This is a genomic window from Stenotrophomonas sp. YJH_SMC_94-11, from assembly GCF_059370435.1.
Map to the genome: position 1 here is coordinate 115052 of NZ_JCAFTR010000008.1, position 57514 is coordinate 172565.

General features: G+C 65.6%; 48 protein-coding genes and 1 pseudogene (2 of these 49 cut by a window edge). 20 read left to right on the forward strand and 29 right to left on the reverse strand.

Annotation, left to right across the window (positions count from 1 at the left end):
• From AC5P74_RS14765 to AC5P74_RS14780, 4 genes are all read left to right on the forward strand, one after another.
• A protein-coding gene (locus AC5P74_RS14765; protein ID WP_069139051.1) for an HvfA family oxazolone/thioamide-modified RiPP metallophore crosses the window boundary here: on the forward strand, positions 1–355 show its 3' portion. 122 nt of this gene lie to the left of the window's left edge; the window shows 355 of its 477 coding nt (coding positions 123–477); the start codon falls outside the window, past its left edge; its stop codon occupies positions 353–355.
• A gap of 56 nt (positions 356–411) precedes the next feature.
• Positions 412–1257, forward strand: coding sequence for an HvfB family MNIO-type RiPP peptide maturase (locus AC5P74_RS14770; protein WP_346607745.1), 846 nt, complete (start codon positions 412–414; stop codon positions 1255–1257).
• The gene (locus AC5P74_RS14775; RefSeq protein ID WP_171958104.1) at positions 1250–1984 is read left to right on the forward strand and encodes an HvfC family RiPP maturation protein; all 735 of its coding nucleotides are present in this window, start codon (positions 1250–1252) and stop codon (positions 1982–1984) included. The genes AC5P74_RS14770 and AC5P74_RS14775 overlap by 8 nt, the downstream gene beginning before the upstream one ends.
• Before the next feature lie 82 nt (positions 1985–2066).
• Positions 2067–2705, forward strand: coding sequence for a ferric reductase-like transmembrane domain-containing protein (locus AC5P74_RS14780; protein WP_053497626.1), 639 nt, complete (start codon positions 2067–2069; stop codon positions 2703–2705).
• 136 nt (positions 2706–2841) lie between these two features.
• Here AC5P74_RS14780 and AC5P74_RS14785 read toward each other — a convergent pair whose 3' ends face one another.
• The 6 genes from AC5P74_RS14785 to AC5P74_RS14810 form a co-directional block, all read right to left on the reverse strand.
• On the reverse strand, positions 2842–3978 hold the full coding sequence (locus AC5P74_RS14785) for a metallophosphoesterase (protein WP_053497624.1): 1137 nt from the start codon (positions 3976–3978) through the stop codon (positions 2842–2844).
• A 102-nt stretch (positions 3979–4080) separates the two neighbouring features.
• Complete coding sequence (locus AC5P74_RS14790; protein ID WP_138952972.1) at positions 4081–5622, reverse strand: TerC family protein; 1542 nt, start codon at positions 5620–5622, stop codon at positions 4081–4083.
• A gap of 43 nt (positions 5623–5665) precedes the next feature.
• On the reverse strand, positions 5666–5890 hold the full coding sequence (locus tag AC5P74_RS14795; protein ID WP_171957758.1) for a helix-turn-helix domain-containing protein: 225 nt from the start codon (positions 5888–5890) through the stop codon (positions 5666–5668).
• Positions 5890–6357: a DUF2975 domain-containing protein gene (locus AC5P74_RS14800; protein WP_053497667.1), complete on the reverse strand. Its 468-nt coding sequence runs from the start codon at positions 6355–6357 to the stop codon at positions 5890–5892. Before AC5P74_RS14800 ends, AC5P74_RS14795 begins: the two co-directional genes overlap by 1 nt.
• Positions 6358–6561: 204 nt before the next feature.
• Complete coding sequence (locus tag AC5P74_RS14805; RefSeq protein ID WP_053497618.1) at positions 6562–7143, reverse strand: NMCC_0638 family (lipo)protein; 582 nt, start codon at positions 7141–7143, stop codon at positions 6562–6564.
• Positions 7144–7237: 94 nt separating this feature from the next.
• The gene (locus AC5P74_RS14810) at positions 7238–7669 is read right to left on the reverse strand and encodes a pyridoxamine 5'-phosphate oxidase family protein (RefSeq protein WP_053497616.1); all 432 of its coding nucleotides are present in this window, start codon (positions 7667–7669) and stop codon (positions 7238–7240) included.
• Positions 7670–7954: 285 nt separating this feature from the next.
• On the opposite strand from AC5P74_RS14810, the gene AC5P74_RS14815 reads away from it, so the two are divergent.
• Positions 7955–8392: a hypothetical protein gene (locus AC5P74_RS14815; protein WP_138952973.1), complete on the forward strand. Its 438-nt coding sequence runs from the start codon at positions 7955–7957 to the stop codon at positions 8390–8392.
• 37 nt (positions 8393–8429) lie between these two features.
• The gene (locus AC5P74_RS14820; RefSeq protein ID WP_053497613.1) at positions 8430–8936 is read left to right on the forward strand and encodes a PaaI family thioesterase; all 507 of its coding nucleotides are present in this window, start codon (positions 8430–8432) and stop codon (positions 8934–8936) included.
• A gap of 9 nt (positions 8937–8945) precedes the next feature.
• On the opposite strand, the gene AC5P74_RS14825 is transcribed toward AC5P74_RS14820, so the two are convergent.
• From AC5P74_RS14825 to AC5P74_RS14840, 4 genes are all read right to left on the reverse strand, one after another.
• Positions 8946–10688 (reverse strand): GGDEF domain-containing protein, encoded by a 1743-nt coding sequence (locus AC5P74_RS14825; protein ID WP_495204992.1) that lies wholly within the window; start codon positions 10686–10688, stop codon positions 8946–8948.
• A 162-nt stretch (positions 10689–10850) separates the two neighbouring features.
• Complete coding sequence (locus tag AC5P74_RS14830; RefSeq protein WP_053497611.1) at positions 10851–11876, reverse strand: AI-2E family transporter; 1026 nt, start codon at positions 11874–11876, stop codon at positions 10851–10853.
• Between the two features lie 116 nt (positions 11877–11992).
• Positions 11993–13045, reverse strand: coding sequence for a sensor domain-containing diguanylate cyclase (locus AC5P74_RS14835; RefSeq protein WP_005415646.1), 1053 nt, complete (start codon positions 13043–13045; stop codon positions 11993–11995).
• A gap of 149 nt (positions 13046–13194) precedes the next feature.
• A complete protein-coding gene (locus tag AC5P74_RS14840; RefSeq protein ID WP_495204993.1) occupies positions 13195–14199 on the reverse strand; it encodes a LacI family DNA-binding transcriptional regulator in 1005 nt (334 codons plus the stop codon).
• A gap of 95 nt (positions 14200–14294) precedes the next feature.
• Between AC5P74_RS14840 and AC5P74_RS14845 the strand changes: the two genes are divergently transcribed.
• From AC5P74_RS14845 to AC5P74_RS14865, 5 genes are read left to right on the forward strand one after another with little or no spacing between them, the layout of a single operon-like run.
• On the forward strand, positions 14295–15347 hold the full coding sequence (locus AC5P74_RS14845; RefSeq protein WP_188248270.1) for a sugar phosphate isomerase/epimerase family protein: 1053 nt from the start codon (positions 14295–14297) through the stop codon (positions 15345–15347).
• Between the two features lie 27 nt (positions 15348–15374).
• Complete coding sequence (locus AC5P74_RS14850) at positions 15375–16592, forward strand: nucleoside permease (RefSeq protein WP_005415643.1); 1218 nt, start codon at positions 15375–15377, stop codon at positions 16590–16592.
• Between the two features lie 12 nt (positions 16593–16604).
• Positions 16605–17729 carry a Gfo/Idh/MocA family protein gene (locus AC5P74_RS14855; RefSeq protein ID WP_206620968.1) on the forward strand — a complete coding sequence of 375 codons (1125 nt, stop codon included), beginning with the start codon at positions 16605–16607 and terminating at the stop codon, positions 17727–17729.
• Between the two features lie 19 nt (positions 17730–17748).
• Positions 17749–18615: a sugar phosphate isomerase/epimerase family protein gene (locus tag AC5P74_RS14860; protein ID WP_206620969.1), complete on the forward strand. Its 867-nt coding sequence runs from the start codon at positions 17749–17751 to the stop codon at positions 18613–18615.
• Between the two features lie 18 nt (positions 18616–18633).
• On the forward strand, positions 18634–18930 hold the full coding sequence (locus AC5P74_RS14865; protein ID WP_495204994.1) for a c-type cytochrome: 297 nt from the start codon (positions 18634–18636) through the stop codon (positions 18928–18930).
• A gap of 10 nt (positions 18931–18940) precedes the next feature.
• On the opposite strand, the gene AC5P74_RS14870 is transcribed toward AC5P74_RS14865, so the two are convergent.
• The 6 genes from AC5P74_RS14870 to AC5P74_RS14895 all read right to left on the reverse strand — a co-directional run bounded on the left by AC5P74_RS14870 (position 18941) and on the right by AC5P74_RS14895 (position 23893).
• Complete coding sequence (locus AC5P74_RS14870) at positions 18941–19699, reverse strand: 3-keto-disaccharide hydrolase (protein WP_053497599.1); 759 nt, start codon at positions 19697–19699, stop codon at positions 18941–18943.
• Positions 19699–20274 carry a gluconate 2-dehydrogenase subunit 3 family protein gene (locus AC5P74_RS14875; RefSeq protein WP_005415638.1) on the reverse strand — a complete coding sequence of 192 codons (576 nt, stop codon included), beginning with the start codon at positions 20272–20274 and terminating at the stop codon, positions 19699–19701. The genes AC5P74_RS14870 and AC5P74_RS14875 overlap by 1 nt, the downstream gene beginning before the upstream one ends.
• Positions 20274–21959, reverse strand: coding sequence for a GMC oxidoreductase (locus AC5P74_RS14880; RefSeq protein WP_206627239.1), 1686 nt, complete (start codon positions 21957–21959; stop codon positions 20274–20276). Before AC5P74_RS14880 ends, AC5P74_RS14875 begins: the two co-directional genes overlap by 1 nt.
• A 27-nt stretch (positions 21960–21986) precedes the next feature.
• Positions 21987–22883 (reverse strand): hydroxypyruvate isomerase family protein, encoded by an 897-nt coding sequence (locus AC5P74_RS14885; protein WP_346607588.1) that lies wholly within the window; start codon positions 22881–22883, stop codon positions 21987–21989.
• Between the two features lie 318 nt (positions 22884–23201).
• Entirely contained in the window at positions 23202–23426 is a 225-nt protein-coding gene (locus tag AC5P74_RS14890; protein ID WP_171957768.1) for a hypothetical protein, read from the reverse strand.
• 74 nt (positions 23427–23500) lie between these two features.
• Positions 23501–23893 carry a tetratricopeptide repeat protein gene (locus AC5P74_RS14895; protein WP_329841463.1) on the reverse strand — a complete coding sequence of 131 codons (393 nt, stop codon included), beginning with the start codon at positions 23891–23893 and terminating at the stop codon, positions 23501–23503.
• A gap of 469 nt (positions 23894–24362) precedes the next feature.
• Between AC5P74_RS14895 and AC5P74_RS14900 the strand changes: the two are divergent.
• A pseudogene (locus AC5P74_RS14900) lies at positions 24363–24881 on the forward strand (tyrosine-type recombinase/integrase); the annotation flags it as partial.
• Positions 24882–24962: 81 nt separating this feature from the next.
• Positions 24963–25334, forward strand: coding sequence for an H-NS histone family protein (locus tag AC5P74_RS14905; protein ID WP_171957771.1), 372 nt, complete (start codon positions 24963–24965; stop codon positions 25332–25334).
• A gap of 92 nt (positions 25335–25426) precedes the next feature.
• Here the strand turns inward: AC5P74_RS14905 and AC5P74_RS14910 are convergent, their stop codons facing one another.
• From AC5P74_RS14910 to AC5P74_RS14920, 3 genes are all read right to left on the reverse strand, one after another.
• Entirely contained in the window at positions 25427–25804 is a 378-nt protein-coding gene (locus AC5P74_RS14910; protein WP_171957772.1) for a tetratricopeptide repeat protein, read from the reverse strand.
• A gap of 10 nt (positions 25805–25814) precedes the next feature.
• Positions 25815–30443 carry an RHS repeat-associated core domain-containing protein gene (locus AC5P74_RS14915; protein WP_495204995.1) on the reverse strand — a complete coding sequence of 1543 codons (4629 nt, stop codon included), beginning with the start codon at positions 30441–30443 and terminating at the stop codon, positions 25815–25817.
• Between the two features lie 429 nt (positions 30444–30872).
• On the reverse strand, positions 30873–31445 hold the full coding sequence (locus AC5P74_RS14920) for a single-stranded DNA-binding protein (RefSeq protein ID WP_043034165.1): 573 nt from the start codon (positions 31443–31445) through the stop codon (positions 30873–30875).
• A gap of 291 nt (positions 31446–31736) precedes the next feature.
• Here AC5P74_RS14920 and AC5P74_RS14925 point away from each other — a divergent pair, with 291 nt between their 5' ends.
• The 3 genes from AC5P74_RS14925 to AC5P74_RS14935 all read left to right on the forward strand — a co-directional run bounded on the left by AC5P74_RS14925 (position 31737) and on the right by AC5P74_RS14935 (position 37624).
• Positions 31737–32768 carry a LacI family DNA-binding transcriptional regulator gene (locus AC5P74_RS14925; RefSeq protein WP_053496894.1) on the forward strand — a complete coding sequence of 344 codons (1032 nt, stop codon included), beginning with the start codon at positions 31737–31739 and terminating at the stop codon, positions 32766–32768.
• A 356-nt stretch (positions 32769–33124) separates the two neighbouring features.
• A complete protein-coding gene (locus tag AC5P74_RS14930) occupies positions 33125–34027 on the forward strand; it encodes an ABC transporter ATP-binding protein (protein WP_005412555.1) in 903 nt (300 codons plus the stop codon).
• 12 nt (positions 34028–34039) lie between these two features.
• Complete coding sequence (locus AC5P74_RS14935) at positions 34040–37624, forward strand: ABC transporter permease/M1 family aminopeptidase (protein ID WP_329841461.1); 3585 nt, start codon at positions 34040–34042, stop codon at positions 37622–37624.
• Positions 37625–37756: 132 nt separating this feature from the next.
• Here AC5P74_RS14935 and AC5P74_RS14940 read toward each other — a convergent pair whose 3' ends face one another.
• The 5 genes from AC5P74_RS14940 to AC5P74_RS14960 all read right to left on the reverse strand — a co-directional run bounded on the left by AC5P74_RS14940 (position 37757) and on the right by AC5P74_RS14960 (position 44129).
• Complete coding sequence (locus AC5P74_RS14940; protein ID WP_329841459.1) at positions 37757–38074, reverse strand: hypothetical protein; 318 nt, start codon at positions 38072–38074, stop codon at positions 37757–37759.
• Between the two features lie 141 nt (positions 38075–38215).
• Positions 38216–38602, reverse strand: coding sequence for an SseB family protein (locus AC5P74_RS14945; RefSeq protein ID WP_005415624.1), 387 nt, complete (start codon positions 38600–38602; stop codon positions 38216–38218).
• Between the two features lie 126 nt (positions 38603–38728).
• Positions 38729–40444 carry an alpha-amylase family glycosyl hydrolase gene (locus AC5P74_RS14950; RefSeq protein WP_346607580.1) on the reverse strand — a complete coding sequence of 572 codons (1716 nt, stop codon included), beginning with the start codon at positions 40442–40444 and terminating at the stop codon, positions 38729–38731.
• Positions 40444–41931: an MFS transporter gene (locus AC5P74_RS14955; RefSeq protein ID WP_346607579.1), complete on the reverse strand. Its 1488-nt coding sequence runs from the start codon at positions 41929–41931 to the stop codon at positions 40444–40446. Before AC5P74_RS14955 ends, AC5P74_RS14950 begins: the two co-directional genes overlap by 1 nt.
• Positions 41928–44129 carry a glucosidase family protein gene (locus AC5P74_RS14960; RefSeq protein ID WP_346607578.1) on the reverse strand — a complete coding sequence of 734 codons (2202 nt, stop codon included), beginning with the start codon at positions 44127–44129 and terminating at the stop codon, positions 41928–41930. The genes AC5P74_RS14955 and AC5P74_RS14960 overlap by 4 nt, the downstream gene beginning before the upstream one ends.
• Before the next feature lie 237 nt (positions 44130–44366).
• Here AC5P74_RS14960 and AC5P74_RS14965 point away from each other — a divergent pair, with 237 nt between their 5' ends.
• Both AC5P74_RS14965 and AC5P74_RS14970 read left to right on the forward strand, forming a co-directional pair.
• Complete coding sequence (locus AC5P74_RS14965; protein WP_253136516.1) at positions 44367–46418, forward strand: glycoside hydrolase family 97 protein; 2052 nt, start codon at positions 44367–44369, stop codon at positions 46416–46418.
• 250 nt (positions 46419–46668) lie between these two features.
• Positions 46669–49425, forward strand: coding sequence for a TonB-dependent receptor (locus AC5P74_RS14970; protein WP_495204996.1), 2757 nt, complete (start codon positions 46669–46671; stop codon positions 49423–49425).
• A 326-nt stretch (positions 49426–49751) separates the two neighbouring features.
• Here the strand turns inward: AC5P74_RS14970 and AC5P74_RS14975 are convergent, their stop codons facing one another.
• A complete protein-coding gene (locus AC5P74_RS14975; RefSeq protein WP_053496882.1) occupies positions 49752–51365 on the reverse strand; it encodes an alpha-glucosidase family protein in 1614 nt (537 codons plus the stop codon).
• Positions 51366–51579: 214 nt separating this feature from the next.
• Between AC5P74_RS14975 and AC5P74_RS14980 the strand changes: the two genes are divergently transcribed.
• A complete protein-coding gene (locus tag AC5P74_RS14980) occupies positions 51580–52578 on the forward strand; it encodes a polyprenyl synthetase family protein (RefSeq protein WP_053496880.1) in 999 nt (332 codons plus the stop codon).
• A gap of 84 nt (positions 52579–52662) precedes the next feature.
• Here the strand turns inward: AC5P74_RS14980 and AC5P74_RS14985 are convergent, their stop codons facing one another.
• Positions 52663–53448 carry a dienelactone hydrolase family protein gene (locus AC5P74_RS14985; protein WP_372485658.1) on the reverse strand — a complete coding sequence of 262 codons (786 nt, stop codon included), beginning with the start codon at positions 53446–53448 and terminating at the stop codon, positions 52663–52665.
• 133 nt (positions 53449–53581) lie between these two features.
• Between AC5P74_RS14985 and AC5P74_RS14990 the strand changes: the two genes are divergently transcribed.
• The gene (locus AC5P74_RS14990; RefSeq protein WP_053496876.1) at positions 53582–54178 is read left to right on the forward strand and encodes an SMI1/KNR4 family protein; all 597 of its coding nucleotides are present in this window, start codon (positions 53582–53584) and stop codon (positions 54176–54178) included.
• Positions 54179–54238: 60 nt separating this feature from the next.
• Here the strand turns inward: AC5P74_RS14990 and AC5P74_RS14995 are convergent, their stop codons facing one another.
• From AC5P74_RS14995 to murL, 3 genes are all read right to left on the reverse strand, one after another.
• Positions 54239–54772 carry a hypothetical protein gene (locus AC5P74_RS14995; protein WP_053496874.1) on the reverse strand — a complete coding sequence of 178 codons (534 nt, stop codon included), beginning with the start codon at positions 54770–54772 and terminating at the stop codon, positions 54239–54241.
• 99 nt (positions 54773–54871) lie between these two features.
• A complete protein-coding gene (gene murD, locus AC5P74_RS15000) occupies positions 54872–56281 on the reverse strand; it encodes a UDP-N-acetylmuramoyl-L-alanine--D-glutamate ligase (protein WP_053496872.1) in 1410 nt (469 codons plus the stop codon).
• On the reverse strand, positions 56262–57514 hold the 3' portion of the coding sequence (gene murL, locus AC5P74_RS15005) for a UDP-N-acetyl-alpha-D-muramoyl-L-alanyl-L-glutamate epimerase (RefSeq protein ID WP_329841454.1). Its footprint extends 100 nt past the window's final position; 1253 of the gene's 1353 nt are visible here — the last part of the coding sequence; the start codon falls outside the window, past its right edge — the gene reads right to left on this strand; its stop codon occupies positions 56262–56264. The genes murD and murL overlap by 20 nt, the downstream gene beginning before the upstream one ends.

Genomic DNA, 57514 nt, shown 5'->3' on the forward strand with positions numbered 1-57514 from the left:
CAGCGCCGTCGCCATGAGCGCCGCCGCCGAAGGCAAGTGCGGCGAAGGCAAGTGCGGGGCCAACAAGGCCACCACCGGCAAGCCCGCCGGCAAGGCCAAGGTGGCCGAGGGCCAGTGTGGCGAAGGCAAGTGCGGCGACGCCTCGTTTGCCCGCACCGACCGTGACCACGACGGCAAGGTCTCGCGCGCCGAGTTCAACGCGGTGGCCGCCAAGCGTGCCGCCGAGTTCGACCGCATCGACACCGACCACGACGGTTACATCAGCGAGCAGGAAGCGCACGACTACCTGCGCAGCGTCTACACCGCCAACGGCAAGCCGATGCCGAAGGGTCTGTTCTCCCGCGTTGCCGATTGATCGACGTCCAACCGGCGCCGCCTTCAAGGCGGCGCCCTCTCTCTGGAGCATCCGCCATGTCCCTGCCCCTGCCCTCCAATGCCGCCGGTCTTGGCCTGCGCCGTGGCCTGATCGACGAACTGCTGGCAATGCCGGCCGGTGCCATCGACTTCCTCGAAGTGTCCCCTGACAACTGGATCGGCGTCGGCGGTGCACACGGCGCCGCGCTGCGCCAGCTCAGCGAGCGCCACCCCCTGACCTGCCACGGCCTGTCGCTGTCGCTGGGAGGTCCTGATCCGCTGGACCGCACCCTGCTGGCACAGACCCGTGCCTTCCTCGACCTGCACCAGGTGCAGTTGTACAGCGAACACCTGAGCTACTGCGCCGCCGGCGGACATGTCTACGACCTGCTGCCGCTGCCGTTCACCGCCGAAGCCGTACAGCATGTCGCCGGTCGCATCGCCCAGGTGCAGGACATGCTGGGCCGGCGCATCGCCGTGGAGAACATCTCCTACTACGCCGTTGCCGGCGCGGACATGAGCGAGATCGACTTCATCAACGCCGTGCTCGCCGAAGCCGACTGCGACCTGCTGCTGGACGTCAACAACGTCTTCGTCAACGCCTGCAACAACGATTACGACGCTTTCGAATTCCTGGCCCGCGTGCCGTCCCACCGTGTTGCCTCGCTGCATGTGGCCGGCCATTTCGATGAAGGTGATGGCTTCAAGATCGATACCCACGGTGCCCCGGTGAAAGGCGTGGTCTGGGCGCTGTTGCGCGAGGCCTATGCGCGGGTCGGCGTGCGCCCCACGCTGCTCGAACGCGACTTCAACTTTCCGACGCTGGCGGAGTTGCTGACCGAGGTTGCGCGGATCCGCCAGGCGCAGGTCGAGGCACGTTCACCCGGGGTGGCCCATGGCTGAGTCGCTGGCTACCCTGCAACGGCGCTGGGCCGATCATGTGCGCGACCCAGCAATGGCCGCACCCGACGGCGTCGAGGCGGGCAGGCTGGCGGTATACCGCCGCCTGTGCATCGACAGCCTGGACGCCCTGCTGGCCGGCAGCCTGCCGCGCCTGCAACAGCAGTTGGGCACGCCACACTGGCGCGACACAGTGGAGCACTACTACGCCCACCACGCCTGCCAGACCCCGTTGTTCCCACAGATCGCCGGCGAATTCACGGCCTGGCTGGCAGTGCAGGACACGCTGGCACTCCCGGCTTGGGCAGCGGAACTGGCGCACTACGAGAGCACGCTGCAGTCGCTGCACATTGAAGCGCGTGACGCCGGGCAGTCGCTGCACAGCGTTCCCGAGGGCAGCGATGTGCTGGCGGTTTCGCCGCTGGTGCGGGTGCTGGGCTACAAGTCGCCGGTGCACGAGGACGAGGGGCTGGAACCGGTGCCGAGCGCTGCGCCCACGCTGCTGCTGATCCGGCGCCTCGCCGATTTCAGCCTGCAGGTCGAGCAACTGTCGCCGCTGGCCTACGCGCTGCTATCGATCTTTGGTGACGACGGCGCAGCTGTGGAAGCAGCACTCCGGGCGCTGTCCGAGGCACATGGCGTGGCAACGGACGCATTGCGCGCGGCCTGCGCGCCGGTACTGGGCGAGCTGTGTGCGGCGAGCGTGCTGGTTGTGCCGAACGACTGTTGAGGGTGCCGGCCAGCGGCCGGCGCTACCCACTCATCGCCCGGCCAGCGGCCGGTGCTCCCCATTCCTGCTTCGAGGTCTCACCATGCCTGCTTACAACACTTCCTTCCTGCACGGCTGGCGCCTGTTTGTGGCCATGGCCGTGGTCCTGATCGCATTCGCGCTGGCGGCCTTCGCCCTGTATCCCGATGCAGCCGAAGGCAGCCGTGCGGCGATACGGGTCACTGCACGTACATCGTTCCTGCTGTTCCTGGCGGCGTTCACCGCATCGTCGTTCGCCAGTCTTCTGCCCGGCCCATTCACCCGGTTCCTGCTGCGCGAACGGCGCACCGTCGGTTTGTCCTTCGCGTTTTCGCACCTGCTGCATGCCATCGCCATCACCAGTTTCGGCATCCTCAACCCGGCGTTCTGGCCAGCACGATCCGCGCTGGCCAACCTCCCGGGCACGGTGGGCTACATCGCCATCCTGGCGCTGGCCATCACCTCGCATCGGGGGATCGCCCGCCGCATGGGCCCCACCGCTTGGCGTCGCCTGCACCTGACCGGCATGTGGATCATCGCGGCGGTGTTCACCTACTCGTACTTCAAGCGCGTGCCAGGCAACTTCTGGTATGCGGTGCCATCGGCACTGCTGTTCACCGCCTTCGTGGTGCGCTGGATAGCCAAGCGGGCGCAGTCACTGCGGCGCAATGCGCATGCGCGGCCGCCGCTGCGGAGTTCTTGAGGTGGCGGTTACTTGTAGAGCCGAGCCCATGCTCGGCTGCCTCTCTGGTTCAGCCGAGCATGGGCTCGGCTCTACAGAGGGATCCCAGCGCGATAGGCAGCGAACTCACTGCGCAAAGGGACCTCCCCACTTCAGGTCACGGCGCGCGGCGCAATGTCACCAGGGTGATCTCCGACGGCACGCCGATGCGCGCCGGGAAACCGGCCCAGAGGCCCGCACCGTTGCCCACGTACAGCGTCATCCCATCCACGTCATAGCGGCCGGAGACAAAACCGCCATTGGCTCGCTTCACCAGCTGGTCCATGCCGATGATCTGCCCACCGTGAGTGTGCCCGGACAATTGCAGCTTCACGCCGCGCGCCGCCGCCTCGCGTGCATTGCGCGGGCGATGATCGAGCAGGATCACCGGCGCGGACGGATCGGCACCCTCCAGTGCAGCCTGGAGATCCGGCAGCGGCAGGCCGTAGCGTGCCGCCACCGGGTCGGTGACACCGGCGATGGTGAGCGCCGCATCGCCGCGTCGTACCTGCAGATGACTGTTCTCCAGCACCTGCATGTGCAGCGCGCGGAACGCCTGCATCCACTCCTGGTACTGCGCGTAGTACTCGTGGTTGCCGGTAATGGCAACGACACCGTCCGGCGCCCGCAGATCGGCCAGGGGTCGCGCGTCGTCGCGACGGGCCTCGACGCTGCCGTCGATCAGATCACCGGTGATCACGATCAGGTCCGGCTTCAGCGCGTTGCCCTGGTCCACCACCCTGCGCACCCAGTCACCTGTCAGCAGGCGGCTGGCATGGATGTCGGTCAGCTGCAGCACGCGATAGCCGTCGAACGCCGCTGGCAGCCCGGCAATGCTCACCTCGATCTGCCGCGGCTGGGGCACTGCCATGCCCTGGCTGACACCATAACCACTGACCAGCAGGGCCAGCACGCCGGCCGCCGGCCGCAGCTGCGGTGCACGCAGGGCCGATACCATGCGCGGCCAACGCAGCAGGCGCGAAACCAGCAGGCCGGCGTCCAGTACCAGCATCACCAATGCCAGCAGCAGCACCGCCGTGGAGCCGGTGGCCAGCGTGGCGATGGCCAGTTTCGGAATTTCCGGCGACGCCATCGTGCCCCAAAAGGTCGCCACGATGCGCAGCTGCACGGCCACAGCCACCATCAGCAGCGACAGCACGACCTTCAACCCGATGGGCATGCGCAGCGGCCAGAACAGGCGCCAGGCCACATACAGGCCCATCAACAAACCGATCGTACTCAGCACTGCAACCATCCATGACAAAAAGCGGGCCCGCCATGGTGACGGCTGCGGGCCATGTTGTGTAGAGCCGAGCCATGCTCGGCTGCATCCCCGAAGCCCAGCATGGGCTCGGCTCTACAACGGCTGGTCGAGGTGTTCCACCCGCAGGCGGGCAATGCGGCGCTTCTCCATCGCCAGCACGGTGATGCGCACACCCGCCACCTCCACCGCATCGCCGGTGTCCGGCAGCCGGCCCAGCTGCTCCAGCACCAGCCCGGAGATGGTCATGTAGTCGGCACTGCGTGGCAGCGATACGCCGGTCAGCCGCTGCAGGTCGTCCAGGGTCAGCGCACCGTCGGCCTCCCACTGGTCCTCGCCCTGTGCGACCACGCCATAGCGCTCGTCCTGGGTATCGACCAGATCGCCGGCAATCGCCGCCAGCAGATCGTTGGCGGTCACCAGGCCCTCCACGCTGCCGTACTCATCCACCGCCACCGCCAGCGGTACCGGATGCTGGCGGATCAGTTCCAGCGCCTGCAGCGCACTGGCGCTGGACAGCACGTACTGCGGCTCGCGCAGGTTGCCTTCCAGCTGCAGCGGCCTGCCCTGCAGCAGGTCAGCCAGCAGGTCGCGGCTCTGCACCACGCCACGCAGGCTGTCCAGGTCACCATCGCCCACCAGCAGCCGGGTGTGTGGCGAGGCCACCAGGCGGGCCACCACATCCTCCTGGCCCCGCGCCAGGTCGATCCACTGCACATCCGCGCGCACGGTCATTACGCTCGACACCGGACGGTCAGCCAGGCCCAGCACGCTACGGATCATCTCGTGCTCGGCCGGCTGCAGGCGCTCTTCGGCATCTACCGGCTCGTCCACGCCGTCATCGGCATGGCCGTTGGCCGGGCGCGCCCCGAGCATGCGCAGCACCGCATCAGCGGTGCGCTGGCGGAACGGCTGGCGGCGCTCGTTGCGCTCACGATTGAAACGCACCCACTGATTGAACGCCTCGACCAGGATCGAGAAGGCGATCGCCGCGTACAGGTAGCCCTTCGGGATCTTGTAGCCCAGGCCCTCGGCCACCAGGCTGAAACCGATCATCAGCAGGAAGCCCAGGCACAGCACCACCACGGTGGGATGCTTGTTGACGAAGCGGGTCAACGGCTTGCTCGCCAGCAGCATCAGCGCCATCGCGATGGTGACGGCGGCATACATCACGCCCAGGTTGTCGACCATGCCGACCGCGGTGATCACCGAGTCCAGCGAGAACACCGCATCGAGCACCACGATCTGCGCCACCACCATTGCGAAGCTGGCGTAGACCTTCTTGCCGTCTTCGTGGTGCGCGCGGCCTTCCAGCCGTTCGTGCAGCTCCATGGTGCCCTTGAACAGCAGGAACAGGCCACCGCCCAGCAGGATCAGGTCACGCCCGGAGAAGCTGTGCTCGAACAGCGTAAGCAGCGGCGCGGTCAGTTTCATGATCCAGGCCAGCGCCGCCAGCAGCACCAGCCGCATCAGCAGGGCCAGTGCCAGGCCGATCACCCGCGCGCGGTCGCGCTGGTGTGGCGGAAGCTTGTCGGCAAGGATCGCGATGAACACCAGGTTGTCGATGCCGAGCACGATCTCAAGCACGACCAGGGTTGCAAGGCCCATCCATATCGAGGGGTCAGCCAACCATTCCATTTCAGGTCCGTTTCGTCAGTAGGTAAGGGAGAAGAACAAACACTCAGTCTGCGTCCTGCGCCCGCGACGGGTCGTACCCGAGCAGGTCGCCAGGCGTGCATTGCAGCTCCCGGCAGATCGCATCCAGCGTGGAAAAGCGGATGGCGCGCGCCTTGCCGGTCTTCAGGATCGACAGGTTCGCCAGGGTGATGTCGATGCGACCGGCCAGCTCGGACAGGGTCATGCCCCGTTCCTGCAGCACGCGGTCCAGGGTGATGACGATTGCCATCAGATGACACCGTCGAGGTCATCGCGCATCGCCGCGCCCACGGCGAAGACGCGTGCCAGCACGAACAGCATCAGCACCGCCACCAGCCCGGTGATCGACATGCCGCCGCCCACCTCCATCCAGCTGAAGTCCGGGCCCATCCAGGCCGCGTAGGCGCCGATCAGGATCGACAGCAGCTCCATCGCCAGCATCAGCCACGCCATGCGTCGCAGGCGCTGCGCATTGGCGTGGGTGAAGGGCCTTTCGCGCGCCGCCGATTTCAGCAGCCGCAGCAGATGGCGCAGGAACAGCAGGCACAGCACCAGCAGCGCGACGATCACAGCCAGCCCCAGGCAGAAGTGCAGGAACAGGGCGTTGCCGTGCGCAGCAGCGGCAGCGGCATCGTGGACGCTGTCGAGCAGCCAGCGACGGTCGTGCGCGACCAACGGCACGGCCAGCAGTGCGGCCAGGATGCCCAGCCAGCACATCGCCCGGACGGCCTGGACGGCGGCCTGGGCCAGGGTGAACAAGCCTCGCGCGGGTCTGGCGCGGGCGGGACGAGCGGTCAAGCGGCCTCCGGCATTGGGGCGGCCCCGCCGCCCCGGGATGTATTTATCGATAAACGATATATCACAACCTGCATGAAAGGCTGAATCGCGGGCATGGGCGGCCTGCGCGGCGCGGGGCCAGCGTTATTGGCTGGGTGCAGCCTGCTCCAGCATCGCTTCGCCCGGCGTCACCGAGGCCATCGCCTGCACGCCGGCCTCGGCCGCCTGCCGCGTGACCAGCCGGAAACGCACCTGCAGCTTGGCCTGCCCGGGCGTGGCCCAGCCGTACTGGATCGCCACCTGGTCCGCCGACAACGGCCCACGGCCTGGCAGCGAGCGCGCCTGCAACGGCGTCGGCGCCGCCTGCACCAACCGGGCGAAGCCCTTCTGCACGACCGCCGCGTCGGCCTTTTCGGCGTAGACCGTGCACGTGCCATCGTCAGCCCAGCTGACTGCATAGCGGCCGCTGGCCAGCGGCACCATCCAGGCCACGCCCGACTGCCCCTGCAGCAACGTTGCCGCCTCGGCAGGCTGCAGCGGTGACAGCCCGTTGGATTCCATCAACGACTGCAACCGCGCTGGCGCGCCGATGTGCTGCATGCAGGCGGTATCGAACAACTCACTGAAAGGGTCCTGCGCTTGTGCGCTGGCCCTGGGTGCACGCGCAGGCTGCGCCGCCGCCAGGGCAGGCAGCAGGGCCAGGATCAGCCAGGAGGCAGGGCGCATTGGAACTCCACGGTACGGAACGCAGCGGGGAGGATGGCAAAGCCCGGGCGTGGCGTGCAACGGCCGCGTTGCCGCCGGCCTCCCCGCACCGGGATCAGGCTGTGATTTCGCCCTCGTCCTCGCCATCCCAGTAGTGGATGCGGCTGGCGCGCACATGGATCAGCACCAGTCCTGGTGTATCCACTCCCTGTTCGAACCACCGCTCCAGGTCCTTCACCCAGTGCTCGCGCATCGTGGCCCGATCGCGCACCAGCGCTGCCCTTCCCTGCACGTGCACGAACAGCGGCGGCTTGCCCAGCAGCGACTTGCTGCCGGAGAAACCCAGTGCGACGGCAGGGTCAGCCTCGATCTCGCGCACCATGTCGGTGTCTTCCATGGTGAAGAACCAGCTGTCACCGTCATAGTCCACGTCACCGTTGTTGCTCATGGGGCGACCGGCAATTTCTCCACCGGCGTGGGTCTGCAGCATCGTGAAATCGATGCCGGCCATTTTCTTGGCAAGTTCTGGGAGGGTGAGCTGGGTCACGGCGCGGTCCTTGATCGGAGGGACGCCCAGCGTCTGCGCAGAGCGGTGACCGGAAAGTGGATGAGCACTTGCGGCCTCTTCACGGGAAACGAGATACGGCGCATGGTCCGTGCGTGACGCACTCCACACCACCATACCCACGTTAAAAGCAGATGGAGGAACGCCCCTGCGAAGCACCACAACCGGCTAACAGGGGGCTGCCGGAGAATCGCGCAACCCCGTGGCACGACCGGCATGGCAGCCGGCATGCGCGCGGCGACTCCTTCGCAACCGCATGGCCTCCACATGGATCTGTTCGCCTGGCTCGCGTTCGGCTGCTACCTGTTGGCGTTCTTCATTGTCTCGCTGTTTGCTGCGGCCTATCTGAAACGTTCCGACTTCATGCCCTACCACGGGCAGGCGGTGGGTGTGCCGTGGGCGGAGATCGAACCGCGCATGCAGGTGCTGCTGATGGCACTCATCCGCGTGGTCGGCGCCGGGTGGATCGCACTGGCCGGTGCTGGCGTGATGCTGGCCTGCCTGATCTTCTTCGGGGGTCACTTCGCACTGCCGCAGCTGCTGGCGTTCCAACTGTTCTGCCTGGTCGCCACGCTGCCGCCGGTCCTGGTCGCTTCGGGTGTGCGGAGACGCACCGGTGCACGTACACCGGTGCCCGCTGGCGCCGCAGTGGTGCTGCTGTCCGTCATTGGATTCGTACTGGCCCTGTTGTCGCTACCGCGGTGAGTTCCCTTTCTCTCCCCTCCCCCCACGAGGCTCCACGATGAATCCCGAATCGATCTTCTACAGCGTGGTCAACGGTGATCTTCCACGTTCCCAGGCCGGCACCCTGCTCGGCTGGCGCTTCGTCGGCTATGACGATGCACTGCGCCGCATCCAGGTCGAGTTCGACGCCGGGACGCTGCTCACCAACCCGATGGGCAACGTGCAGGGCGGATTCCTGTCAGCGATGCTGGACGACTGCATGGGGCCGGCGATCTACGCCACCCTGCCAGCCAACCGCATCGCGGTCACGGTGGAATCCAAGACCAGTTTCGTCAACCCGGCGCGGCCGGGGCGGATCATCGGCTGGGGCGAAGTCGAGCACAGCAAGGACAGCATCGCCTTCACCCGTGGCTGGCTGACCGACCCGGACGGCAAGGTACTGGCCACCGCCAGCGCCACCTTCCGGGTGGGTGCGCTGCGCTGGCGCGGGTTCTCGGTGCCGCGTCCCATCGCGCGACGGATGATCGCGCGCACGCTGCGCCGCGTGCATGCGCGGATCGGCTGATGCGTGTCCTCAACGTGCGTTGCGGCCGCCGCCGGACACCCGCACGCGGTCGCGGCCCTGCGCCTTGGCCTGGTACATGGCCGCGTCGGCGGCACGCAGCAGGGTGCGCCAGCCCAGCGCATCGGTGCCCCCCTCGGCTACGCCGAAGCTTGCAGTGACCCGCAGCACCTTGCCACCGACCAGGGCGATGTCCAGCCGCTGCAGCGCAACGCGCAGCGACTCAGCCAACTGGCGGCCACCGGCCAGGTCGCCGTCGGCCAGCAGCACCAGGAATTCCTCGCCACCGTAGCGGGCAATGCGGTCGCTGCGGCGCAGGTGGCGCCGCAGCAGCTGTGCCACCTGCACCAGCACCTCGTCACCGGCATCATGCCCGTGGCCGTCGTTGATCGCCTTGAAGCGGTCCACGTCCAGCAGGATCACCACCGCACTGTTGCCGCCGTCGGCATGACGCTGCTGCACCAACTCGTCCAGCGCGCGCCGGTTCAACAGCCCCGTCAGCTCATCGGTGCCGGCCAGCTGGCGCAGCTCGCTGGTCAATGCCGAGCGCTCGCGCGACTTCTCGCGCAGCACTTCGATGGCATCGAACAGGCGCTGCATCTCGGCCAGCGGGTGGGTCACATGCTGCTCCGGGCCGGGGGCTTCCGAGGCGATCTGGATGACCTGCTTCTGCGCCTGCAGCAGCGGCCGCAGGATCTGCAGATGGGCGATGCGCAGCGCCACGCCCAGCACCACCAGCGTGCCCAGCACCGTCGCCACCAGCACCACCAGGCGCGTCGCTTCGCGGTTGCGGGTGCGCTCGAAACGGGCGATGGACACGCTCAGGTAACCATCACGCAGCGCTTCCAGCGACCGCAGAGTCGGCACGTAGCGCGTGGTGAACTCGGCGGCGGTCCACGGCGGCGGCACGCCCCGCCGGCCATCTTCGATCAGCTGTTCGATCATCGGCAGCGATTCGCCGAAGAACTGGCGGCGTGCCATGTCCCAATGCCAGGACAGCGTCGGATCGCTGCGGAACACGGCTTCATGGCTGCCTGCCAGCCGCCACAGCTCCAGCAGGCGGCCTTCGGTCTGCAATGCCGCCCGCACCTGTTCGTCACGCCAGGCCCCCGGTACCGCCACCGGCGCCATCACGTTCGAGGCCAGGCGGCCGCCATGCTCGCGCAGGTCGATCAGCACCTGGCCCTGCATTGCCGGGATCGCCGCTTCGCGGTCGGCACTGACCAGCACGCCGATCTGCGTCGAGGTCAACACGTGCAGGCGATCGACCACGGCGAACATGCTGCTGATCGCGCGCTCCACGTCTTCCACCCGGCGCGCGTCGTGCGGCTGTGCCGCCACCTGGTCCACTGCGGCCCGCGCCGACTGCAGGCGACGTTGCACGTCGGCCAACAGCCCATGTTCGCCGACCACGCCGGGACCGGCCTTGAACACGGTGTCCAGTTGCAGCAGGGCGGTGTCGACCCGCTTGCGCGCAACCGCCAGCTGCGCGGCCAGCCGGGCCTGTTCGGCCGCATCGGCCGTATTGGCTCCCAGCAGGCTGTTGGCGGGGCCGCGCTCGGCCGACACCCGGTTGGCCAGGTCGAAGGTCTGCTGCAGCCGGCGCAGGCTGACCAGGTTGTCCTCGGCGGCGGTGAAGCGCAGCGTGCCCTGCACCAGTGCGATGGCCATCAGCGGCAGCGTACAGACTACGAACAACCCGGCCAGGATCCAGACCCAGGTCCGCAATCCGATGGGCGACGCCTTGCGGGCCATGCACATTTCCCCTGTCGTGCGGAACACTGTAGCGGCCGCCTGCACAGGCGCCAAGCCGCTGACGGGCCAACCGTGGCCGTGGGTACACCGTGCGCGCCGCGAACGCACCGACAAGGCCGCGCGGACGCTCGAATCGGGACAAATACGTCATGCCCCGCCGCGTCAGATCCAGCGCTGGTCGACCAGTTCGCGCTTCACGTAGGCATAGAACACCGGCGCGGCGACCAGGCCCGGCAGGCCGAAGGCCGCCTCCATCACCAGCATGGCCAGCAGCAGCTCCCAGGCCCGCGCCTGAATTTCGCCACCCACAATGCGCGCGTTGAGGAAGTACTCCAGCTTGTGGATCACGATCAGGTACAGCAGCGCCGCCACCGCCACATAGAACGAGACCGACAGTGCAACGATGGTGATGATCGTGTTGGAGATGATGTTGCCCACCACCGGCAGCAGGCCGGCCAGGAAAGTGATCAGCACCAGGGTCTTGGACAGCGGCAGGTGCACGCCGAACAACGGCAGCACGCCCAGCAGGAAGATCGCGGTGAACACGGTGTTGAGCAGCGAGATCTTCACCTGCGCGAACACCACCTGACGGAACGCGGTGGCCAGGCGGCTGGTGCGCCCGACCAGCTCCTGCGCCAGCGGACCCATCTTCGGCAGCGGCAGTTCGTCATACAGTGCGATCATCGCACCCAGCACCATGCCGATCAGTACGCGCACACCCACCTGGACCACCGAGGTACCGGCCACGCCCAGCTGGCGCTGATGCTCGGCGGCCCAGTCGTTCAGCGCCGCGCGCAGCGCTGGCATGTCTTCGGGAATGTAGGGTTGCAGCAGCGCCGGCACCTGGTGCCGCGAGGTGTTGAGGATCTCCATCAGGCGCGCCAGCAAAGCGTCCGGGCCACCGGTCTCGTTGCGGAAGAACGAGGCCACGCCGATCCCCGCCAGCACCAGCGCGCTGATGATGATCGCCGACAGCACGATCACTGCGATCGCCCGTGCGCGTCCCGGCGGCAGCCTGCCTTCCACGGTGGAGGCCAGCAGGTGGGTCAGCTGGAACACCAGCAGGCCGGACAGCAGGGTGACCACCAGGCCCAGTTTCAGCGCCAGCCACATGCCCAGCAGCATCATCAGCCATGCCGCGATCCTTGGGATGGGGGGCTTGGGCTGGGCAACGAGAGCGTCTTGCATGGGAGCGCGTCCGGGCGGGGTGGCCCATGGTAGAGGATTGGCGTGCTGATTCCGCGTGCAGGATGAATGGGCATTTCATCCGCGTTCGGCGGCAGCCGTGCCGTCCCCACGCGCGCTCACTCGCCGTAGCTGGCGGTGTTCTTGCCCTGGCGCTTGGCGTGGTACAGCGCGCGGTCGGCCAGTGCCAACCAGTCCTCGACACTGCCGCCACGCGGCGTGGCCGCAATGCCGATACTGACGCTGAATTCCACCCCCGGCGTGGCCTGCCGCGCAGCCTCGAGCAGGTGCAGGCGCACCCGCTCGGCCACGTGCATCGCATCGACGGGCGCGCAGTCGCGCAGCAGCACGACGAACTCATCGCCCCCCAGCCGCGCGGGCGTATCACCCGGGCGGGCAACGGTGCGCAATGTCGCCGCGATATGCCGCAGCACCTCGTCACCGGCGCGGTGGCCGTGCGAGTCATTGATGCGCTTGAAGTCGTCCACATCGAGCATCAGCAGGCAGGCAAAGCCGCCCTGGCCCTGTGCCCGGTCCAGCGCCTGCTGCGCACGCAGGATCAGGAAGCCGCGGTTGGCCAGCTCAACCAGCGGGTCCATCCGGCTGAGACGCTGCAGCTGGCGGTTCTGCGATTTGACCCGGCGCGCCAGCTGCCAGCTGAGAATGCTCAGGCCGATGCCATACACGAACAGGAACGGGACACTCAGCATGATCGTGCGCTGCGAGGTGACCGGCTGGTAAGGGAAGCCGAGCGCCCACCAGGTGAGCGCGAAGCCCACCAGCAGGGCCAGCGTGGCGCGCATCGCCAGGCGAACGCCACCGGCAGCGATCTTGTCGGCCACCAGCAGTGCGGCAAACAGTGCACTGGGCACCGCGCTCAATGCCATGAAGGCGATCCAGCCACCGCCGAACAAGGAGTCGGCCACCATGCAGCGGAACTGGACGAGCGCGGGCTGGCCGGAGCGCTGGGTCAGCATCAATGCCAGCGCAGGCCACGCCAGCGCGTTGAGCAGCAGCAGGGCCCATGCCAGCGGCCCATCGTGGCGCTCGAGGATGATCGAAGCGATGGGGATCGCCCCCAGCCCATTGCCGACGAAACGCATCCAGCCGATGCGACGTGCCGCGCCAATGCCTTCGACCGCGCCTTCCGCCGAATCGGTAAAGAATGGCATTGCCCCCCCCCTGCGCGATCGCACCCGCTGCTACGGCCCTTGCCGGGCTGCCTGCGATGAGTCTGACAGCTTTGCGTCAATTCGGGATCAAGGTCGCGGGACGACGCGCGGGCCGGCCGCCCCGCTCCGGCTGCCCTGCCTCGCCCCCGCTACCGCCGAGGCGCCGCTGTCGAACCGCGCAGCATGAAGCTGAACTCCAGCGTCTGCTGAAGCGGTACATCGACCTGTTCAATGATGGCGAGCAGCAGGTTGACCGCGCGCTCGCCGATTTCACGCATCGGCTGCTGGATGGTCGTCAGCGGCGGGGTGAGGTAACGCGACGAGGCCAGGTCGTCGAAGCCGACGATGGAGAGCGCTTTCGGAACGCGGATGTCCCGGTCGCGACAGGCCGCCAGTGCCCCCAGTGCCATCTGGTCGCTGAAGCAGAACACCGCGGTCGGCACGGGCGTGCCGTCCAGCAGCGCCATCACCGCCGCATGCCCGGACTCAACGGAAAAGTCCCCGGGCACGATGCTCAGCTGGCGCAGGCGACCCCGCGCCTTGCCGGCGGCCCGGACCCCTTCCAGCCGCTGCTGGTGCAGGGGGTTGTCAGGTGGCCCGCCGACCACGGCGATCCGTTCGTGCCCCAGGCCGTACAGGTGCTCCATCACCGCGCGTGCGGCGGCCGCGTTGTCGATATGGACGCTGGGGATGCCCAGTGCGGGGTCGAACTCGCATCCATTGACCACCGGCGCAGCTGCGCCGCGCTGCTCGACGATCTCGCGCGCGGTCGGTGGCAGGCGATGGCCCAGCACGATCATGCCGTCTGCCTCGTTGCGCCGGAGCATCTGCGCGTAGCGCTCCTCACGATCGGGTTGATGCTGGGTATCGCCCAGCAGAACCGCGTAACCGACCGCCTGCGCGGCCTCCTCCGCACCCTGCAGGATCTGTGCGAAGAACGGATTGGCGATGTCCGGGACGGTGACCAGGATCTTGCCGCTGCGCTGGGTCTTGAGCGTGCGGGCCACCGTGTTGGGCACATAGCCCAATGCGGCGGCGGCCTGCTCGATGCGCGCACGGGTGGCCGGCAGCACCTTGTCCGGCCGGGAAAGCGCCCGTGACACCGTGCCTGCGGAGACGCCGACGTGCCTGGCGATGTCGTAGATGGTGGCCATGGCGTTAGTTCTCCTGTCCGCTGTGCAGTGCACAACAGGTCCTGCGTGCGCCCCTGCTAGGATAATGCAATCGATTGCATCGAGGGCGAATCACGTTGAAGACGCTCAAGGGTCCAGCGCTGTTCCTGGCGCAGTTCATCGGCGACACAGCTCCTTTTGATCGGCTGGACACGCTGGCCGGATGGGCCGCGGGTCTGGGCTATTCTGGCGTACAAGTTCCCACCTCCGCGCCCCACCTGTTCGATCTGGCCGCGGCGGCACGCAGCCAGGCGTACTGCGACGATGTTGCCGGCATGCTGGCCGGGCACGGCCTGCAGATCACCGAACTGTCGACCCACCTGCAGGGGCAGCTGGTCGCGGTCCATCCCGCCTACGACAGCCTGTTCGACGGATTCGCACCCGCCGATGTGCGCGGCAACCCGCCCGCGCGCCAGGCCTGGGCCGTGGAGCAGCTGCGGCTCGCCGCGCAGGCCAGCCAGCGCCTGGGGCTGACCGCGCACGCCACCTTCTCCGGTGCACTGGCCTGGCCCTACTTCTATCCGTGGCCGCAGCGCCCGCCGGGCCTGGTGGAAGAAGCCTTCGCCGAACTGGGCCGTCGCTGGCGCCCGATCCTGGATGTGTTCGACGCCTGCGGCGTGGACCTGTGCTTCGAACTCCACCCCGGCGAGGACCTGCACGACGGCGCGACCTTCGAGCGCTTCCTCGATGAGGTCGACCATCATCCCCGCGCGAAGATCCTGTACGACCCCAGCCACCTGCTGCTACAGCAGATGGACTACCTCGGCTTCATCGACCGCTACCACGCCCGCATCGGCATCTTCCACGTCAAGGACGCGGAGTATCGCCCCAGCGCGCGCAGCGGCGTGTATGGCGGCTACCAGGACTGGATCGATCGTCCGGGCCGGTTCCGCTCACCCGGTGACGGCCAGATCGACTTCAAGGCGATCTTCTCGAAGTTCGCCCAGTACGACTTCCCCGGCTGGGCGGTGCTGGAATGGGAGTGCTGCCTGAAACACCCGGAGGACGGCGCGCGCGAGGGTGCCGCCTTCATCCGCGATCACATCATCCATGTGACCGAACGCGCCTTCGACGACTTTGCCGGGAGCGATACGGACGTTGGATCACTGCGCCGCATGCTGGGAATCTGAGCCACGACCGCCCCGGGAGGGCAAGCCATGACGCACGCCATGTCGCGCTTGGGCGCGATGATGTTTCTGCAGTTCTTCATCTGGGGGGCGTGGTTCGTCACCCTGGGTACCTACCTGGTACAGGGCCCGCTGCAGGCCAGCGCAAGCCAGGTGGCAACGGCGTTCCTCAGCCAGTCCATCGGCGCCATCGTGGCGCCATTCCTGGTCGGCCTGATCGCAGACCGCTACTTCGCGGCGCAGCGCATCCTGGCGATACTGCACCTGGCCGGCGCGGTGCTGATGTGGCTGGCGTCCACCGCCACCAGCTTCAGCATGTTCTCCGCCTGCGTGATGGGCTACATGCTGCTGTTCATGCCGACGCTGGCACTGGCCAACAGCGTCGCCATGCGGCACATGCAATCGCCGGAGAAGCAGTTCCCGCTGGTACGCGTGGCCGGCAGCATCGGCTGGATCATCGCCGGGGTGCTGATCGGCTGGCTGGGCTGGGAACAGGCGCACCGGCTTGAACTGACCTTCCGCATGGCCGCATTGGCATCGCTGGTGCTGGGCCTGTATGCGTTCACCCTGCCGCACACGCCGCCGCTGGCGCAGCAGCGCGATGCCGGGCTGGGACAGATCCTGGGGCTGGATTCATTGCGGTTGCTTAAGTCGCGCGCCTACCTGGTGTTCTTCCTGGCTTCCATCGCCATCTGCATCCCGCTGTCGTTCTACTACAACTTCACCAATCCGTATCTCAACGACCTCGGTGTGCACGGCGCCGCCGGACTGCAGTCGCTGGGCCAGGTCTCCGAAGTGCTGCTGATGCTGGCCATGCCGTTCCTGTTCGTGCGGCTGGGGGTGAAGACCATGCTGGCGGTCGGCATGGCGGCCTGGGTCGTGCGCTACGCGCTGTTCGCCTTCGGCGATGCGGGCAGTGGCTTCTCCCTGCTTGTGATCGGCATCGTACTGCATGGCATCTGCTACGACTTCTTCTTCGTCACCGGCCAGATCTACACCGATGCCCACGCCGGCCCCGCCGCGCGCAGCAGCGCGCAGGGCTTCATCACCCTGGCCACCTATGGCGTGGGCATGCTGATCGGCACCTTCCTGTCCGGCGCGGTAGTGGAGCACTTCACCACTGCAGCGGGCCCGGACTGGCAGCAGATCTGGTTGTTCCCGGCCGGCGTCGCACTGGTGGTGTTGATCGCCTTCCTGCTGCTGTTCCGCGACCGCCCGGTAGCTGCGGCCGCGTCGTCCACCCCCTGAGGAGACCGGCCGATGCCCCTGCTTGGAATCGCCATCATTGGTACCGGCATGATCGGTGCGGTGCATCGCCGCGCGGCACTGCTGGCTGGCGCCGAGGTGCGCGGCGTGGCCGCCTCGTCGCCGCAGCGCGCGCGCGAGGTGGCGCACGCGTGGAATGTCCCGCGCGCCTATCGCGATATCGAGGACGTCGTTGCTGATCCCCAGGTACAGGTCGTGCACATCTGCACGCCCAATCATCTGCACCGCACGATGGCGCAGGCCGCACTGGAAGCCGGCAAGCACGTGATCTGCGAGAAACCGTTGGCGACGACGCTGGTCGATGCGCAGGCGCTGGCGGCGCTGGCCGCCTCGACCGGATTGGTCGCCACCGTCCCCTTCGTCTACCGCTACCACCCGGTGGTCCGCGAGGCACGTGCACGCATCGCGCAGGGCGACCTGGGGCCACTGCACCTGATCCATGGCAGCTACCTGCAGGACTGGCTGCTGGATCCGGCCAGCAACAACTGGCGGGTTGACCCGGCACTGGGTGGTACATCGCGCGTGTTCGCTGACATTGGATCGCACTGGTGCGACCTGGTTGAATGGGTCAGCGGCGAGTGCTTCGCCGAAGTGAACGCGGCGTTTGCCACGGTGATCGCCGAACGCAGCGCAACCACCTCCCAGAGCTTCAGCACGCCGGCGACAGACAGCGCAAAGCAAGCGGTCGAGAGCGAGGACGTGGCCGCAGCGATGTTCAGGACCGGCGCGGGCACGCTGGCGTCATTGACGGTCAGCCAGGTCTCGGCCGGACGCCACAACCGGCTCTGGTTCGAGATCGACGGCGCCAACGCCAGCGTGGCGTTCAACCAGGAGGATGCCGAGCGGCTGTGGATCGGCCTCCCCGAACAGCGCGAGGAAATCTTCGTGCGCGGCCCGGGCGCCGGCAGCGCCGAACAACGCCGGTTGTCGCCGCTGCCAGCGGGGCACGCGCAGGGCTACGGGCAGTGCTTCGAAGCGTTCGTGGCCGACACGTATCGCGCCATTGAAGGCGAGCGGCCGCAGGGCCTGCCCACCTTCGAAGACGGCCTGCGCTCGGCGCGGATCGTTGATCGTGTCATTGCATCGGCCAGGTCACGCACCTGGACCGCCATCGGTTGAATCCCGGGAGGATCTGTTGATGAACGTCCCTGTCCGTAGAACTGCAACCCTCGTCCTGCTGCTGCTCGCAGTCCTGCCCGCCTTCGCAGGAAACACAGCCGGTGCGCAGAAGCCCATCGCCGTGCAGATGTACACGCTGCGCAACGCCGGGCCGCTCGACCAGCAGCTGAAGATCGTCCACGACGCGGGTGTGCGTGCGGTGGAGACCGTCGGTACGCAGAATGCAAGCGCTGTGGAACTGAAACAATTGCTGGACCGTTACTCGATCAAAGCGGTTTCGTCGCACGTTCAGCTGGCCGAGCTGCGCGACAACCTGGATGCCGTGGTGGCCTTCAACCGCTCGATTGGCAACAGCACGCTGGTGGTGCCCTACCTGGACCAGAAGGACCGCCCGCACGATGCCGCCGGCTGGACCGCATTGGGACGGGAGCTGGGCCGGATTGCCAGGCAGGTGCGCGGCAAGGGGATGCAGCTGGCCTACCACAACCACGACTTCGAGCTGGTCGACTTCAATGGCAGAACCGGACTGGAGCTGCTGTTCGACGCCGCCGGCCCCGAGCTGCAGACCGAACTGGACCTGGCCTGGGTCGCGCGCGCGGGCCTGGACCCGGTCGTGATGCTTGGCAAGTTCCGCGGCCACGTATTTGCGGTACACGCCAAGGACAATGCGCCCAAGGGCCAGGCCGAAGACGAAGGTGGATTCGCTGCGGTCGGCCAGGGCGTGCTGGACTGGAACGCGATCCTGCCAGCCGCCGCCAACGCTGGCGTGCAGTGGTACATCGTGGAACACGACCAGCCACGCGACCCTGCCAAGGTCATCCAGGCCGGCGCGGACTACCTGCGTGAACACCTGACTACCAACCCGCCCACCCGCGCCCACCGCTGACGCATCAAGGAGCCCCACATGAAAATGATCCTGGCAGTGGCCGTGGCCCTGGGCGGCATGAACGTTGCGACGGCAGCGTGGGCCAAGGACGACCCGGCCGCAGGTGCGAAACTCTACGCCCAGCACTGCACTGCCTGCCACGGTGCTGAACGCACCGGTGTACCACCGACGTTCCCGGCGCTCACCGATGTCGGCAAGCGGCTGCAGCCCGCCCAGGTCAAGGACAGGATCAGGAAGGGCGGCGACCTGATGCCACCCTTCCCGCAGCTGTCACAGCAGGAGATCGATGACATCGCCAGCTACCTGGCGAAGTAGCCGGTGAGCGCTACAGCTCGCGCACCCAGATGTTGCGGTAGCTGACCTTGGAGTCATGTTCCTGCAGATACAGCGGCGCGCACCCATGCGGTGCGTACGAAGGCGCACCGATGTATTCGGTCCTGCCCGCCAGCACGGTGTCGTCCTGTACCAGCACGCCGTTGTGCAGCACGGTGATCCGTGCGGGCGACGTCAGGCCGCCGCCCGGCGAGAAGCGCGGGGCCTTCCAGATGATGTCGTAGACCTGCCACTGGCCCGGTGCGCGCGAGGCGTTCACCCGTGGCATGGCCTGCTTGTAGATGGAACCCGCCTGGCCATTGGCATAGGTCGGGTTGTGGTAACTGTCGAGCACCTGCAGTTCATACAGTTCCTGCAGGAAGATCCCGCTGTTGCCCCGGTTCTGGCCGTCGAAGCCCTTCGTTTCGGTGGGCGTGCGCCACTCGACATGCAGCTGGACATCGCAGAAGCGTTGCCGGGTGCGGATGCCCTTGCTGCCCGGAACGACAGTCATGGCGCCATCGGCCACCTCCCAGGGCACGCTGCCACCCTGCTCCGCCTCCCACGCGGAGACATCCTTGCCATCGAACAGCACGATCGCATCGGACGGTGCCTTGCCAGGTGGCGTTGCCACGGTCGCGGGCACAGGACTCCACACTTCGGTCTTCTTCGGGTCACGCACAGCGTCGGCATTGTCCTGTGCGAACGCAGATGCAGCGGCCAGCAGGCCGGCGGTGATCAACGCAGGGCGGATCATCAGGTTGGTGTCCATCAGCTGGTCCCCCAGGCAGGTGTGCCGGGGACATAGGCGAGGTCACCGTCGTAGCGCCCCGGCACGGCGACATACTGCAGCACCCCGGTCGCACCGACCTTGGAGGTGAAGAAGCCGAAGATGGCCAGCTGCTTGATCATCGTGAAGTAATGCGGCATGGCTTCGCCCTCTTCGGGCGTTCCGGTCTCGGTCACGTCTGCATTGCGCGCCTTGGCTTCGGCATCCAGTGTACGCAGCAACCCGGTGCGCGCCTCCGGCGTGAGCGACACGAAGCGGCCACCGGCGCGCTTGTCGATGTCCGCCAGCCCGGCGCGGAACACCGCCTGCTGCCTGGCGGTGTAGCAGTCGCTGACGAACGTCGCCATGAACGCACCGGCGCCCGCGTCCTTCGCCCCGGGTGTCCGGGTCCGCGGCAGGATGGTTTCGGCAATCTCGTCCAGCGTGCCGATTTCGGCATCGGAGAACGCGGCCATCATCCCGGCCGCTGGTGCTTTGCCATGCACCAGCGCTGGCAGGCCAACCATCGCCGCACCGGTGGCGGCGACGATCATCTTCAGCAGTTCGCGGCGATCCATCACAGGTTCCCCGCTTTCAGTTCGCGTACCGCGTGGTCAGCCGCGCGCGCGGTCAGCGCCATGTAGGTCAGCGACGGATTCACGCAGGCGCTGGAGGTCATGCAGGCACCGTCGGTGACGTACACATTGGGCGCGTCCCACACCTGGTTGTGCGCGTTCAACACCGAGCTCTTCCGGTCACGTCCCATACGCGCAGTCCCCATCTCATGGATGCCCTTGCCCGGGGCATAGTCGTTGTCGTGCATCTTCACGTCCTTGACGCCGGCCGCCTCCAGCATCTCGGCGGCGTCAGCGGCCATGTCCTTGCGCATCGCCAGTTCGTTGGCGCGCATGGACACATCCATCGCCAGCACCGGCAGCCCCCACTTGTCCTTACGGTCGCGGTCCAGGTGGATCGTGTTGTCGTGGTGCGGCAGCATCTCACCGAACCCGGTCATGCCGATGCGCCAGTCACCCGGCACGGTCAGCGCCTCCTTCAGGTCGGCACCGATGTTCAGCTCGGCGATCTCGCGCGACCAGCCGGTGCGGCTGGCACCGCCCTGGTAGCCGAATCCGCGCAGGTAGCCACGCTTGTCGGCGGCGACATTGCGGAACCGCGGAATGTAGAAGCCGCACGGACGGCGGCCGAAGTAGTACTTGTCTTCGTAGCCCTCGACCCGGCCCGAGGCGCCCGCACCGAAATGATGGTCCATCACGTTGTGCCCCAGCTCGCCCGACGAAGAGCCCAGCCCGCCTTCCCACACATCGGTGGCCGAGTTCATCAGCAGCCAGGTCGAGTTGAAGGACGATGCGTTGAGGAAGATGACCTTGGCCGTGTACTGATAGGTCTGCCCGGTCTCGGCGTCGATCACCTCCACGCCACGCGCACGCTTGCGATCCTTGTCGTAGAGCACTTCCTTGACGATCGAGAACGGCCGCAGGGTCAGGTTGCCGGTCTTCATCGCCGCCGGCAGCGTCGCCGACTGGGTGGAGAAGTAGGCACCAAAGGGACAGCCCAGAATGCACTTGTTTCGATACTGGCAGTTCACGCGCCCCTGCTCGGGCATCGGCTGGGTGATGTTGGCAGTGCGCGAGTGGATCATGTGCCGCGTGCCACCAAAGGCCTTCTTGATCCGTGCGGCCACGTCCTTCTCGACGATGTTCAACGGAACCGGCGGCAGGAACTCACCATCCGGCAGCACGTCCAGTCCCTCGCGCGTGCCGGCGATGCCGGCGAACTTTTCCACATGGTCATACCACGGCGCGATGTCGGCGTAGCGTATCGGCCAGTCGGTGGCGATGCCGTCCTTGAGGTTGGCTTCGAAGTCCAGGTCGGAAAACCGATAGCTCTGCCGGCCCCACATCAGCGAGCGCCCACCGACGTGGTAGCCACGGAACCAGTCGAAACGCTTGGTTTCGATGTAGGGTGAGTCCTGCTCGTTGGCCCACATTCCTTCCAGGTTCTCGGCGAGGCCGTAGTCGCGCATCAGCACCGGAAAAGCGGCCTTCATCGCCTGCGTTGGCCGATTGCGGTGCGGGAAGTCCCACGCTTCCTTCATCGCATTGACGTAGTCCTTGACGTGCTCGATGTTGCGTCCTCGTTCCAGCATCAGGACCTTCAGGCCCTTCTCGGTCAGCTCTTTTGCCGCCCAACCGCCACTGATTCCCGAGCCAACAACGATGGCGTCGTAGTGATTATCTGCCATGGGTCTCTCACCTGGGTGGATATCGTTTCAGACGTCGCAGAGGCGGATCGCCTCGCGCAATGAGGCAACGGGATCGGGCGCGGCAGGCATGAACTCCTGCGCCAGATACCCCTTGAAACCGGTGTCGCGGATCGCGCGACAGATGGCCGGATAGTTCAGCTCCTGCCGGTCTCCGATCTCGTTCCGGCCGGGCACGCCTGCGGTGTGGTAGTGCTTGAAACAGGCATGGTGTTTTCCGATGGTGGCGATGATGTCGCCCTCCATGATCTGCATGTGGTAGATGTCGTAGAGCAGGCCGAAATTGTCCGAGCCGAGCCGCTGGCACAGCTCCACGCCCCATGCGGAGTGGTCGCACAGGTAGTCGCGATGGTCGACCCTGGAGTTCAGCAGTTCCATCACCAGCACGACGCCGCGCTTCTCGGCATGCCCGAGGACGCGCTTGAGGCCGGCCTCGGCATTGGCCATGCCGTCGTGGGGGTCCATGCCATTGCGGTTGCCGGAGAAGCAGATGAGATTGCGATAGCCGGCATCGGCGACCAGGTCGATGTGCCGCGTGTAGCGCTCCACCAGCGGGTCGTGGAACTCACGGCCGGCAAAGCCCTTGGTCAGGCCCAGCTCCGCACCGTTGCACATCGAGCTGTAGACGCCGTGGGCTTTCAGCGTGGGCCAGTCATCCGGGCCGGCCAGGTCGATGGCGGCGAAGCCGATGTCCTTCACCGTCGTGCAGAGCTGGGCGACCGACAGCTGCGGGAAGGTCCAGCGGGCGACGGAATGCTTCAGGTTGCCCTTGAGCGCTGCGGTGGCGGCGAATGCAGGCAACGCTCCCGCAGTACCCAGGGCTACGCCTCCAGCAACCGCCATGCGCAACGCATCACGCCGCGTGAGCCCCGTGGCCGGAGCCGGTCTGATCGAATGGACGGACATCCACCTGCCGGCCTCCCAACCGGTATCAAACGCAACGATTCACTGCAATGCAATCGATTGCACCATAGGGGAGGAAATTGTCTGTTTGCAAGTCGCGGTGCACGAAAACTGATGCTGCGAAGCACAACTCCGCAGGAATCGCGGACAAAGAAAAGCCCCGCATGAGCGGGGCTTTCTTTTCTGCAGCAGGCGAGCGTCCGATCAGAACAGTTGTGACTACCAAACGTGTAAACAAATCCTCGCTGGTCAAGCAAGGTAGGCGTTCTGTTCGATTGAGCCTGTTCTAACGTAAACATCTGCACTCGTCAGGTGCACCCGTCAGTCAAGAGCATCGACACGGCCCGGCAGGCGCGCGCCAGGGATGTCCCCGCCTTCAAGCCATTCCTTTACTTCATCCAGGCCCAAGAACTTCGCCATCCTCATCATCCAAACCAAGGCAACGCCTGCCTTGGGCGAATCAAAAACAAAGTTCTCGCGCAAAAGCTTGAGAAATTCATCGAAGATAACGCTGCCAGCCACGCACGGCTGGGAGAGCAACCTCATCAAGGCGCAGAGCTCGTGACGTCGAGCGAAAGTAATCGATCAAACCAAGGCTTCGCGATTAGCAAACGCGTCAGCTATTCGTCTTCGTCACCTGCAGCCTCAACGCTATCGTTGATGAACTGAAGGGCCCTGCGATGTTCTTCGAGGACTGTGTCATGGGCGGGCATACCAAGACAAGCAATCTTGGAGAAGGCATGAATGACCTCCTTAGCTTCCTCATATCGTTTCAGCCGAAGCAGGCTGTCCACGAGTCCAGACGCGACCAACACATCGCGAGGACGAAGCTTCTCAAGCGCACGAAGCGCCCAGAGGGACAACTCCGCGTCATCGCTCCGAAAACCAATCCCAACAAGAAACAACCACGCGACCTCACAAGCGGGATCGCGCTTTACAAGATCCAAAAGGTGGTGACGCGCGGCATTGTCGTCACCCGCCTCAAGCATACTGGTAATTTTATCAATATCCATCAAGGTCGCTCTGCTTCATTAACTTCTGGCACCGATAGGGAACGCACCCAAGCATACAGCGTGCCAAGTTCCCACCCCAGAGACCCGGCTGGTTGAAATCATCTTTAGCGCGAGTGCAGGTAGTCTTACAGCCCTGGATATAGCTTTGGCGGTCAGCAACGAAGTCGTCGTCATCTCCGTCGGCACACGCAGATTTGATCAATGCAACAGCCATCTGCGACGCTGGACTATTCGGATTCAGAATACCTTGGCCCAACTCCCAGCATCTCCCCTGCCTTAAGGGCATTCCGAAGGCTATCGCTGTTGATCATTGGGCCAAAGTCCCAGTTGCCGTTCGGATTGCGGAGGTCGCCTCCATTGTACGCCCCAACAGCACCCGGGGCGCCCGTGACCACGGGGGGCGGGGGCAGCAAAGGAATTGCCTGCATCCCATCGGGATCAACTGATGCGAGCGGGTTGCCCTTCACGTAAGAACCGAGGCAGAAGCCGACAACGCTTGAAAGGCAGATCCGCCATCCGGGACGTGCCCATCGCACAGCAACTCATTGACGCTGACTTCCTGGACTTCGTGGAAGACATTCGACAATGCGGCCATCCTCGGCTTTTCCCTCACCTCTCGGCGGGTGTCAACCGCAAAACGGGCGACTCAAACGCTCGCTACAGCCAAGCGGCACTCAACCAGTTCAGCACCTACATGAAGCGTCTGGGCTTCAGAAAGGGTGTTGGGTTTCATGCATTCCGCCACACCATCGCCACGGAACTTCATCACCAGGACATCCCGGAAGAGGTCATCGCACTGATCACCGGGCACTCGCCCAACAAGCGTGTCGCCGTCTTGCACGAGGCCTACTTCCACAAAAAACCAGCGTTGGCTCAAAATAAGAAGGTTCGCACCATCAAGCGTTACCAGCCTAGCGTTGAACTGCCTAAGTATGAGCGAGGTCAGTTCGCAGCACAGCTTTCCGACCCCAGCAAGTTCTACCCATAATGGCCACCCGGCCACCGCGCGTGTGGCAATCAAGCTCGTTCAACACTAGGCTAACGGCTGTCCATTTTGAGGAAATCTCTAATGCCTATCGATTTGACGGGATTGTCGGTCAAAGAGCTGCGCTCTTTGATCAGCACCGCAGAGAAGCAGCAGACCAAGATCCTGACACGCCCGAAGGCTGCTGCCATGCGTGCCAAGATCAACAAATACGTCAAGGATCATGGCTACACAATCGAGGAACTCTACGGAGTTCCTGATGCGGCGGCGCCCAGCAAGTCCAAGAAGACAAACGTCCGGAAAAGCCCTTCGGCCCGCAAACTGGGCAAGGTGGCTCCGAAGTATCGCAACCCGGCCAATCCTGAAGAGACTTGGACTGGGCGCGGTAGGCAGCCCAAGTGGATGGCCCTGCTGGTTGCTAAGGGAGCATTGCCTCAAGATTTCCTGATTAGTTAATCCTGCGACTAATCAAGGCGGCCGGCTTCTGCCTAGCATGCAGCCGGCCGACCGGCCGGCCGGCCGGCCGATGAATGATGCAGGACTGAATGTCAGGGTGAGCCCGAGCTCTTGCCTGCAGCCTCAAGTCTATCGTTGATGAACTGAAGTGCTCTGCGATGTTCTTGCAGCACGGTATCGTGAGCAGGAATTCCAGGAACGGCTGCATCCGAAAAGGCGCGAATGACCTCCTTCGCCTCGCCATAGCGCTCCAGCTGAATCAAACAGTCCACCAACCCAGAAACAACGAACGCGTCACGCGGTCGGGTTTTTTCAAGCTGGCGCAACGCTTGCAGCGATAGATTCGCGTCATTTGTTCGAAAACCGAGGCCGACCAACAATAGCCAAGCGCGCTCGGAAGAGGGATCACGCTCAACGATCTCCAACAGTTGTTTACGAGCACCATCCAGGTCGCCCGACTCCAGCAGCAACTTGGCACTCCTAATATCCATTGACATCGCTCTCCTTGATCAAGTCTTGACAGCGGTGCGGGACGCAGCCGGTCATGCAACGAACGAAGCTTCCCCCCCAAACACTAGGCTGTCTGAAGTCACCGCCTGCGCGCGTGCATGTCACTTTGCAGGCTTGAATGTGCTCTTGGCAGTCTGCCTCAAGATCATCCTCCCCATCCGCACATGCCGACCGAATCAACGCAACCGCCATCTTGGACGCGGAACTCTGCGGATTCAGGATGCCATTCGGCCCAAGGAGACCGTTTGTCCCAACCCCCAGCATCTCACCCGCCTTAAGGGCATTCCTAAGGCTATCGCTGTTGATCTTTGGACCAAAATCCCAATTGCCGTTCGGATTGCTGAGGTCGCCCCCATTGTACGCCCCAACGGCACCGGGGGCGCCCGTGACCACGGGGGGCGGGGGCAGCAAAGGAATTGCCAGCATCCCATCCGGGTCAACCGAGGTGAGAGGGTTGCCCTTCACGTAGCCATAGGTGCTGATTCCCCCCTGCAATCCGAGCGGGTCTGACGTCACGAAGCGGCCACTGGCGGGATCGTAGTCACGCTGAACGTTGTAGTGAAGGCCGCTTTCAGCGTCGTATCGCTGCCCAGGGAAGCGCATCGCGAACTCAAACAGCGTGCCGTCCTGGTCCGGATCCTCGTTTGGTGCCGTCGCACCGAACGCTTCCCCCTTCAGATCCCAACTCCAAACTGCGACGTCACGGGCTGGATCAACGACAACGCGAGGGGTGCCCAGATGATCCGGCTGAACGTAGTAGAGCGCGCTACCCTTCAGCAATCCGACAGGCAGGTTGTCCAACCAGATCACCTGCTGACGCGCAATACCCGCCTGGTCGTATTCCCCCAGCCATTGCCCGCGCTCATCGTAGAGACTCAGCGCTGAGGCACCTCCGGCCTTACGTGCTATCTGCTGGCCAAGATCGTTGTAATGGTATTCCGCAGCAACCGCGCCGTTTCGCTTCACCGCACTCAGGCGCCCCATTGCGTTGTAAGCAAACTCGCGTTCTACGCCTTGGATCGAAAGCGTGTTGCCAGCCGCATCGTAGGCACGCGACACGCCCCCGGCGCTTTGCAGGCGATGACTGTCTGACGGATAGACGTAGGCTTGATCAACTCCATTGACCTTCGCGGACGTGCGATTGCCCGTGGCGTCGTAGGCGTAGCTGTCGATGATCGAGCCAGTCGCCGCATCCTTGAAGGCAGTCAGTCGGCTCAATGCGTCATAGGTCATCGATACGGACGTTGCCCCAGTCCCTCCGGAGGTGAGGCCGGTCAACTCGCCCACGGCACTGAACGAGAAGGCTGCATTCAGTGCTCCCGAGCCACTGCCGATCAACGCTGACGGACGGTAATCCTGGTCAACGTCTCGCGCCAGCGTACGCCCGTTGCCGTAGGCCCAGCCTGCAGTGGGGCCGAAGGGATGGCGCTTTGCACTGGAAAGCAACACGACACGAGCAGCACCCGGTCGCGTCACGCCGATCTCGGTGACCATGCCGGCTGCATCTCGCTTGTAGTCCGCCACCATTCCGTCAGGATAGGTGACAGAACGAAGTCGGCCAGCATTGGTATAGGCATAGCTGACGCCTACGCTCTGCCCCGATGACGTCTGCACCTTGCGCGTCACATTTCCGGCGCGATCGTAGCAATACTGGGTTTTAGCGCCGTCATCCTGCATGGATGAGAGCCGGCCGCTTGCAAACGACTCACCGGCTGAGCAGATGTCCTCGACTTGGTCATACACGTATGACGCAACAATCGCTTGGTCCCCATAAACCTTGCGCACCACGCGTCCCAGGGCATCGTATGTGTAGCTGCTAGCCGTGCCATTGGCGTCAACCTGCTTCGCCGGCTGCCCTGCACTGTTGTAACTGGCAGTGGTTGCGCCCGTGTCAGGACTCTGGCGGCTCAACAAGTCGCCCAGCCCTGAATAGCCGTAAATGGTCGCCAGGCCTTTGGGATCGACCACCTTGGTGGTCCGGCCTTCGACGTCATACTCGTATCGCGTCTCGACCGCCATTCCGGAAACGTCCTGAAGCACCCTGCTGGGCCTTCCATAGGGATCGTAGTCAAACTGCGTCTTGCGCTTCAGGGCATCGGTGATGAGCTGGACGTTGTTCGCCAGATCATACGTAAAGTCGGTTGAATTCCCCGCTGCCGTCTTCTGGGACACCAGTTGCCCCAGCTTGTTGTAAACGCGAGAGAGCGAACGCTTCAGTCCACCACCTGCGTCGAACACCTCCTCTTTCGTGCGATTGCCTGCCACATCGAGGGTGTAGCGAATGTTGTTCCCGGCCCCGTCATTGATCTGGACGAGACGGTGCGCATCATCGTAAGCGTAGCTGAGGGATACTCCATCGGGGTCAGCAACCGATGCGACATTACCTGTTGCGTCATAGGACAGGGAGGTCACTCGATCGTTGGTGGACGCAGCTCCGTCCATGCTGTTCCGCTCGGTTATCGAGGTAAGCTTGCCTCGAGTGGAATAGCCAAAATCATGGATCGTGCCGGTCACGTCTCGAAGGCGGCTGACACGTCCATTTCGGTCGTAGGCCAGCCGTGTCGTCACTTGACCGAGAGCATTGGTCTCGGACTGAAGGTCACCAGCGCGGTGGCAGGAGCCCCCGAGAACGCCGCAACCCGACTCATCCGCGGCCAGGTAGTAGCTGTACCTGGTAACGTCCTGAACATCGGTCCGAGGCCCGTCTTCTGCAAGGACAAGACCGATTTGCGGGCATTGGGTGGCATCCACCGCCGAGCAGTAGGCGGTGGTCCATTGACGAACCCCAGCGGGTGCATTGGTTGCAGCTCCGCACGCATACCCGACCGCAGCCGAATTAGCAGGATCCACCTCGCACCGCGCGACCTCCAGGCCCAACGCGTTGTACTTCCATGAACTGCTGGAAACGGCCACGCCCGCAGAGTTCTTTACCACCCGACTCAGGGGCAAACGCAGTGCGTTATCCCACGTGGTCGTCGTGGTGCGCTGCTGGGGGGTGTCGGCGGCGTCAACCTGTTCGGCCAGCAACCCGTCTGCCGTGTAAGTGGTCCTTGTAGTGATTCCCTTGAAGTCCGTGACCGACGCCGGGTAGCCGTTCACGTCATAGGTCATGGCCTTGTAGGGTTGGTTGCATTGGTCACCGCAGGCGGCCGAACCGCCCGCGGGCATCAGACGCCCCTTTCCTGTATCCACGAAGCCTAACTTGGAAGTGGCTCCGAGTGGCCCCTTGACGGTTACTGGCAGCGTTCCCTTCCAGGTGGAAGCGGCGTAGTCCAAGGTTGTGGTATCAACTCCGCCAGCGAACTCTGCGTGATAGGCGCGATGGTTGTAGTCGAATTTAATGGTCTCGTGACGAACGCCTTTCTCATCCACAATCCCTGTGAGGAAGGACGTCCCTGCGACAGTGGGGCTGTTGGCTGTTTCGTTGTAGATGTAACCCTTGCTTGTGGCGTCCGGATAGGTCACCGAGGCAAGCTGTCCTGCGGGGTTGTAGCCAAACGTTTGCGATGCACCGTCTGGCAACATCATCGTGGTCAATCGCGATGAGGCATCATACTTGAAGCTCAACGTGCGCCCGCTGGCGTCGCCAACGGTCAACAGGAGTCCAGCGACTGGCGCCACATCTGCCGGCGTGGTTGCGTCCGAATACTGCAAATACAGAAGCTTCCTGCCTGCAGAGTCATAGACCTCCTTCAGCAAGCCTGTTGCATCGTAGATTTCGGTTTGGCGGTTCGCCGCCAACTGCAATGCATAGCCGGTGCCCGCCTCTCGATCAACGAGCACGTCTGCCACATCGGCGTCGACGGTCCAGCCGCTTGAGGTTCGAGTGAACCGCTCTGAACTGCCATCCGGCCGAATAGCACGGATGAACGTGTATTCTCCGGCGGCTCCAGTATTGGAAGCTAGCACCTCAAGTCGCCGATCAAACAGGTGGCGCCACTGACGCCCCAAGGAAGAACCCGGGGCACGGGGAGAACTGTTGTAGAACCGCCGGAACATCAGGCCTGACGGAGACTCGAAGTCCGTTTCCTGCCGATAGAAGTTGCCAGTGGAGGTATTGATCGGATCACCCTCAAACGGGCTTCCTGGATCACGGGCATTGGCCTTTGAAGCACTGTCAGCAGCACCTCGAGCCCCAGTTCCATCGGTAGCGGAGCCAAGCCCAGCCGAGCAACGCTTCTGGCACCCGCCGAAATTTTTCTGGGGCTGCCCAATCAATATCTCGGAAGCAAAAACATTGTCACTTGCACTCCCGTTGACGTAGATCGTCGCCGCCCAGCCATCGTTGCCGTATCGCACGGTAACAACGGGCGGCTTGGTGCACTTGGGGTCCTGTTGGCAAGGCGCTTGGATCTTCCCGACCAGGAAGTTGACCGCAGCACCGACGCTCTCAAACGAGCCAACCCCACGGAACGACTGGACCTTGTAGGGAGGGCCGTAGTAGGTGGCTGCACTTGCAGTCGATGCACCGCCTAAAGCTAGGCAGAAGGAGAGAATCGCGGCAGCCTTGTGGCTGCGCAGGGGCATTGCAAATGCCATTGGTACACACTCCATGTGAAAGAAAACTGGCAATTCCGGCCAAAGGATTCCATCCGACATCCGTCCTTAATGCGCGGAACGAACATCTTCTCCCCCAACCTTGCTGGGGATCGGCAAATCCTAGAGCAAGCTAATGACAGATTTTGTGCGACAAGACAAGCTTTGGAGAAGCACACCGCAATTGAGCATAGGCCCGCGGTAACCGTGTCCACACGGTGTGCAACAGCCCGGCGCCAGCTCGTTAGGCTTACTCCTGTCCTTCGCACGCCGTATCAAGACCCGCCGAAGCCATGCACCACCGATGGGCTCGCGCAGACGGCTTTCCCGTGCCGCTCTCCATTCTGATTCGCTATGGTGTGTCGCCAGTCATCCATCAACACCCTGCCGCAAGTAGAAGGTTAGATCACGGCCGGATTCTGCCGAACGAAAAAAAGGCCCCCATCCGCAACGATGAGGGCCTCTATCAACACTAAAACCGTCAAGTGGGAATCAGAACGGAATATCGTCGTCAGCGAAGTCGTCCATCGGCGGCGCCTGCTGCGGCTGCGGACGCTGGTTGCCACCCTGGTTGCCGTAGCCGCCGCCCTGGTTGCCGCCCTGGTTGCCATAGCCACCGCCCTGGCCACCACGCTGGCCGCCGCCACCGCCGCCGTACTCCTGGCGCGGTGCCTGCTGGCGCTGCGGACGATCGCCGCCGTAGTTGCCGCCACCACCGCCGCCGCCTTCACCGCGGCCGCCCAGCATCTGCATTTCATCGGCGATGATATCGGTGGAGTACTTCTCCACGCCGTCCTGGCCGGTGTACTTGTCGTAACGCAGGCTGCCTTCGACGTAGACCGAGCTGCCCTTGCGCAGGTACTCGCCGGCGATCTCGCCGAGCTTGCCGAAGAACACCACGCGGTGCCATTCGGTGCGCTCCTGCTGGTTGCCATCCTTGTCCTTGCGGACGCTGGTGGTGGCCAGGCTGATGCGGGTGATCGCCATGCCGCCCTGGGTGTACTTCACGTCCGGGTCGTTGCCAAGATTGCCGACCAGGATGACTTTGTTGATGCCGCGCGCCATAGGTACCTTCGTCCGTTGTCCAGGGGCAGACCGCCAGTGATAGCACAGCCCCGGGCGGGGTGCAGTACGCTGGGCCGCCCCTGGTGAAATTTTGGGGAATGCGAGAACGACGCATCTTACCATCGCCGCCGCCGTCCGCCCGGTCAGGAGACCCCGACCGCACCGAAGGATCAGGCTGATTTCCTTGTCCGGCAATGACTTACCTTCGCCCCGACCGACGTCCAGAGAGGCATTCGCGTCTGCGCATGGCATCATGCCCGGGCACCTTCCACCTGCCCGCTCCGCCCGCCCATGACGATCAAAGGCAAAGCCACCTCCCTGGACATCGCCCACCTGGCCGGGGTCTCCCAGCCGACCGTGTCGCGGGCCCTGCGTGGCAGCCCGATGGTCAACGCCGAGACCCGCGAGCGCATCCTGCGCATCGCCCGCGAGCTGAATTACAAGGTCGACAAGAACGCCTCCAGTCTGCGCCTGCGCAATGCCGGCACGCTGGCCCTGCTGTTCTTCGAGGATCCGACCAACGACGATTCGCTGATCAACCCGTTCTTCCATTCGATGCTGGGCTCGATCACCCGCGCCTGCGCCCTGCACGGGCAGGACCTGCTGGTGTCGTTCCAGCAGCTGTCCACCGACTGGCAGGCCGATTACGAAGACAGCAACAAGGCCGACGGCATCATCCTGCTCGGCTACGGCGACTACCACGAATCGCGCGACCGCCTGCAGCGGCTGGTCGAACAGGGCACGCACTTCGTGCGCTGGGGCGCCGCCCTGCCTGGCCAGCCCGGTGTCTCGATCGGCAGCGACAACTTCCAGGGCGGGCATGACATCACCACCCATCTGCTGCTGCAGGGCTGCCGCCGCATCGCCTTCCTTGGCCATGCCTCCAGCCACTACCCCGAATTCCAGGAGCGCTACCGCGGCCATGTCGCGGCGCTGCAGGACCACGGCCTGGCTGCCGAACCGGCGCTGCAGCACGATGCGATCACCACCGAGGCCTCCGGCCAGGAGGCCTGCCAGGCCCTGCTGGCGCGCGGCGAGCCGATCGATGCGATCTGCGCGGCCAGCGACCTGATCGCCATCGGTGCGATGCGCGCCCTGCGCGAGGCCGGGCTGCGGGTACCGCAGGACGTGGCGGTGACCGGCTTCGACGACATCCCGCTGGCCGCTTCGGTATCCCCGGCGCTGACCACCGTGCAGCAGGACACCAAGCAGGCCGGGCAGCTGCTGGTGGAACGCCTGCTGGCGCTGATCGGGCGGCAGCCGGTGGACAGCCAGAGCATCCCGGTGAAGCTGGTCGTGCGCGAATCATCCCTGCGCGGGTAGGCGCCGCGCCGCTGGGCCGGCGCTCCGGCCAACGCACGATGGCGGGATTCTCCCCCCATGACCAACGGCGGATGACGCCTGCCTGCTCGTAAGCGATAAACACGACGCACGTGTGGCATATCGGGGGCACCCGTCCTGAACTGCCAGCTGGTGGTCGAACGGGAGCCAATCGCATGCGATCCGGTGTTGCAGCCCTGCGCCTGCAGGACATCCGCGAAGATCGGTGATCTCTGGGACATGTCCTATAGGACGTTGCAGCTGCACGTCCCAGAGTTTCAGCCTTCAAGGCCGGCAACCCGATTTCAGGTCGCCCGGTCGATTCCATCTCGGTCCGCCTCTTCTCCTGGAGCTGCCAAGTGCTGAAGATCGATTCGCTGTCCAAGACGTACGCCAACGGCGTGCATGCCCTCAACAACGTCACCCTGGACATCCCGCGCGGCATGTTCGGCCTGCTCGGCCCGAACGGCGCTGGCAAGTCGTCGCTGATGCGCACGCTGTCCACCCTGCAGGAGGCCGACAGCGGCACGGCGACGCTCAGCATTCCGGGCGAGGCGCCGATCGACGTACTGCGCGACAAGGATGCGGTGCGCCGCCGGCTGGGCTACCTGCCGCAGGATTTCGGCGTGTACCCGAAAGTCAGCGCGCTGGACCTGCTGGAACATTTCGCGGTGCTCAAGGGCCTGACCCAGCGCGCCCAGCGTCGCGAGGTGGTCGATGGACTGCTGCAGCAGGTGAACCTCTGGGACGCGCGCAAGCGCAAGCTGGGCACCTACTCCGGCGGCATGCGACAGCGCTTCGGCATCGCTCAGGCGCTGTTGGGTGACCCACGCTTGGTAATCGTCGACGAACCCACCGCCGGCCTCGATCCGGAGGAACGCAACCGCTTCCTCAACCTGCTGGCGGCGATTGGCGAGAACGTGGCGGTGATCCTGTCCACCCACATCGTCGAGGACGTGACCGACCTGTGCCCGACGATGGCGATCATGAACAAGGGCCAGGTGCTGCTGACCGGGCGACCGGCCGATGCCATCGATGCCCTGCAGCAGCAGGTCTGGCGCAAGCAGGTCGATCCTTCGGAACTGGCCGACCATGAAGCACGCTACGTGGTGCTCTCGACCCGCCTGGTCGGGGGCCGCCCAGTGATCCACGTGCACAGCGCCAACGACCCCGGCGATGGCTTCGCGGCCGTGGCTCCCGACCTCGAGGACGTGTACTTCCAGCGCCTGCGCCTGCAGGCCCGTGCCCGCGCGGCAGCCTGAGCGGAGCACACCATGATCCTCGATTTCTTCCGTTTCGAGCTGCGCGAGCAGCTGCGCTCCCCGCTGCTGTGGCTGCTGGCCGGGCTGTTCGCCCTGCTCGCCTTCGCCGCCGCCTCCAGCGATGCGGTGCAGATCGGTGGCGGTAGCGGCAACGTGCACAGCAACGCGCCCACCGTGATCGCGCAGATGCTGGGCATCTTCACCCTGCTCGGCATGCTGGTCACTGCACTGTTCGTCAGCAATGCGCTGCTGCGTGACTTCGAACTGGGCACCGCCGAACTGATCTTCGCCAGCCCGGTGAAACGCCGCGACTACCTGGCGGGGCGCATCGCCGCTGCCCTCGCCGCCGGGCTGCTGGTTTACGTGGTGATCGCGTTCGGGCTGTGGCTGGCACCGTTCATGCCGTGGGTCGATCCCGAGCGCATGGGCCCGATCAGCTGGCAGGGCTATGCGTGGACGTTCGCGGTCATCGTCATTCCGAACCTGTTGTTCACCACCGCACTGCTGTCGCTGCTGGCGGCACTGACCCGCTCGATCCTGTGGGTCTACATCGGCCTGGTGGCCTACCTGGTGCTGTACGGTGCCAGCGCGGCCCTGCTGCGTGACATCGACAATACGTGGATCGCGGTGCTGAGCGAACCGCTGGGCATGCGCGCCCTCGGCCGCACGATCCGCTACTGGTCCACCGCCGAACGCAACAACGGGATTCCCGAGCTGGCCGGTTACCTGCTGGCCAACCGTGCTCTGTGGCTGGGTGTGGCTGCCGCGCTGTTCGCCGCCACCTTCGCGCTGTTCCGTACCGAACGCAGCGGCAGTGGTCGTCGGCGCTGGGGCCGCAGGCAGGCGCCACCGGTTGCCGATGCCGCCAGTGTCCGCCCCACCCGCGCAGCACTGCCGCGCGTGGTGCCGGCGTTCACCGCCACCACGGCGTGGCGGCAGTTCCTGCGCCAGGTGCGCTTCGATACACGCGGCGTGCTGCGCAGCGTGCCGTTCATCGTGCTGCTGGTGCTGGGCCTGGCCAACTTCCTGCCCAGCGCGCTGTTCCGGCAGACCCTGTACGGCACCTCGATCTGGCCGGTCACCTCGCAGATGATCATGGCCCTGCAGGGCGCCTTCAGCTGGCTGCTGGTGATCATCGTGCTGTTCTTCGCCGGTGAACTGGTCTGGAAGGAACGCAGCGCGCGTATCAACGAAGTGACCGATGCCATGCCGGTGCCGAACTGGGTGCCACTGCTGGCCAAGTTCACTGCGCTGCTGGCGGTGATCGTCTGCTTCCAGGCCGCCGGTGCGCTGGCCGCGATGGGCGTGCAGCTGGCCAAGGGCTACACCCATCTGGAGCCGCTGCTGTACCTGCGCAGCCTGGCGCTGGATTCGGTGGTCTACATCCTGATGGGGGGCCTGGCGCTGGTGCTGCAGGTACTCACCAACAACAAGTTCGTCGGTTACGCGCTGCTGATCGTGGTGATGATCGGCCAGGGCGTGCTCGGCCTGCTCGACTACACGCAGCACCTGTACAACTTCGGCAGCTGGCCCAACGCGCCCTATTCGGACATGAACGGCTACGGCCACTTCCTGCCAGGGCAGCTGGCCTTCCAGGGCTACTGGGCGCTGTTCCTGCTGACGCTGATGTGCCTGGCTTCAGCCTTCTGGGTACGCGGTGTCAGCCAGGGCCTGCGCCAGCGCCTGGCGCTGGCTGGCCGTCGGCTGCGCGGCCCTACCGGCGCCTTTGCGGCGCTGGCAGCAGTGGCGTTCGTCGGCGTGGGCGGCTGGCTGTACTGGAGCACCAACATCCGCAACGAGTTCATCCCGCCCGACCAGCAGCTGGACCTGCAGGCCCGCTACGAGCGCGAGCTGTCGAAGTACCGCAACCTGCCGCAGCCACGCATTGTCGCCGTGGACAACCGCGTGGACCTGTTCCCGGAATCGCAGTCAATGGTGATCGATGCGAACTGGACCATCCGCAACCTGCACGCGCAGCCCATCCAGGAACTGCATGTCTCAATGGGCGACGACAAGCAGCTGCTGGCCGCCGACCTCGGCGGGCAGAAGTTGACCTTCCACGACAAGGATCTCGGCTACCGCATCTACCGGCTGGACAGGCCGCTGCAAGCGGGCGAAACCCGCAGCGTGCATTTCCGGGTGGTGCAGAAGCCCAACGGCATCACCGCCGGCCAGGCCCCGAGCAACATCGTGGACAACGGCACGTTCTTCAACAGCCGCGTACTGCCGTCCTTCGGCTATAACGAGGGCGCCGAGATCAGCGACCGCAACGAACGCCGCAAGCGCGATCTCGGTGAACCGCGGCGCATGCCCAGGCTGGAAGACGAGGCAGCGCGGGCCAACACCTATATCTCCAATGATGCCGACTGGCTCGATTTCCGCACCACGGTGTGCACCGCGCCGGACCAGGTCGCGCTGGCACCGGGCTACCTGCGGCACGAGACCACGGTGAATGGCCGGCGCTGCTTCAGCTATGCCATGGACCGGCCCATGCTGAACTTCTACGCCTACCTGTCGGCACGCTGGGAGGTGCGCAAGGCGAAGTACAAGGACATCCCGATCGAGGTCTACTTCGATCCGGCGCACGGCTACAACGTGGACCGGATGATCGAGGCGGTGCAGAAATCACTGGCCTACTACGAGGCGAACTTCACGCCGTACCAGCACCGCCAGGTACGCATCATCGAGTTCCCGGGCTATGCCCGCTTCGCGCAGTCGTTCGCCAACACCATCCCCTACTCCGAGGCCATCGGTTTCATCGCTGACCTGCGTGACCCGGACAAGGTGGACTACGTGTTCTACGTGACCGCGCACGAGATCGCACACCAGTGGTGGGCGCACCAGGTGATTGGTGCCAACGTGCAGGGCGCAACGGTGCTGTCCGAATCGTTGTCGCAGTACTCGGCGCTGATGGTGATGGAGCAGGAGTACGGCCGCCAGCACATGCGCCAGTTCCTCAAGCGCGAGCTGGACGGTTACCTGTCCGGCCGCGGCGGCGAGGCCATCGAGGAACAGCCGCTGGAGCGCGTGGAGAACCAGCAGTACATCCACTACCAGAAGGGTTCGCTGGTGTTCTATCGGCTGCGCGAGGAAATCGGCGAGCAGGCCCTGAACCGGGCGTTGAAGCGCTTCCTGCAGGACAAGGGCTACCAGCAGCCGCCGTACACCACCTCACGCGAGCTGCTGGGCTACATCCGCGCCGAGACCCCGGCTGACCGCCAGCAGCTGGTCACCGATCTGTTCGAGAAGATCAGCTTCTACGACAACCGGGTGATGGCCGCCAGCGCCCGCAAGCGCGATGACGGGCGCTACGACGTGACCCTGGACCTGCACGCCGCCAAGCAGTACGCCGATGGCAAGGGCAAGGAGAGCGACGCGAAGATGGATGACTGGGTCGAGATCGGCGTGTTCGCCAACGGCCCGTCGGGCAAGGAGCGCGACCAGAAGGTGCTGTACCTGCAGCGCCACCACATCACCAGCGCCGAGCCGAAGATCACGGTGACGGTGGACGGGAAGCCGGATGAAGCGGGCTTCGATCCCTACAACAAGCTGATCGACCGGGTGAGCGATGACAACCGGCGCAAGGTGACGATGTGAGGGAGGGGGCGCGGGCCTGTGCGCCGGCGCTCCACGCAACGCGTGCGGGCTTGGCTCGGCCTTGCTGCTTGGCTTGGCCCTACTGTAGTGCCGAGCCATGCTCGGCACATTGTCCACGGCAGCCGCGAAAACTCAGTGCACCGCGGCCTTCGGCCCCAGCAACGCCAACAGCACATAGACCACGATCGAAGCGACGGTACCGAGCACCGCCGGCAATCCGAATGCCCACGCCGAACGACCCTGCTCGCGTGCCCACTGGGCCAGATACCAGGCCGAACCCAGGTTGATCAGCCAGGCAATGGCGAAGGCCGGCCACTGCACCATGCCCACCGCGCGCAGCAGGGGCATGGACACCAGCGCGGCAATGATGGCTGCGATCAGGAAGATCAGTGCGGAGCGGGAATGACGTGATCGTGCCGGTGAGCCGACAGGTAATTCCTTCAATTCCACAGCAGAGCCTCGATCCTGGTGTTATCCAAAAGGAACCACGTACGGCACCCGAAGGGAAGCGTTCTGTAGGGTCGGGCCGTGCTCGACTGATCCGGCATGGCGCGAACGGCAGCCGAGCATGGGCTCGGCTCTACATGACAATCAACCCTGGGCGAAGTCCTTCAGGATCTCGCCGATGCCGCTGGGCGAGATCTCGAAGCCCAGCGGGGTGCCCGGATTGATCACCACGCCGTAGCCACCCGGCACGCGACGCAGCACGTCCAGCATCAGCCAGCGGATCTGGTGTTCGGCCTGCTGGCTGTAGATGCCCACCCGCGACGGATCGGTAAACACGGCCACGTGCAACGTGCCCTGCTTGTCGAACAGCAGCGGGTCGAAACCGCTGCCATCGGGGGTCACCAGGCTGCCGGTCTGCAGCACCACCTCGGAGGCGACGAAGGCTTCCATGAAGGCGCGGATCGGCACCGCCCCGTCCATCGCCGCCTTCAGCAGGGTTTCGATCGGAGTCTGCGGGACGAGGTCGGTCATGGCGGCACGGCGGGGAGATAGGGGGGGCCTATTGTAGGGTCGAGCCTGCTCGACTGCTCGAAGAGCGTGCCAACCGAGGTTGGCACCCACCAGAGCGGTAGCGCCGGGCCATGCCCGGCGGCGCCCTCACCGTCCCAGACGCTGGTCCCGTGCCCGCTGGTCGGCCATCGCCTTGTCCAGTTCGGCCTGCAGTGCCGGCTGCTGCACGGTGGCGTCCAGCACATAGACCTTTACCCCATGCGCCGGCACGTCAGTCTTCAGTTGCCGCTCGACCTTCACCGTGCCGCCATCCAGCGCGTCACGCCAAGTGCCGGCTTGCAGGTAGCGATCCACCTCGAAGGCATGCGCGGCATCGCCCTTGTTCAGCAGCACCAGCACGGTCTGCGCGACCTCGCCCTGTTGCAGCACGCGGAAGAACACCGCCTCGTTGCCCTGCAGGCGCTCGTTCACCTGCAGGCCGCGCTGCAGCGCCGGGGTGGCTGCGCGCAGCCTGGCGATGCGCTGCAGCGGCGCGAAGATCGGGCTCTGCGGCGCAGCGTCCACACGCGGCTGGCCGAAGTAGGCACGATTGCCGGCATGCTCGGCGCGACCACGCATGAAGCCGGTTTCCGAGCCGTAGTAGACCACCGGAATGCCGCGCGCGGTGAACAGCCAGTTGTGCGCGTCGATGAAGCCATTGTCGCTGGCCTGCAGGCGCGGCATGTCGTGGTTGTCGTAGAAGCTCATCAGCTCGTACGGATTGGCATACGGGCCACCGCTCAGGTGCAGCGGCTCGGCCAGCGTCTCAAAGCCCTTGCCGGCGGTGCCGAAGGTCTGTTCCAGTGCGCCGCGCAGCGGGAAATCGAGCACGCTGACATTGGCATTGGCCGGCCAGGTGTGCTCGGCAATGGTCGCCGCGTTGTAGTCGAAGGCTTCGCCGAACATGAACATGCCCGGGTGCTCGGCGCGGATACGCTTGACGAACTCATGCCACCACGGGTGCGGCAGCCAGCCGATGGTATCGATGCGCAGCGCGTCCACGCCCTGCGCGGTCCACTGCAGGTAAGCGCCGACCAGATAGTCCATCACCGCCGGATTGTCCTGGTTGAAGTCGGACAGTTCGGCGAGGTTGCCGTCGAAGATCGAGCCGTCCTTGCTGTCGACCGGGCCGATGTTGTTGTAGAACGCGTGCAGCGGGTTGTGCTTCGGGTCCAGCTTCTGCGGTGGCAGGTTCTGGTGGTCGGCAATCAGCGTTCCGTCCTTGTCGAAGATCTGGCCAAACTGCGGCTGCCGTATCGGCATGGTCCAGGCCGGCGAACCGTGGTTGCCGACGATGTCCAGCACCACCTTCAAGCCGGCACCGTGCAGGCCCTTGGTCAGCCCGGCAAAGTCCAGGTCCTTGCTGGGCAGGTGCTCGTCGAGTTTGTAGAAGTTGATGCCCCAGTAACCGTGGTAGCCGGTCTTGCCGCGATCGGTCAGCGTGCTGGTGCAGCTGATCGGCTTGCTGCCGGTGAATGCTTCGTCCGGGTTGTCCACGATTGGCGTGATCCATACCGCGCCGAAACCCAGGTTGCGGATGTACTGCGCGTTGTCGAGTACACCACGGAAGTCGCCGCCGAGATAGCCGATGTTGCCATCCACCTTGTCCGGGCATGGCACCGGGATGTCGAAGGTGCGGTGCGCGCCACCCTGGTCGCGATGGTCATTGGATGGATCACCGTTGACGAAGCGGTCGGTGACCACGAAATACACCGCATCGCTGGCGAACGGTTCGGTGGTGCCGACGTAGTCCGGGCGCGGCGTGGCCACGGCCTGGCCGGCGAACAGGGCAAGGGAAACGGCAACAGCCAGAACACCACGCATCACACCACCTCCGGACGGGACGGAACCCGCAGCACGCACAGGCCGGCGATGAACAGGCTGCAGCCGCCCAACACCAGCACATGCATCGGCTGGCCACCCAGCCATGCGCGCAGGGCAAAGCCGAGCGCACTGGCCGCCACCAGCTGCGGGATCACGATGAAGAAATTGAAGATGCCCATGTACACGCCCATCTTCGACGCCGGCACGCTGTCGGACAGCAGTGCATACGGCAACGACAGGATCGATGCCCAGGCAAAACCCACACCCACCATCGACAGCAGCAGCCAGTGCGGGTCGCGGATGAACATCAGTGAGACCAGGCCGGCAGCGCCCAGCCACAGGTTGACCAGGTGGCTCCAACGCAGGCCGATCGCACGCACCATCGGCGGAATCAGCACCGCGGCCAGCGCGGCGAAGCCGTTGTAGGCGCCAAACAGCACGCCCACCCAGTTGGCACCTTCGTTGTAGGCCGCCGACTGTGGATCGGTCGAACCGAAGTGGGTACCGGCCACCGCAGCAGTGGTGTAGATCCACATGGCGAAAAGCGCGAACCATGAGAAGAACTGCACCCACGCCAGGCGGCGCATGGTCACCGGCATCGCGCGCAGGTCGCCGACGATGGCGGCCAGCATATGCGTGGCCGGCAACGCGCGCGCGGCCGCCAGCAGCAGGCCGTAGCCGGCGCACAGGCCTGCCAGCACGTACAGCATCCTGTCGCCTTGTCGCCAGGTGATCAGCAGCGCCAACAGCACACCCAGCCCTAGCCACAGGGCCACCCGCGTCCATGGGGCCGGGCCGTTGATCACCGCTCCCGCATGATGCGCCGGCGGTTCGGCATCATCGAAGGCAGCCAGTTCTGCTGGTGAATATTCGCGGGTACTGACCACCGTCCAGGTGATCGCCGCCAGCAGCACCACCGCGCCGAAGTAGAACGCATAGCGCACGGTGTCCGGCACCTCACCGGCGGCGGCCGTATTGGCGACCCCGAAGTGGGCCAGGATGAACGGCAGGAAGCTGGCGACGATGGCGCCCACGCCGATGAAGAAGCTCTGCATCGCGTAGCCGGCCGGACGTTGGCGTGGCGCCAGCTGGTCGCCGACAAAGGCACGGAAAGGCTCCATCGATACGTTGATCGAGGCATCGAGCACCCACAGCGTGCCGGCCGCGATCCACAGCATCGGCGAATTCGGCATCACCAGCAGGGCCAGCGTGGTCAGCACCGCACCGATCATGAAGAACGGACGGCGCCGCCCCCAGCGCGTCCAGGTGCGGTCGGACAGGTAGCCGATCACCGGCTGTACCAGCAGGCCGGTCAGCGGCGCGGCGATCCACAGCCCCGGTACCGCGTCGATGTCCGCGCCCAGCGTCTCGAAGATACGGCTGGCGTTGGCATTCTGCAGGGCGAAGCCGAACTGGATGCCGAGAAAACCGAAACACATGTTCCAGATCTGCCAGAACGACAGCTGGGGTTTGGCGGGGCGATTCATCGTGCGCCCTCTACAGCCACGGGCGCCACCGTCAGCGCCTGCACCTGCGCCTGGTTGAGCACGCCGTCGCGCCCGCCCTTGCCCCCGGTGTAGTGCGCGAAATGCTGCAGTGTGCTCATGTTGAAGCCCTCTTCAAGCGTAACCGCGCATCGGCCCTTCGGCACCGGGAACGTCGCCGAGGTCGAGTCCTGCACGGCCACGCTGTGCGGCAGGGTGACGGTGTGCCGCTGCAACGGCTGGCCAGGGCACTGCAGCGCCAGCTGCTTTACCGCGGCGGTCACGCCCGTGTTGATCGGCCCATTCGGGTTGCTGTACTGCAGGCGCAGGCGCACCTGCCCCGCCTTGGCCGAGGTGAACTGCCAGCGCTCGGCACCCTTCAGTCGCTGCTGCGGACCGACGCAGACCATCGGGCTGTGCAGCGATTCCAATGCGCCGTCGCGCCGGGTCAGGCTCAGGCAATGCTGCAGGCCATCGTCACCGATGCGTGCCAGGCCATTGCTGGCGGTGAGCGCGCGACCGTCCTGCCACAGCACCTGGCCGGCAGCGACCTCGATGTTCCAGCCCCTGCCCTTGCGTCGCGCCTGCGGCGCGGCCGGCGTGGCCGGTGCGCGCGCATTGGCGTCGGCCGTCGTCGCCACGCTGCGCGGTGCCGCTGCGGTGGCCACCAGCTGCACGGTGGTGGTGGCACCACGCGTCTTTACCTGGCCCGCCACCAGCAGGCCATCACCCACCTGCTTCGGCCGCTCAAGCACATAGCGCTTGCCATCGGCCTCCAGGGAGATGCGGCGCTGCTTGCCGAACAGTTCGGGGACCAGCGCGGCTGGCAGCTTGGGCTGCACGCGGCCGTCAGCCTGTACGCCGAATACGCCTTCGAGCACCATCGACAGATACCCAGCCACCGACCACAGCTGGCGCTCCGAATTGACCACCGGCCCGCTGAGCGCGCCTTCATCGACATGCACGGCCTGGCTGACCAGCTCGTAATTCTCCATGTTGGAACCGGCCAGCGCGGCACCCTGCATCAGCGAGCGGATCTCGGCGGCGATGCGCGGCGCATCGTCCAGCTGCCGCGCCGCACGCAGCGAGTAGGCACTGACGAACGGCCAGATCGCCCGGTTGTGATAGATCGGCTGTTGCGCTTCCTGCGGCCAGACCACCGGGCTGCCGGCTGGCCCCATCGGATAAGCTGCCAGCGCACGCCGCGCGCGCTCGGGCGGCAGCACCTCGGCAAGGATGCCCAGCGACAGGCCGAGCAGATCGACCTTGGCGTAAGGCACCGGGTGCGCCGCTTCGCCGATGTAGCTCATGTACTGGCCGATATCCTCGCGCCAGAAGCGCGCATCGATCTGCTGCGCCAATGCGTCGGCCCAGGCCTTGTAATCGGCCGCGCGGGCATCGCCTCGCTGCCCGGCCAGGCGTTCGGCCAGGCGCAGTGCCTGGTAGTGCAGCACGTTGGTGGACAGTGCATAGGAATCACCGATGAAGCGCACATCCTCGCGGGTCCAGTCCGGATAGGTCTGCTCGCGCCAGTCCAGGAACGAAGTCTCGCCACGGTACAGGCCCATCTGCGCGTCGAACACCATCGCGCGGTCCTGCGCCAGCGTGCCCTGCAGCGCCTGCCAGACCTGGTCGGCAAATGCGCGATCCTCCAGCAACTGGCGAGCCGCCAGGAACCACACCACGCGGTCGCTGCTGATCGGCCAGCTGCCACCGGAACCGGTGTCCTGCGCCACAAACAGGCCGGGCGTGTGCCCGTCGCGCGCCGCCGACAGTTTGAACTGCAGCGACTGCCGGGTGCGCTTCGGGTCCAGGCGTGCGAGCGCCAGATCGGCGGCAAAGCTGACATCGCGCGTCCACACATAGGGCCAGCGCGCGCCGGTCTGGAAGCACTCGCACGGCACCGGTCGGCCTTCGTCGAACGCGGGATCGCGAATCGCGTCCACGCGGTCCTGGTCCATCTCCTGCTGGGCCAGCGCGAACAGGGCATCGAACATCACGCTGCCGGTCTGGCTGCGCATCGGCATCGGCGCGATGCGCACCTCGCCGCGCCCTTCCGGTGTGCGCGCATGCAGCACGAAGCTGCCGTTGGCAGCGGCTTCGGCACGCGCATGGCGGCCATCGAATTGCAGGTCGGCCGCCTGCGCGGTCGATCCCTGCGCTGCCCCCAGGGCAGCGGTCAGGCAAATGATCTTCAGCATCGAAGCGGCGGACCGGCTTGCGCCCGTCGGCCTCCCTCCCTCTCTGCACGCGTTGTAGGTCCGCACCGACGTTGCCGGCGGGCGGGCGCGGCCCCTCCCTCAAGGTGCCCTGGCCCCATGGTAGACGCGGGGCTGTCGGCTGCGTCCAGTTGCATACGTATTCATGGCGTCACGCGGTAGCGCACCTGCCGCGCTGGCTTATGGTCCGGGTCTGCCAACGGCGCCTTGGGAGGGCAACTGCCGATGTCACCCACTGCTGTACGCGCGGTGTTCGCGCACATGCTGGGCCTGGCCCTGATCGGATGGGCCACGCTGGTACAGGCCGCGCCCCAGGTGGCCAGCGTCGAATCGCCGGGCAAGGTGTTGAAGGTCAGCCTGGTGCTGGACGGCGGCACGGCCCGCTACCGGGTCGAGCGTCTGGGCGACACTGTGGTGGAGGATTCGAAGCTCGGCTTCGCCCTGCGCGACGGTCGCCTAGACCGCGATTTCACCCTGTTGGGCCAGCAGCGGCACAGCGTGGATGACACCTGGGAACAGCCGTGGGGCGAACGCCGGCTCACTCGCAACCACTACAACGAGCTGACCGTGCAGCTGGCCGAAACCACCGGCAGCAAGCGCCGGCTGGATGTAGTGTTCCGCGTCTACGACGATGGCCTCGGCTTCCGCTACGTGTTCCCCGAACAGCCGAATCTGCGCGAGGCCATCATCGATGACGAGCTGACCGAGTTCGCCATCGCACAGGACTCCACCGCGTGGTGGATCCCGGCCGGCGAGCCGATCCACTACGAGTACCTGTACCAGCGCACCCCGCTGCACGAAGTACCGCTGGTGCATACGCCGATGACCCTGCGCAGCCGCGATGGCCTGCATGTGGCCATTCACGAGGCCGCGCTGGTGGACTACGCCGGCATGTGGCTGCGCCGCAGCGGGGGACAGCGCCTGCGCGCGCAGCTGTCGCCCTCGGCCGAAGGCTGGAAGGTGCGCCGCACCCTGCCCTTCGCCACGCCGTGGCGCACGTTGCAGATCGCCGACCGTGCCGGCGGCCTGGTCGAATCGGACCTGATCCTCAACCTCAACGAACCCAACGCGCTGGGCGATGTGAGCTGGGTGAAGCCAGCCAAGTACCTGGGCGTGTGGTGGTCGATGCACCTGGACAACGAGAGCTGGGCGACCGGGCCGAAGCACGCGGCCACCACCGCCAAGACGAAGAAGGTGATCGATTTCGCCGCTGCACACGGCTTCCGCGGCGTGCTGGTGGAAGGCTGGAATCCGGGCTGGGACGGTAACTGGGTTGGCAATGGCTACGACTTCGATTTCACCCGTGCCACGCCCGATTTCGACATCGAAGCGCTGTCGGCGTATGGCCTGAAAAAGGGTGTGCACCTGATCGGCCACCACGAAACCGGCTGCGCCATCGAACATTACGAGGCCCAGCTGGGCGCCGCGCTGGACTTCTACGCACGACTGGGCGTGGACCAGTTCAAGACCGGCTACGTCTGCGACGACGGCCAGGTCGACCGCCGCAATCCCACGGGGGGCCCACTGTGGCGCGAGTGGCATGACGGGCAGTTCATGGCCCGCCACCATCTGAAGGTGGTGCAGGAAGCCGCGCGCCGGCACCTGTCGGTGAACCCGCATGAGCCGATCAAGGATACCGGCCTGCGCCGCACCTATCCCAACTGGATCTCGCGCGAAGGCGCTCGCGGCATGGAGTACAACGCCTGGGGCCAGCCACCGAACCCGCCTGAGCACGAGGTCAACCTGGTGTTCACCCGCATGCTGGCCGGGCCGATGGATTACACCCCCGGCATCCTCAGCCTGAAGGGCCGCCACGGCCAGGCCATCCCCAGTACGTTGGCCCGCCAACTGGCGCTGTACGTGGTGCTGTACAGCCCGATCCAGATGGCCGCCGACCTGCCCGAACACTACCTGCAGCATCGCGAGGCGTTCCGTTTCATCGAGGACGTGGCGGTGGACTGGGAGCAGAGCCGCGTGCTCGATGGCGAAGTGGGTGACTACGTGACGATCGTGCGCCGCGACCGCAACAGCCGCGACTGGTTCCTCGGCAGCATCACCGACGAGCACGGCCGCGTGCTGCCGGTATCGCTGGGCTTCCTGGAAGCGGGCGTACGCTACCGCGCCGAGATCTACCGCGATGGCGAGGGCGCGGATTTCCGCAGCAATCCATTCGCGTTCATGCGTGAAACCCGCGAGGTGACCAGCGCCGATGCACTGACGCTGGTGCTGGCACCAGGCGGTGGCCAGGCCATTCGCTTCACGCCGCTGTGAATGCCCGGGTAGTGCCGGCCGCTGGCCGGCAACCCGCTGATCGTGATGCCGGCCAGCGGCCGGCACTACCGCAAGCAGTACCTGAAAGCGATTACATCCCTGCAGACGCCATTGAATACGTATGCAGGGTGATTCCCGCGAAGAACGCGCTGCCTACCATAGCGGCGACGACAGCGGCCACCGCGTCGCACGTTCACGGCGCCGCCGGAACGCTCACAAATCGATCTGCAACATTGCCTGGGAGGGGAAAATGTTGAACCACAAGCGCAGCGCGCTCAGCATCGCGCTGGCCGTTGTCCTGGCGCCGACGCTGGCGTCGGCACAGTCCACGCAGAGCACCACCACGCCGGCCGGCACCGCCGCCACCAACCTCGATACGGTGCAGGTCACCGGCATCCGCCGCGGCATCGAGAGCGCGATCGCGGTCAAGCAGGACGCCACCTCTGTGGTCGAAGCGATCTCCGCCGAAGACATCGGCAAGCTGCCCGACGTCAGCATCGCCGAGTCCATTTCGCGCCTGCCCGGCCTGGCCGCCCAGCGCGTTGCCGGCCGTGCGCAGGTGATCAGCGTGCGCGGCCTGTCGCCGGACTTCGCCACCACCCTGCTCAATGGCCGCGAAGTGGTCAGCACCGGCGACAACCGTGGCGTCGAGTTCGACCAGTATCCGTCCGAACTGGTCAACGGCGTGACCGTGTACAAGACCCCGGACGCGGCGCTGGTCGGACAGGGCCTGTCGGGCACCATCGACATGCAGACCGCTCGCCCGCTCAGCTTCGGCGAGCGCGTGATCGCGGTCAGTGGCCGCTACCAGAAGAGCTCGCTGGGCCGCGCGGCCAACACCGATCCGTACGGCAACCGCTTCAGCGCCAGCTACATCGACCAGTTCCTGGACAAGACCCTGGGCATCGCCATCGGCTATGCGCACAGCGACATGCCGATCCAGGAGAACCAGGTCGGCCTGTACGAACCGTGGACCACCGAGCACACCGACAAGGGCGACCGTCCGGGCGTGGGTGCCGGCACCTACTTCTCCGATGGCATCAAGGCGCTGCGCCGCACCGGCAACAACAAGCGCGACGGCGTGATGGCCACGATCCAGTTCCGGCCGAACAACAGCTGGACCAGCACCTTCGATGCATTCCACACTGAAGCCGAGCAGATCGACACCGCCAACCAGTTCGAGCTGAACCTCAGCAACTACAACGGCAACTACACCCCGGGCCTGCTGGTCAGCAACCCGCAGGTCAACGCCAATGGCTCGTTCACCGGTGGCACTGCCAGTGGCGTGTATCCGCTGGTGCGCGGCATGTACAACAAGCGCAAGGACAAGATCGATGCGTTCGGCTGGAACAACGAGTTCAACTTCAGTGGCGTCAAGCTGGTCGCCGACCTGAACTACTCCAAGGCCACGCGCGACGAGCTGAACCTGGAAAACAACCTGCAGCTGACCCCGATGCCGCAACTGGATACGGTCGGCGTGACGATCCGCCAGGACGGGTTCTCGCAGATCAGCCCAGGGCTGAACTATTCCAACCCCGACGCCCTGTTCCTGACCAACACCATCTACGGTTCCGGCTACGGCAAGGTGCCGAAGGTGGAAGACCGCCTGAAGGGTGGCAAGCTGGCCGCCACCATTGCCCTGCCCGATGCCCTCGCGTCGTGGGCGCCGGACATCGACATCGGCGTGAACTACGCCGACCGCCGCAAGGTGAAGACCCAGTCCGAAGGCAACATCCTGCTGGGGGCGCAGGGCGACGCCAACATCGCCTCGGACCTGCAGTACCGCCCGGTCAACCTGGGCTTCGCCGGCCTCGGCACCATCCCGGCCTGGGACGTGCCGGCCGCAGTGGGCCGCTACATGACCTTCAACCCGGTCGACAACCTGGACTACCTGATTCCCAAGTCGTGGACGGTACGGGAGAAAATCACCACCGCCTGGGCGCGCCTGAACATCAACGCCGACATCGGTGAAGTCGGCGTACGCGGCAACATCGGCGTGCAGATGCAGCACACCGACCAGAGTTCGGATTCGCGCTACTGGGACAGCTCGCAGTCGGCCGGCAACAACGTGCAGCCGTACTCGAACGGCCGCACCTACAACGATTGGCTGCCGAGCCTGAACCTGGCCTTCCTGCTCCCGCACCAGCAGACGCTGCGCTTCGCCGCTGCAAAGCAGGTCGCACGCCCGCGTGTGGACCAGATGCGCGCCGGCCTGGAGTTCGGCGTGGACACCGGCACCGGCCGCCCCGGCGGCAGCGGCGGCAATCCGCTGCTGGACCCGTGGCGTGCCACCGCGCTGGACCTGTCCTATGAGAAGTACTTCGGCGAGAAGGCCTACGTGGCCGCCGCGATCTTCTACAAGGACCTGAAGAGCTACGTCTACACCCAGTCGGTCGACAACTACGACTTCACCGCGCTGCTGGGCAGCTACGTGCCGCCGCCGGGCATGACGGCACCGGTGCTGACCACCGGCACCTTCTCCGCCCCGCAGAACGGCAAGGGCGGCACGCTGAAGGGCCTGGAACTGACCGCATCGTTCCCGCTGGAGATGCTGACCGACAGCCTGCGTGGCTTCGGTGTGCAGGCCAGCGCGACCTTCAACAAGAGCGACATCACCATCCTGGACCCGGAGAGCGCCTCCAGCGTGGGCAGTGATCCGATCAGCCTGCCGGGCCTGTCCAAGCGCGTGTACAACTTCACCGCGTATTACGAGCGCAGCGGCTTTGAAGCACGCGTCAGCCAGCGCCGGCGTTCGGACTTCATCGGCGAGATCGGCAACTTCAACGGCAACCGCAGCCTGCGCTACGTTGTCGGCGAGAACGTGACCGATGCGCAGGTCAGCTACACCTTCAGCGACAGCAGTGCCCTGCGTGGCCTGACCCTGCTTCTGCAGGGCAGCAACCTGACCAACGAGCCGTACCGCACCTACGCCGGCAGCAAGGACCGCCCGCTGGAGTACATCGAGTGGGGCCGCACCTACATGCTGGGCGTGAACTACAAGTTCTGATCACGGCCGGGTCGTGCCGGCCGCTGGCTGGCACCCCGAACCCGGTAGCGTCGGCCGCTGGCCGGCAACACAAAGGGAGCAGGACCGGAAACCCGCTGCGCAGGCAGCGGGTTTTCTTTTGCGTGGATGCCGGCCGTTGGTTGGCAAGGCCCATCCACGCATGGCGTGGATCTACTGAACGGGCGAGGCGACCTTCGCGCGGCACGAGGTCAACGGGCCGGTAGATCCACGCCATGCGTGGATGCCTTTCACCGGAATCCCACCCACAAAAAAGGGACGGGGCGCTTCGGCCCCGTCCCCGCAAGTACCGCCACCGGAGAAAACGGTCAGCTGCGTCGGGCGCAATACACCGCGCGCGGCGGCAGCTGGAGTTCGTTGCCCTGCACCGTGCCCGCATCCGGGCCCGGTACCGCCACCTGCTGCCAGTTGCCCGGCGGCAGCGGATGGGTCACCGCCTCGGCCGACAGGTTGAAGGCCAGCAGGAGGGTTTCATCTGCAAGCATACGCTCGAACAGCAGCACTGGCTCGGCGCTCTCGATGAATCGAATGCTGCCATGCAATAGGGCCGGCTGGGTATGCCGCCAGGCCAGGAAGGCCCGGAATGCGGCCAGGACCGAGAGCGGATCGCGCTCCTGCACGGCCACCGCCGCCGCCCGGTGCTCGGCCGGAATCGGCAGCCAGGGCTGGCCGCTGGTGAAGCCGGCCAGCGGTGCATCGGTCCACGGCAGCGGGGTGCGGCAGCCATCACGGCCCTTGAAGTTCGGCCAGAAGGTGATGCCGTAGGGGTCCTGCAGGGCCTCGAATGGCACCTCGGCCTCGGCCAGGCCGAGCTCCTCGCCCTGGTACAGGCAGACCGAACCGCGCAGCGAGCACAGCATCGCCACCAGCATCCGCGCCAGGCGCGGGTCAGCCGGATGGCCGCCCCAGCGGCTGACCGCCCGCTCCACGTCGTGATTGGAAACCGCCCAGCACGGCCAGCCTTCGGTCATCGCCGCTTCCAGGCGTGAGACCGTGTCGCGGATGTAGGCCGCGCTGTAGTCGTTCACCAGCAGCTCGAAGCTGTACCCCATGTGCAGGCGGCCATCGCGGGTGTACTCGGCGGTGGTCGCCAGCGAGTCCTCCGAGGAGATCTCGCCCAGGCTGACCGCGCCCGGGTACTGATCCAGCAGCGCGCGCAAGCGCTCCAGGAACGGCAGGTTCTCCGGCTGGGTATTGTTGTAGTAGTGGTACTGGTAAGCGTACGGGTTGTCCGGGCTGAAGCCGCGCCCCACCCGCTTCTCCGCCGGCTTGGGCGGGTTGTCACGCAGCTGCGCATCGTGGAAGCAGAAGTTGATCGCATCCAGGCGGAAGCCATCCACGCCGCGATCGAGCCAGAAGCGGACATTGTCCAGGGTGGCCTGCTGCACGTCCGGGTGATGGAAGTTCAGGTCCGGCTGGTCGACCAGGAAGTTGTGCAGGTAGTACTGCTCGCGGCGCGGCTCCCATTGCCAGGCACAGCCGCCGAACAGTGACAGCCAGTTGTTGGGCGGGGTGCCGTCCTCGCGCGGGTCGGCCCAGACGTACCAGTCCGCCTTCGGATTGCTGCGGTCCTGGCGGCTCTCGCGGAACCAGGCATGCTCGATCGAGGTATGGCTCAGCACCTGGTCGATCATCACCTTCAGGCCCAGGCCGTGGGCCTTGGCCAGCAGGCGGTCGAAGTCGTCCAGGCTGCCGAACAGCGGGTCGACGTCGCGATAGTCGGCGATGTCGTAGCCGAAGTCGGCCATGGGGGACTTGAAGAACGGCGAGATCCAGATCGCATCCACGCCCAGCGCGGCAATGTAGTCCAGGCGCTCGATGATGCCCGGCAGGTCGCCCACCCCATCGCCGTTGGCATCGAGGAAACTGCGCGGGTAGATCTGGTAGATGACGGCTCCGCGCCACCATGGATAGTGCGACATCGACAGCCCCCCTCCGGGCATGCGGGACCCGCCGGCAGCGGGCCGAAATCCTGATCCGGCAAGCTTAGCGGTGGCCTCGCGGGCATGGCGCAACCTGCATACGTATTCACGCGAAGGGCCGCGCAGGCCGGGCTGGAATTGCCGCTCGGACCGGTTTGCGCCCGAATCCACGGCCAGCGCCTATAATCGATGGTGAGCCTGAAAGCCTGATCGCATGACCATCACCGAAGACACCCGTCCCGCCCTGGGCCTGCCCCAGATCCAGTCGCTTGCCGCGGCCGACATGGCCGCCGTCGACGCCCTGATCCGGCGCCGGCTGTCCTCGGACGTCGTGCTGATCAACCAGATCGCCGACCACATCATTTCCGCCGGCGGCAAGCGCCTGCGCCCGATGCTGGTGATGCTGGCCGGCCACGCGGTCGGCCAGGCCGGCCCGGAGCACCACCAGCTGGCGGCGATCATCGAGTTCATCCACACCTCTACCCTGCTGCACGACGACGTGGTGGACGAGTCCAGCCTGCGGCGTGGCCGCAGCACCGCCAACGCGCTGTGGGGCAACGCGCCCAGCGTGCTGGTGGGCGACTTCCTGTACTCGCGCAGCTTCCAGCTGATGGTCGAGCTGGAGCGCATGCCGGTGATGCAGATCCTGGCCGATGCCACCAACCGCATCGCCGAGGGTGAAGTGCTGCAGCTGCTGCACGTGCACAACCCGGATACCGACGAAGCCGCCTACCTGCGCGTGATCGAGCGCAAGACCGCGGTGCTGTTCGCCGCCGGCACCCGCCTGGGCGCGCTGGCCAGCGGCGTGGATGAGGCGACCCAGCAGGCCCTGTTCGACTACGGCATGCACCTGGGCTACGCATTCCAGATCGCCGACGACGTGCTGGACTACTCGGCCAACGCCGACGAGCTGGGCAAGAACCTGGGCGATGATCTGGCCGAAGGCAAGGCGACGCTGCCGCTGATCCACGCGATGGCGCACTCCGACGGCGCCACCCGCGAGCGCCTGCGCACCATCGTGCAGGACGGCGATGCCTCGGCGATGCCGGAGGTGTTGGCCGCGATCCGCGCTACCGGCGGCCTGGAGTACAGCCGCCGCCGTGCCGAAGAGTACGCCGAAGCCGCCGAGCGTGCGCTCGACGGCCTGGGCGACAATGACGCCGTGGCTGCCCTGCGCGGCCTGGCCCGCTACGCGGTGCAGCGCTCGCATTGACCGGCTGAGGTGTGCCGACCAACGGTCGGCACCCACCAAACCGGCATTCCGGTCGGTGCCGACCGTTGGTCGGCACGCATTTGTTTACCGGAACCGTTCCTCGAAGAACTCATCCAACGCCTTCCACGCGCGCTTTGCCGCCCGCTCGTTGTACTGGCACCCCGGCGGGCTGTTGGCGTCGCGCTCGGCGAAGCAGTGCACGGCACCGCTGTAGTTGGTGAACTCCCAATCGACCTTGGCCGCGTCCATTTCCTTCTGGAAAGCGGCGATGTCCTCGGCGGTCACGCTCTTGTCATCGGCCCCATTGAGCACCAGCACGGACGGATGGGTGCCACCGGCCTGCGCCGGCAAGGGCGAACCCAACCCACCGTGCAGGCTGACCACAGCGGCCAGCGGCGCACCGGCGCGGGCCAGCTCCAGCACCGTGGTGCCACCGAAACAGAAACCGACCGCACCGATCCGGCTGGCATCCAGCGGCACCTTGCCGGCCTGCGCCTTGAGCACGTTCACCGCTTCCAGTGCACGCGCACGAAGCAGCGGCCGGTCATTGCGCAGCTTGCTGGCCACCGGCCCCGCCTCCGCATCACTCTTCGGCCGCACGTCCTTGCCATAGACATCGGCCACCAGCACCACGTAGTCATCACCGGCCAGCTGCTTGGCCTTCTCGATGGCCGACTCGTTCACACCCTTCCAGTTCGGCACCATCACCAGGCCCGGGCGCTTGTCGTGCCCACCATCGTCATAGACCAGCACGCCACTGAAGGTCGTGCCCTGGTGCTTCCACTCCACCGGCTGCGTCTTCATCGCCGCCCAGGCCGGCATCGTCGCCAGCCCCAGCATCATCGCCACACCGCATCGCCAACGATTCATGCGCCTGCTCCACAAGAAAAAGGGGACGGAGGGGATTAAGCCGTATTCGCCCCTCCCGCGTCGCATTCTGCATTGGCGGCGTGACGCAGGTGTGGTTGGATACGACTTAATCCCCTCCGTCCCCTTTTTTTGCATGAATCTTGTTGATCGCTTTCTGTCTGGCCTGATCCCGCGTTTGCCTGCCGAGGATGCCCCGCAGTGGGCACATGTCCAGGGCGCCAGCGCCGAGGACCTGCAGCGCCTGCGTGTGCAGTGGCCGCAGGTGCCGGGCAGCCTGGTGGAACTTCTATCGCGCGTGGATGGCACCCACTACCGGGAGTACCCCGGCGGCAAGGTCTGCGTACTGATGCTGGGCTCGGACGTGGAGGACGGTGGCTACCCGTACTACCTGCGCTCGGTCGCGCAGATCTTCGAGGACCAGCAGCAGTGGGACGACAGCATCCGTTCCATCTACGAAGAGTGGCTGGATGAGGAGCCGGAGATCCTCGGTGAAGGCATCGACGGTGATCTGCCGATGAGCAGGCGCCTGTGCTTCTCGCACTGCATGAACAACGGCGGCACCTCGATGCTGTACCTGGATTTCGATCCGGCACCGGGTGGTACGGTCGGCCAGGTGGTGCGCTACCTGCACGATCCGGACAGCTACGCAGTGATCGCCCCCAGCTTCGACGCGTACCTGCAACAGATGATTGATCGCGATTATGCGTTCATCGACCAGGACGAGGATTGAAACCCAGCCGAGCATGGGCTCGGCTCTACAGTAGATTCACGCCATGCGTGGATGACGACCTCACCCACGCTCGATCCAATGCAACGTGCCCGGCTCGAACGCCAGCAGGTCCGCTGCGGCCAGCTGATCCCGCGACCAGCGCCGTTCCGGCGGCTTCGGCTGCCGGGCACCCACCGAACCGTCATAGTCGCGCACCAGCAGGCCGATGCGCGCGGCCCCAGCCTGCAACAGCGCGTCGATACGCTGCAACCACTGGCCGGCATCATCCAGGGCTTCATCGCGGCGTGCCTGCTGATCCTGTTCATGCCGCGCCAACTGCGCCGCCAACGCGCGCGCGATCTTCGCTTCGCTCCAGCCCTTCCTGCGCCAGCGTTCGGCATCGCCGTTCCACTCACGAACCGCCTGCGCCGAGGCCAGCGACGTGCCGCAATCGCAGTGCACGGCACTCAACCACGGCTGCCAACCGGGCCCGACCGCTGACTGCAGGCTGGGCGAATCCTGCGCAAACAGGCGCCGGCCACTGCGCTGCATGATCGCGGCGGCTTCAACGTGCGATAAGGATGCGGGCAGGAACAGGGTAATGAAGGTGCACATGCGGGCATCCGGGTCCGTCCGGGGATGCCTGCATGATAAATGCACGATGGGGTCAGAACCCTTTCCCGCGGAAAGGGATCCGCCCCCCGATCCCGCCGGTCAGGCGATGCCCAACCCCGGAATCGCGCTGATGCTGTCCGGATCGAACCCGGCCAGTTCGGCGAAATGGCGTCCGCGCGCCACGTAATCGCGGTAGGCCCCGAAGCTCGGCGCACCCGGCGACAGCAGCACCACCCCGCCCTGTGCGCCCAGCGCCATGCGCGCCAACGCCATCGCCTCGGCGAGATCGCCCGCAGCGTGCAGGCCAAAGCGGCCAGCATCGGCCAGCGGCTGCAGCATCGCGTGGATGCGCGGGCCGTTGCTGCCCATGGTCACGATCTCCACCGGCGGCACATCGTGCGCCATGTGCTGCATGAAGTCGGTCCAATCCAGGCCACGGTCGTGCCCGCCCACCAGCAGCGCGATGCGCTGCCCAGCAAAGCACTCCAGCGCGGCCAGGCTGGCATGCGGCGTGGTGCTGATCGAATCATTGACGTAGGTCAGGCCATCGGCCACGCCGATGCGCTGCAGGCGGTTCGGCAGCGGGCGGAAATCCTGCACTGACGGTGCCAGCGCCACGGCATCCAGGCCCAGCGCTTCCAGTGCAGCCAGCACCGCGCACAGATTGCCGCGGTTGTGGCGTCCCGGCAGCGGCGTGTCGCGGGTATCGAACACCGCCTGTTCGCCGCGATGCACGATGTCGCCCCGCATATGCCAGCCCTGCGGCTGGTTGAACCAGACCACCTCACTATCGGGCAGCGACAGTGCCGCCAGGTGCGGATCGGCCGCATTGAGCACGGCAATGCGCGGCGCGGCTTCCGTCACCAGCCGCAGCTTGTCTTCGATGTAACGCCGTTCGCTGCCGTGCCAGTCCAGGTGTTCCGGGAACAGGTTCAGCACCACTGCCACCTGCGGGTGGGCGCCACTGCGCGCCACTTCACCGGTCTGGTAGCTGGACAGCTCGACGGCCCAGTACTCGGGCGCCGGCTGCGGGTCCAGCACCTCCAGCAGCGGCAGGCCGATGTTGCCGACCAGTCCGGTGCGGTGGCCGGCCGCGCGCAACAGGTGCGCGACCAGCGCGGTGGTGGTGCTCTTGCCCTTGGTGCCGGTCACGCACACGGTGTCGTGCACGATGCCATCGTCAGCCGCATGCTCGGCGAACCACAGCGCAGTGCCGCCGATGAAGGTGGTGCCCTGCGCTGCCGCCGCCAGCGCGATCGGCTGATAGGGACTGATGCCGGGCGATTTGATCACCACGTCGAACGCGGCCAGCGCTTCAGCGGAAGGCTCGCCACGCACGTCCAGGGCGCCCTGTGTTTCCATGCGTGCGGCCCCGACTTCGGCCGCCGGGCAGAACAGGCTCAGCGGCAGCGTGGGCAGGCGCTCACGAAGTACCGCAAACGCGGCACGGCCCTCGCGGCCCCAGCCCCACAGCGCGACGCGCTTTCCTTCAAGCTTCGAAATCTTCACGCACCCGGTCCCACAGCGCAGCCGGAACGCGGTGCTCGCCCTGCAACTGCAGCAGCGGCGCCAGTTCCAGTTCGGCGGCATCCAGCTGCGGCTGGATTTCATTGCAGAAGCGCTTCACCAACACGTCTTCCTTCCATTCCGGGCGCTGGGCCAGGGTCGCCATCGCCGCACGCGATTCGCGGCCTTCGCCCACGCACTCGAACGGCTTGTGGTCCTGGAACTCCAGCAGCGCGTCGAAGCCAGCGGCCTGCTCGGCATCGTCCAGCAGGTTGCGGCCGAAGATGCGCACCAGGCGCGTCTTGGGCATGAACGGAGCCAGCGCCAGGAACACGAAATGGCACTTCGGGCAGACGCCGCACCAGCGGTTCACCGGGCGCTCGCCGAGGATGTGGAAATTGCGGTTGCAGCTGGAGAAGTGCGCGTCGTAGAAATCGGTCTTGGCGAACTGGCGGGCCACCGCCAGCTCGGACATCGGGCGCAGCAGCGAGTAGTACTGCAGGTCCGCCGCAACGTACTTCTGCACATGGCTGCCGAACGCCTGCTCACAGGCCCAGCCCTTGGACCACTGGTGGTTCACTTCGCCGGTGCCCGGAATCTGGCTGCCGTAGCTGGCCGAACGCTCGTTGGAGAACACGACCTGGTCCACGCCGTGCAGCAGGGCCGCCAGCACCATGATTGCCGAGTTCACCACCGTCACCGGGATGTGGCCGTTCCAGGCGCCCTGGCGGTTCAACTCGAACAGTTCCGGTGCCAGCGTGCGGCCCAGGTTCAATGTCGGCAGGCCGGTGCGCTCGGCGCAGGCGCGGATCAGCTGCGAACCACCGATCCAGGTCACGGTCTCGTCCACGCCGGCACGGCGCAGCGCTTCGATGCTGACCAGCGAATCCTTGCCGCCGCCGATGGCCACCAGTGCGTGCGGCTGCAGGCCCAGCGCCGGCGCCTGCCCGGCCTCGCCCTGCACCGGCAACCGGAAGCGGCCGCGCAGGTTCAGGCCGTTACGGTAGGCGAATTCGCCCAGGCCATTGAGGTAAATGGTCTCCACCAGTGCGGCGGTATCGGCATCGATGCTGTAACTGTCGATGCTGACCGTATCCGGTACGCCGGCCTTGTAGTAGCTGACGCCGGCAATCAGGTGCAGCAGCTGCAGCGCGCGCTGCACGGCAGCGGCGCGCGCCTCGTCCAGCACGAACGGGGCACCCGGCACAGTGATGGTCTCCACCATCTCGGGGCCGT

What these genes read in the sequence shown, in the direction of transcription:
- AC5P74_RS14770 (WP_346607745.1), top strand. Translation starts at nt 412, where the DNA reads ATGTCCCTGCCCCTGCCCTCCAATGCCGCCGGTCTTGGCCTGCGCCGT.
- AC5P74_RS14775 (WP_171958104.1), top strand. Translation starts at nt 1,250, where the DNA reads ATGGCTGAGTCGCTGGCTACCCTGCAACGGCGCTGGGCCGATCATGTG.
- AC5P74_RS14780 (WP_053497626.1), top strand. Translation starts at nt 2,067, where the DNA reads ATGCCTGCTTACAACACTTCCTTCCTGCACGGCTGGCGCCTGTTTGTG.
- AC5P74_RS14785 (WP_053497624.1), bottom strand. Translation starts at nt 3,978, where the DNA reads ATGGTTGCAGTGCTGAGTACGATCGGTTTGTTGATGGGCCTGTATGTG.
- AC5P74_RS14790 (WP_138952972.1), bottom strand. Translation starts at nt 5,622, where the DNA reads ATGGAATGGTTGGCTGACCCCTCGATATGGATGGGCCTTGCAACCCTG.
- AC5P74_RS14795 (WP_171957758.1), bottom strand. Translation starts at nt 5,890, where the DNA reads ATGGCAATCGTCATCACCCTGGACCGCGTGCTGCAGGAACGGGGCATG.
- AC5P74_RS14800 (WP_053497667.1), bottom strand. Translation starts at nt 6,357, where the DNA reads ATGTGCTGGCTGGGCATCCTGGCCGCACTGCTGGCCGTGCCGTTGGTC.
- AC5P74_RS14805 (WP_053497618.1), bottom strand. Translation starts at nt 7,143, where the DNA reads ATGCGCCCTGCCTCCTGGCTGATCCTGGCCCTGCTGCCTGCCCTGGCG.
- AC5P74_RS14815 (WP_138952973.1), top strand. Translation starts at nt 7,955, where the DNA reads ATGGATCTGTTCGCCTGGCTCGCGTTCGGCTGCTACCTGTTGGCGTTC.
- AC5P74_RS14820 (WP_053497613.1), top strand. Translation starts at nt 8,430, where the DNA reads ATGAATCCCGAATCGATCTTCTACAGCGTGGTCAACGGTGATCTTCCA.
- AC5P74_RS14825 (WP_495204992.1), bottom strand. Translation starts at nt 10,688, where the DNA reads ATGGCCCGCAAGGCGTCGCCCATCGGATTGCGGACCTGGGTCTGGATC.
- AC5P74_RS14830 (WP_053497611.1), bottom strand. Translation starts at nt 11,876, where the DNA reads ATGCAAGACGCTCTCGTTGCCCAGCCCAAGCCCCCCATCCCAAGGATC.
- AC5P74_RS14835 (WP_005415646.1), bottom strand. Translation starts at nt 13,045, where the DNA reads ATGCCATTCTTTACCGATTCGGCGGAAGGCGCGGTCGAAGGCATTGGC.
- AC5P74_RS14840 (WP_495204993.1), bottom strand. Translation starts at nt 14,199, where the DNA reads ATGGCCACCATCTACGACATCGCCAGGCACGTCGGCGTCTCCGCAGGC.
- AC5P74_RS14850 (WP_005415643.1), top strand. Translation starts at nt 15,375, where the DNA reads ATGACGCACGCCATGTCGCGCTTGGGCGCGATGATGTTTCTGCAGTTC.
- AC5P74_RS14855 (WP_206620968.1), top strand. Translation starts at nt 16,605, where the DNA reads ATGCCCCTGCTTGGAATCGCCATCATTGGTACCGGCATGATCGGTGCG.
- AC5P74_RS14860 (WP_206620969.1), top strand. Translation starts at nt 17,749, where the DNA reads ATGAACGTCCCTGTCCGTAGAACTGCAACCCTCGTCCTGCTGCTGCTC.
- AC5P74_RS14865 (WP_495204994.1), top strand. Translation starts at nt 18,634, where the DNA reads ATGAAAATGATCCTGGCAGTGGCCGTGGCCCTGGGCGGCATGAACGTT.
- AC5P74_RS14870 (WP_053497599.1), bottom strand. Translation starts at nt 19,699, where the DNA reads ATGGACACCAACCTGATGATCCGCCCTGCGTTGATCACCGCCGGCCTG.
- AC5P74_RS14875 (WP_005415638.1), bottom strand. Translation starts at nt 20,274, where the DNA reads ATGGATCGCCGCGAACTGCTGAAGATGATCGTCGCCGCCACCGGTGCG.
- AC5P74_RS14880 (WP_206627239.1), bottom strand. Translation starts at nt 21,959, where the DNA reads ATGGCAGATAATCACTACGACGCCATCGTTGTTGGCTCGGGAATCAGT.
- AC5P74_RS14885 (WP_346607588.1), bottom strand. Translation starts at nt 22,883, where the DNA reads ATGTCCGTCCATTCGATCAGACCGGCTCCGGCCACGGGGCTCACGCGG.
- AC5P74_RS14890 (WP_171957768.1), bottom strand. Translation starts at nt 23,426, where the DNA reads ATGAGGTTGCTCTCCCAGCCGTGCGTGGCTGGCAGCGTTATCTTCGAT.
- AC5P74_RS14895 (WP_329841463.1), bottom strand. Translation starts at nt 23,893, where the DNA reads ATGGATATTGATAAAATTACCAGTATGCTTGAGGCGGGTGACGACAAT.
- AC5P74_RS14905 (WP_171957771.1), top strand. Translation starts at nt 24,963, where the DNA reads ATGCCTATCGATTTGACGGGATTGTCGGTCAAAGAGCTGCGCTCTTTG.
- AC5P74_RS14915 (WP_495204995.1), bottom strand. Translation starts at nt 30,443, where the DNA reads ATGTCGGATGGAATCCTTTGGCCGGAATTGCCAGTTTTCTTTCACATG.
- AC5P74_RS14920 (WP_043034165.1), bottom strand. Translation starts at nt 31,445, where the DNA reads ATGGCGCGCGGCATCAACAAAGTCATCCTGGTCGGCAATCTTGGCAAC.
- AC5P74_RS14925 (WP_053496894.1), top strand. Translation starts at nt 31,737, where the DNA reads ATGACGATCAAAGGCAAAGCCACCTCCCTGGACATCGCCCACCTGGCC.
- AC5P74_RS14935 (WP_329841461.1), top strand. Translation starts at nt 34,040, where the DNA reads ATGATCCTCGATTTCTTCCGTTTCGAGCTGCGCGAGCAGCTGCGCTCC.
- AC5P74_RS14945 (WP_005415624.1), bottom strand. Translation starts at nt 38,602, where the DNA reads ATGACCGACCTCGTCCCGCAGACTCCGATCGAAACCCTGCTGAAGGCG.
- AC5P74_RS14950 (WP_346607580.1), bottom strand. Translation starts at nt 40,444, where the DNA reads ATGCGTGGTGTTCTGGCTGTTGCCGTTTCCCTTGCCCTGTTCGCCGGC.
- AC5P74_RS14955 (WP_346607579.1), bottom strand. Translation starts at nt 41,931, where the DNA reads ATGAATCGCCCCGCCAAACCCCAGCTGTCGTTCTGGCAGATCTGGAAC.
- AC5P74_RS14960 (WP_346607578.1), bottom strand. Translation starts at nt 44,129, where the DNA reads ATGCTGAAGATCATTTGCCTGACCGCTGCCCTGGGGGCAGCGCAGGGA.
- AC5P74_RS14970 (WP_495204996.1), top strand. Translation starts at nt 46,669, where the DNA reads ATGTTGAACCACAAGCGCAGCGCGCTCAGCATCGCGCTGGCCGTTGTC.
- AC5P74_RS14975 (WP_053496882.1), bottom strand. Translation starts at nt 51,365, where the DNA reads ATGTCGCACTATCCATGGTGGCGCGGAGCCGTCATCTACCAGATCTAC.
- AC5P74_RS14980 (WP_053496880.1), top strand. Translation starts at nt 51,580, where the DNA reads ATGACCATCACCGAAGACACCCGTCCCGCCCTGGGCCTGCCCCAGATC.
- AC5P74_RS14985 (WP_372485658.1), bottom strand. Translation starts at nt 53,448, where the DNA reads ATGAATCGTTGGCGATGCGGTGTGGCGATGATGCTGGGGCTGGCGACG.
- AC5P74_RS14990 (WP_053496876.1), top strand. Translation starts at nt 53,582, where the DNA reads ATGAATCTTGTTGATCGCTTTCTGTCTGGCCTGATCCCGCGTTTGCCT.
- AC5P74_RS14995 (WP_053496874.1), bottom strand. Translation starts at nt 54,772, where the DNA reads ATGTGCACCTTCATTACCCTGTTCCTGCCCGCATCCTTATCGCACGTT.